This window comes from Rhodanobacter sp. GW835-FHT13D09 (genome assembly GCF_058793995.1).
Map to the genome: position 1 here is coordinate 56,497 of NZ_JBXAGL010000012.1, position 52,894 is coordinate 109,390.

General features: G+C 68.1%; 55 protein-coding genes and 1 tRNA gene (1 of these 56 cut by a window edge). 21 read left to right on the forward strand and 35 right to left on the reverse strand.

From position 1 onward, the window contains the following. Positions 1-1,863, reverse strand: the 5' portion of a protein-coding gene (locus AC1Q5A_RS14825) for an efflux RND transporter permease subunit (protein ID WP_492701936.1). 1,377 nt of this gene lie to the left of the window's left edge; the window shows 1,863 of its 3,240 coding nt (coding positions 1-1,863); its start codon is at positions 1,861-1,863; its stop codon lies beyond the left edge, outside the window. 101 nt (positions 1,864-1,964) lie between these two features. Further along, positions 1,965-3,206, reverse strand: a complete 1,242-nt coding sequence (locus AC1Q5A_RS14830; protein WP_492701938.1) for an efflux RND transporter periplasmic adaptor subunit — start codon at positions 3,204-3,206, stop codon at positions 1,965-1,967. Between the two features lie 483 nt (positions 3,207-3,689). Here AC1Q5A_RS14830 and AC1Q5A_RS14835 point away from each other — a divergent pair, with 483 nt between their 5' ends. Next, positions 3,690-4,211, forward strand: a complete 522-nt coding sequence (locus AC1Q5A_RS14835; RefSeq protein ID WP_492701940.1) for a c-type cytochrome — start codon at positions 3,690-3,692, stop codon at positions 4,209-4,211. Between the two features lie 196 nt (positions 4,212-4,407). Here the strand turns inward: AC1Q5A_RS14835 and AC1Q5A_RS14840 are convergent, their stop codons facing one another. Further along, positions 4,408-5,001, reverse strand: a complete 594-nt coding sequence (locus AC1Q5A_RS14840) for an acyl carrier protein phosphodiesterase (RefSeq protein WP_492701942.1) — start codon at positions 4,999-5,001, stop codon at positions 4,408-4,410. A gap of 48 nt (positions 5,002-5,049) precedes the next feature. Between AC1Q5A_RS14840 and AC1Q5A_RS14845 the strand changes: the two genes are divergently transcribed. The 4 genes from AC1Q5A_RS14845 to AC1Q5A_RS14860 are packed head-to-tail and all read left to right on the forward strand — an operon-like array spanning position 5,050 to position 8,691. Then, positions 5,050-5,739: an alpha/beta hydrolase gene (locus AC1Q5A_RS14845; protein WP_492701944.1), complete on the forward strand. Its 690-nt coding sequence runs from the start codon at positions 5,050-5,052 to the stop codon at positions 5,737-5,739. Positions 5,740-5,777: 38 nt separating this feature from the next. Continuing rightward, on the forward strand, positions 5,778-6,896 hold the full coding sequence (gene zapE, locus AC1Q5A_RS14850) for a cell division protein ZapE (RefSeq protein ID WP_492701946.1): 1,119 nt from the start codon (positions 5,778-5,780) through the stop codon (positions 6,894-6,896). A gap of 41 nt (positions 6,897-6,937) precedes the next feature. Beyond that, on the forward strand, positions 6,938-7,324 hold the full coding sequence (locus tag AC1Q5A_RS14855; protein ID WP_492701948.1) for a peptidase C13: 387 nt from the start codon (positions 6,938-6,940) through the stop codon (positions 7,322-7,324). A gap of 56 nt (positions 7,325-7,380) precedes the next feature. After that, positions 7,381-8,691, forward strand: a complete 1,311-nt coding sequence (locus AC1Q5A_RS14860) for an amidohydrolase (RefSeq protein WP_492701950.1) — start codon at positions 7,381-7,383, stop codon at positions 8,689-8,691. Positions 8,692-8,738: 47 nt separating this feature from the next. Here the strand turns inward: AC1Q5A_RS14860 and AC1Q5A_RS14865 are convergent, their stop codons facing one another. Beyond that, the gene (locus AC1Q5A_RS14865; RefSeq protein WP_492702034.1) at positions 8,739-9,284 is read right to left on the reverse strand and encodes a CcdC protein domain-containing protein; all 546 of its coding nucleotides are present in this window, start codon (positions 9,282-9,284) and stop codon (positions 8,739-8,741) included. Between the two features lie 143 nt (positions 9,285-9,427). Further along, positions 9,428-10,171 (reverse strand): 2,3-diphosphoglycerate-dependent phosphoglycerate mutase, encoded by a 744-nt coding sequence (gpmA, locus tag AC1Q5A_RS14870; protein WP_492701952.1) that lies wholly within the window; start codon positions 10,169-10,171, stop codon positions 9,428-9,430. A gap of 143 nt (positions 10,172-10,314) precedes the next feature. Between gpmA and AC1Q5A_RS14875 the strand changes: the two genes are divergently transcribed. Then, a complete protein-coding gene (locus tag AC1Q5A_RS14875) occupies positions 10,315-10,986 on the forward strand; it encodes a DUF4097 family beta strand repeat-containing protein (protein ID WP_492701954.1) in 672 nt (223 codons plus the stop codon). Between the two features lie 66 nt (positions 10,987-11,052). Here AC1Q5A_RS14875 and hemF read toward each other — a convergent pair whose 3' ends face one another. From hemF to AC1Q5A_RS14890, 3 genes are all read right to left on the reverse strand, one after another. After that, positions 11,053-11,958 (reverse strand): oxygen-dependent coproporphyrinogen oxidase, encoded by a 906-nt coding sequence (hemF, locus tag AC1Q5A_RS14880; RefSeq protein WP_492701956.1) that lies wholly within the window; start codon positions 11,956-11,958, stop codon positions 11,053-11,055. A 109-nt stretch (positions 11,959-12,067) separates the two neighbouring features. After that, positions 12,068-12,391: an ElyC/SanA/YdcF family protein gene (locus AC1Q5A_RS14885; protein WP_492702036.1), complete on the reverse strand. Its 324-nt coding sequence runs from the start codon at positions 12,389-12,391 to the stop codon at positions 12,068-12,070. After that, positions 12,277-12,771 carry a hypothetical protein gene (locus AC1Q5A_RS14890; protein ID WP_492702042.1) on the reverse strand — a complete coding sequence of 165 codons (495 nt, stop codon included), beginning with the start codon at positions 12,769-12,771 and terminating at the stop codon, positions 12,277-12,279. The genes AC1Q5A_RS14885 and AC1Q5A_RS14890 overlap by 115 nt, the downstream gene beginning before the upstream one ends. Positions 12,772-12,909: 138 nt before the next feature. Here AC1Q5A_RS14890 and AC1Q5A_RS14895 point away from each other — a divergent pair, with 138 nt between their 5' ends. Genes AC1Q5A_RS14895 through AC1Q5A_RS14905 form a run of 3 tightly spaced genes read left to right on the forward strand, consistent with a single transcriptional unit; the run spans position 12,910 to position 15,646 of the window. Next, positions 12,910-14,103, forward strand: a complete 1,194-nt coding sequence (locus AC1Q5A_RS14895; protein WP_492701958.1) for a beta-ketoacyl-ACP synthase — start codon at positions 12,910-12,912, stop codon at positions 14,101-14,103. Then, positions 14,100-14,894: a beta-ketoacyl synthase chain length factor gene (locus AC1Q5A_RS14900; protein ID WP_492701960.1), complete on the forward strand. Its 795-nt coding sequence runs from the start codon at positions 14,100-14,102 to the stop codon at positions 14,892-14,894. The genes AC1Q5A_RS14895 and AC1Q5A_RS14900 overlap by 4 nt, the downstream gene beginning before the upstream one ends. Further along, positions 14,891-15,646: a glycosyltransferase family 2 protein gene (locus tag AC1Q5A_RS14905; protein WP_492701962.1), complete on the forward strand. Its 756-nt coding sequence runs from the start codon at positions 14,891-14,893 to the stop codon at positions 15,644-15,646. Before AC1Q5A_RS14900 ends, AC1Q5A_RS14905 begins: the two co-directional genes overlap by 4 nt. 6 nt (positions 15,647-15,652) lie before the next feature. Here AC1Q5A_RS14905 and fabG read toward each other — a convergent pair whose 3' ends face one another. The 8 genes from fabG to AC1Q5A_RS14945 all read right to left on the reverse strand — a co-directional run bounded on the left by fabG (position 15,653) and on the right by AC1Q5A_RS14945 (position 22,076). Further along, complete coding sequence (gene fabG, locus AC1Q5A_RS14910; RefSeq protein WP_492701964.1) at positions 15,653-16,390, reverse strand: 3-oxoacyl-ACP reductase FabG; 738 nt, start codon at positions 16,388-16,390, stop codon at positions 15,653-15,655. A 19-nt stretch (positions 16,391-16,409) separates the two neighbouring features. Continuing rightward, entirely contained in the window at positions 16,410-16,844 is a 435-nt protein-coding gene (locus tag AC1Q5A_RS14915; RefSeq protein ID WP_492701966.1) for a hotdog family protein, read from the reverse strand. Further along, a complete protein-coding gene (locus AC1Q5A_RS14920; RefSeq protein WP_492702038.1) occupies positions 16,828-19,146 on the reverse strand; it encodes an MMPL family transporter in 2,319 nt (772 codons plus the stop codon). The genes AC1Q5A_RS14915 and AC1Q5A_RS14920 overlap by 17 nt, the downstream gene beginning before the upstream one ends. Before the next feature lie 2 nt (positions 19,147-19,148). Next, positions 19,149-19,808, reverse strand: a complete 660-nt coding sequence (locus tag AC1Q5A_RS14925; RefSeq protein WP_492701968.1) for a LolA-related protein — start codon at positions 19,806-19,808, stop codon at positions 19,149-19,151. Further along, a complete protein-coding gene (locus tag AC1Q5A_RS14930) occupies positions 19,729-20,691 on the reverse strand; it encodes a lysophospholipid acyltransferase family protein (protein WP_492701970.1) in 963 nt (320 codons plus the stop codon). Before AC1Q5A_RS14930 ends, AC1Q5A_RS14925 begins: the two co-directional genes overlap by 80 nt. Further along, positions 20,688-20,987, reverse strand: a complete 300-nt coding sequence (locus AC1Q5A_RS14935) for an ApeI family dehydratase (RefSeq protein ID WP_492701972.1) — start codon at positions 20,985-20,987, stop codon at positions 20,688-20,690. Before AC1Q5A_RS14935 ends, AC1Q5A_RS14930 begins: the two co-directional genes overlap by 4 nt. Continuing rightward, complete coding sequence (locus tag AC1Q5A_RS14940; protein WP_492701974.1) at positions 20,984-21,703, reverse strand: COG4648 family protein; 720 nt, start codon at positions 21,701-21,703, stop codon at positions 20,984-20,986. Before AC1Q5A_RS14940 ends, AC1Q5A_RS14935 begins: the two co-directional genes overlap by 4 nt. A gap of 103 nt (positions 21,704-21,806) precedes the next feature. Then, a complete protein-coding gene (locus tag AC1Q5A_RS14945; RefSeq protein ID WP_027491160.1) occupies positions 21,807-22,076 on the reverse strand; it encodes a phosphopantetheine-binding protein in 270 nt (89 codons plus the stop codon). A gap of 92 nt (positions 22,077-22,168) precedes the next feature. Between AC1Q5A_RS14945 and AC1Q5A_RS14950 the strand changes: the two genes are divergently transcribed. Next, positions 22,169-23,161: a chorismate transformation FkbO/Hyg5 family protein gene (locus AC1Q5A_RS14950; RefSeq protein ID WP_492701977.1), complete on the forward strand. Its 993-nt coding sequence runs from the start codon at positions 22,169-22,171 to the stop codon at positions 23,159-23,161. A 90-nt stretch (positions 23,162-23,251) separates the two neighbouring features. On the opposite strand, the gene glmU is transcribed toward AC1Q5A_RS14950, so the two are convergent. From glmU to AC1Q5A_RS15020, 14 genes are all read right to left on the reverse strand, one after another. Then, complete coding sequence (glmU, locus tag AC1Q5A_RS14955; protein ID WP_492701979.1) at positions 23,252-24,646, reverse strand: bifunctional UDP-N-acetylglucosamine diphosphorylase/glucosamine-1-phosphate N-acetyltransferase GlmU; 1,395 nt, start codon at positions 24,644-24,646, stop codon at positions 23,252-23,254. 72 nt (positions 24,647-24,718) lie between these two features. Next, positions 24,719-25,255 (reverse strand): hypothetical protein, encoded by a 537-nt coding sequence (locus AC1Q5A_RS14960; protein ID WP_492701981.1) that lies wholly within the window; start codon positions 25,253-25,255, stop codon positions 24,719-24,721. 228 nt (positions 25,256-25,483) lie between these two features. Continuing rightward, complete coding sequence (locus AC1Q5A_RS14965; protein WP_068096194.1) at positions 25,484-25,909, reverse strand: F0F1 ATP synthase subunit epsilon; 426 nt, start codon at positions 25,907-25,909, stop codon at positions 25,484-25,486. Between the two features lie 101 nt (positions 25,910-26,010). Then, positions 26,011-27,423, reverse strand: coding sequence for a F0F1 ATP synthase subunit beta (gene atpD, locus AC1Q5A_RS14970; protein WP_114344330.1), 1,413 nt, complete (start codon positions 27,421-27,423; stop codon positions 26,011-26,013). A gap of 190 nt (positions 27,424-27,613) precedes the next feature. Beyond that, a complete protein-coding gene (gene atpG / locus AC1Q5A_RS14975; RefSeq protein ID WP_492701983.1) occupies positions 27,614-28,531 on the reverse strand; it encodes a F0F1 ATP synthase subunit gamma in 918 nt (305 codons plus the stop codon). A 107-nt stretch (positions 28,532-28,638) separates the two neighbouring features. Continuing rightward, positions 28,639-30,189 (reverse strand): F0F1 ATP synthase subunit alpha, encoded by a 1,551-nt coding sequence (gene atpA, locus AC1Q5A_RS14980; protein ID WP_492701985.1) that lies wholly within the window; start codon positions 30,187-30,189, stop codon positions 28,639-28,641. 210 nt (positions 30,190-30,399) lie between these two features. Then, positions 30,400-30,933, reverse strand: coding sequence for a F0F1 ATP synthase subunit delta (locus AC1Q5A_RS14985; RefSeq protein ID WP_492701987.1), 534 nt, complete (start codon positions 30,931-30,933; stop codon positions 30,400-30,402). 3 nt (positions 30,934-30,936) lie between these two features. Continuing rightward, the gene (locus AC1Q5A_RS14990) at positions 30,937-31,407 is read right to left on the reverse strand and encodes a F0F1 ATP synthase subunit B (RefSeq protein WP_114344338.1); all 471 of its coding nucleotides are present in this window, start codon (positions 31,405-31,407) and stop codon (positions 30,937-30,939) included. 103 nt (positions 31,408-31,510) lie between these two features. Next, positions 31,511-31,804: a F0F1 ATP synthase subunit C gene (gene atpE / locus AC1Q5A_RS14995; RefSeq protein ID WP_114344340.1), complete on the reverse strand. Its 294-nt coding sequence runs from the start codon at positions 31,802-31,804 to the stop codon at positions 31,511-31,513. A 68-nt stretch (positions 31,805-31,872) separates the two neighbouring features. Further along, on the reverse strand, positions 31,873-32,691 hold the full coding sequence (gene atpB, locus AC1Q5A_RS15000; protein ID WP_492701990.1) for a F0F1 ATP synthase subunit A: 819 nt from the start codon (positions 32,689-32,691) through the stop codon (positions 31,873-31,875). Between the two features lie 3 nt (positions 32,692-32,694). Further along, positions 32,695-33,186 (reverse strand): ATP synthase I, encoded by a 492-nt coding sequence (locus tag AC1Q5A_RS15005; protein ID WP_492701992.1) that lies wholly within the window; start codon positions 33,184-33,186, stop codon positions 32,695-32,697. 130 nt (positions 33,187-33,316) lie between these two features. Continuing rightward, on the reverse strand, positions 33,317-33,706 hold the full coding sequence (locus AC1Q5A_RS15010) for a phasin family protein (RefSeq protein ID WP_492701994.1): 390 nt from the start codon (positions 33,704-33,706) through the stop codon (positions 33,317-33,319). 153 nt (positions 33,707-33,859) lie between these two features. Beyond that, a complete protein-coding gene (gene queD, locus AC1Q5A_RS15015) occupies positions 33,860-34,222 on the reverse strand; it encodes a 6-carboxytetrahydropterin synthase QueD (protein ID WP_492701996.1) in 363 nt (120 codons plus the stop codon). Between the two features lie 58 nt (positions 34,223-34,280). Beyond that, positions 34,281-34,357, reverse strand: a tRNA-Met gene (locus AC1Q5A_RS15020). 178 nt (positions 34,358-34,535) lie between these two features. On the opposite strand from AC1Q5A_RS15020, the gene AC1Q5A_RS15025 reads away from it, so the two are divergent. The 8 genes from AC1Q5A_RS15025 (at position 34,536) to AC1Q5A_RS15060 (ending at position 39,885) form a co-directional block, all read left to right on the forward strand. Then, positions 34,536-35,096: an RNA pyrophosphohydrolase gene (locus AC1Q5A_RS15025; RefSeq protein WP_492701998.1), complete on the forward strand. Its 561-nt coding sequence runs from the start codon at positions 34,536-34,538 to the stop codon at positions 35,094-35,096. A 56-nt stretch (positions 35,097-35,152) separates the two neighbouring features. Then, entirely contained in the window at positions 35,153-35,359 is a 207-nt protein-coding gene (locus AC1Q5A_RS15030) for a (2Fe-2S)-binding protein (protein WP_492702040.1), read from the forward strand. A 129-nt stretch (positions 35,360-35,488) separates the two neighbouring features. Then, a complete protein-coding gene (gene bfr, locus AC1Q5A_RS15035) occupies positions 35,489-35,959 on the forward strand; it encodes a bacterioferritin (protein WP_492702000.1) in 471 nt (156 codons plus the stop codon). A gap of 385 nt (positions 35,960-36,344) precedes the next feature. After that, positions 36,345-37,100 (forward strand): DUF6776 family protein, encoded by a 756-nt coding sequence (locus AC1Q5A_RS15040; protein ID WP_492702002.1) that lies wholly within the window; start codon positions 36,345-36,347, stop codon positions 37,098-37,100. Beyond that, positions 37,087-37,518, forward strand: coding sequence for a bactofilin family protein (locus AC1Q5A_RS15045; protein WP_492702004.1), 432 nt, complete (start codon positions 37,087-37,089; stop codon positions 37,516-37,518). The genes AC1Q5A_RS15040 and AC1Q5A_RS15045 overlap by 14 nt, the downstream gene beginning before the upstream one ends. Before the next feature lie 46 nt (positions 37,519-37,564). Then, positions 37,565-37,933 carry an iron-sulfur cluster insertion protein ErpA gene (gene erpA, locus AC1Q5A_RS15050; protein WP_492702006.1) on the forward strand — a complete coding sequence of 123 codons (369 nt, stop codon included), beginning with the start codon at positions 37,565-37,567 and terminating at the stop codon, positions 37,931-37,933. An 11-nt stretch (positions 37,934-37,944) separates the two neighbouring features. Further along, a complete protein-coding gene (gene nudC, locus AC1Q5A_RS15055; protein ID WP_492702008.1) occupies positions 37,945-38,919 on the forward strand; it encodes an NAD(+) diphosphatase in 975 nt (324 codons plus the stop codon). A gap of 96 nt (positions 38,920-39,015) precedes the next feature. Next, a complete protein-coding gene (locus tag AC1Q5A_RS15060) occupies positions 39,016-39,885 on the forward strand; it encodes a beta-lactamase induction protein (RefSeq protein ID WP_492702010.1) in 870 nt (289 codons plus the stop codon). Positions 39,886-39,891: 6 nt separating this feature from the next. Here the strand turns inward: AC1Q5A_RS15060 and AC1Q5A_RS15065 are convergent, their stop codons facing one another. Both AC1Q5A_RS15065 and AC1Q5A_RS15070 read right to left on the reverse strand, forming a co-directional pair. Further along, positions 39,892-41,766 carry an MFS transporter gene (locus tag AC1Q5A_RS15065; protein WP_492702012.1) on the reverse strand — a complete coding sequence of 625 codons (1,875 nt, stop codon included), beginning with the start codon at positions 41,764-41,766 and terminating at the stop codon, positions 39,892-39,894. Between the two features lie 229 nt (positions 41,767-41,995). Beyond that, entirely contained in the window at positions 41,996-45,046 is a 3,051-nt protein-coding gene (locus AC1Q5A_RS15070) for a TonB-dependent receptor (RefSeq protein ID WP_492702014.1), read from the reverse strand. Between the two features lie 275 nt (positions 45,047-45,321). Between AC1Q5A_RS15070 and AC1Q5A_RS15075 the strand changes: the two genes are divergently transcribed. Then, entirely contained in the window at positions 45,322-45,882 is a 561-nt protein-coding gene (locus AC1Q5A_RS15075) for a helix-turn-helix domain-containing protein (protein WP_492702016.1), read from the forward strand. A 338-nt stretch (positions 45,883-46,220) separates the two neighbouring features. Here the strand turns inward: AC1Q5A_RS15075 and glyS are convergent, their stop codons facing one another. Continuing rightward, positions 46,221-48,368, reverse strand: coding sequence for a glycine--tRNA ligase subunit beta (glyS, locus tag AC1Q5A_RS15080; protein WP_492702018.1), 2,148 nt, complete (start codon positions 48,366-48,368; stop codon positions 46,221-46,223). Continuing rightward, the gene (gene glyQ, locus AC1Q5A_RS15085; RefSeq protein WP_492702020.1) at positions 48,365-49,276 is read right to left on the reverse strand and encodes a glycine--tRNA ligase subunit alpha; all 912 of its coding nucleotides are present in this window, start codon (positions 49,274-49,276) and stop codon (positions 48,365-48,367) included. The genes glyS and glyQ overlap by 4 nt, the downstream gene beginning before the upstream one ends. 97 nt (positions 49,277-49,373) lie before the next feature. Between glyQ and tfpB the strand changes: the two genes are divergently transcribed. Both tfpB and AC1Q5A_RS15095 read left to right on the forward strand, forming a co-directional pair. Continuing rightward, a complete protein-coding gene (gene tfpB / locus AC1Q5A_RS15090) occupies positions 49,374-51,194 on the forward strand; it encodes a type IV pilus assembly ATPase TfpB (RefSeq protein ID WP_492702022.1) in 1,821 nt (606 codons plus the stop codon). 31 nt (positions 51,195-51,225) lie between these two features. Further along, the gene (locus tag AC1Q5A_RS15095; RefSeq protein WP_492702024.1) at positions 51,226-51,954 is read left to right on the forward strand and encodes a glutamine amidotransferase; all 729 of its coding nucleotides are present in this window, start codon (positions 51,226-51,228) and stop codon (positions 51,952-51,954) included. Between the two features lie 3 nt (positions 51,955-51,957). Here AC1Q5A_RS15095 and AC1Q5A_RS15100 read toward each other — a convergent pair whose 3' ends face one another. After that, positions 51,958-52,641, reverse strand: a complete 684-nt coding sequence (locus AC1Q5A_RS15100; protein WP_492702026.1) for a rhomboid family intramembrane serine protease — start codon at positions 52,639-52,641, stop codon at positions 51,958-51,960. Positions 52,642-52,894: the final 253 nt, after the last annotated feature.

Sequence of the window (52,894 nt, forward strand, 5' to 3'; positions counted from 1 at the left end):
GATGCTGAGCTGCCCCTGGTTGAGCGTGGGGTTGATCGTGCCGGCGCCGATGAAGGCGGCCACGCCGGCCACCGCGGGATCCTTGCGCAGCGCCTCGGCGACGGCACGGGTGCGGTCTTCCATCTGCGGGAACGCGATGTTGTCGTCGGCCTGCACCACGCCGGTGATCAGGCCGGTGTCCTGCTCGGGCAGCAGGCCCTTGGGGATCACGATGTACAGGAACACGGTGAGCACCACCGCGGCCCCGGCGACCAGCATGGTCAGGCGCTGGTGGCCCAGCACCCAGTCCAGCGAGCTTTCGTAGACGCCGACCGTGCGCGACCACACCGTGCGCTTGCCGGCGGCCAAGTGGCGCTCGTGCGCGTCGTCGCCCTCGGGCAGCTGGTCGGGCTTGAGCAGGTAGGCGCACATCATCGGCGTCAGCGTCAGCGACACCAGCATCGAGATGGTCACCGCGATGGTCAGCACCCAGGCGAACTCGTGGAACAGCCGGCCGGTGACGCCGGGCATCAAGAGCAGCGGCAGGAACACCGCCACCAGCGACACGGTCAGCGACAGCACGGTGAAGCCGATCTCCTTCGCGCCGACCTCGGCCGCCTCCTTGCCATCCCGGCCCTGCTCGATGTAGCGCACGATGTTCTCGATCATCACGATCGCATCGTCCACCACGAAGCCGGTGGCCACGGTGAGCGCCATCAGCGAGAGGTTGTCCAGCGACATGCCGGTGAACGACATCACGCCGAACGTGCCCAGCAGCGACAACGGCACCGCCACCGACGGAATCACCGTGGCCCACAGCCGGCGCAGGAACACGAAGATCACGCCCACCACCAGGAACACGGTGAGGATCAGGGTGAACTCGACGTCGTGCACCGAGGCGCGGATGGTCACCGTGCGGTCGGCGAACACGTCCAGGTGCACGTCGGCCGGCAGCGCGCTGCGCAGCTCGGGCAGCACGTTGCGGATCTGCTCCACCGTCTGCACGATGTTCGCGCCGGGCTGGCGGCGCACGTCCAGCAGCACCGCCGGCTTGCCGTCCGCCCACGCGGCGAGCTGGTCGTTCTCGACGCCGTCGACCACGTTGGCCACGTCGGACAGGCGCACCGGCGAGCCGTTCTTGTAGCTGATGATGGTGTTCTTGTACTCGGCCGCGTCCTTCAGCTGGTCGTTGGTGCCGATCGAGTAGCTCTGCGTCTTGCCGTTCAGCGTGCCCTTGGGCGCGTTGACGTTGGCCTGGGTCAGCGCGCTGCGCACGTCCTCCAGGGTCAGGCCGAGGTTGGACAGCTGCGCCGGGTTCACCTGCACGCGCACCGCGGGGCGCACGTTGCCGGCGATCGAGACCAGGCCCACGCCCTGCACCTGCGACAGCTTCTGCGCGATGATCGAGTCGGCCAGGTCGTTCACCTCGCGCAGCTGGCGGCTGTCGGAGGTGAGCTTGAGGGTGAGGATCGGCGCGTCGGCCGGATTCACCCGGTTGTACACCGGCGGGTACGGCAGGTTGCCCGGCAGCGTGCCCTTGGCCTGGTTGATCGCCGCCTGCACGTCCTGCGCGGCGATGTCGATGTCGCGGTCCATCGCGAACTGCAGGATGATCGTGGACAGCCCGGCGGAGGAATCCGAGCTCATCATGGTGAGCCCGGAGATCTGCCCCAGGTTGCGCTCCAGCGGGGTGGTGATCAGCGCGGCCATGGTGCTGGCGCTGGCGCCCGGGTACTGCGTGCTCACCACCAGGCTCGGCGCCTCGATCTCCGGCAGCGCCGAGACCGGCAGCTGGCGGTAGCCGAGGATGCCGAGCAGCAGCACCGCCACCATCAGCAGCGAGGTGGCGATCGGCCGGCGAATGAAGAGTGTCGAGAATCCCATGGCTATCCGTAACGTGTAGGTGCGGTTTCCGCCGCGATCATGGCCAGGGCACGGCCGGGTTCACGCGACGGCGGTGTCATGCAGGGCCGGCACGCGGCCGCTCAGCCGCGACGGCGACCGCCACCGTTCTTGCTGTTCTGCTTGGCCTTCTCCAGCTCGGCCGCGGTCGGCGCCGCCGGCACTTCACCCGGCTTCAGCGCGTTGACCTTGCTGCCCGGCTTCAACCGGAACTGGCCCTCGGTGACCACCCGGTCGCCGGCCATGAGCCCGCTGCCGATCATCACGTGGCTGTCGCCCACCTCGCCGGCCACCTGCACCGGCTGCATCTTGACCGTGCTGTCGGCCTGCACCTGGTACACGTAATCCCCGTCGGGCCCGCGCTGCACCGCCTGCGCCGGGATCACCAGGCCGCCGTCGACGGTGTTCACCAGCAGCTGCACATTGACGAACTGGCCCGGCCACAGCTCGTTCTTCGCGTTCGGGAACTCCGACTTCAGGCGGAACGTGCCGGTGCTGGTGTCGATCTGGTTGTCGACCACCTTGAGCACGCCGCCGCTGGCGATCGGGTGCGCGTCGGTGCGGTCCAGCGCGGTCACCTGCAGCGCGGCGCCTTCCTGCGCGGCGGCGCGGCGCACCAGGTCAAGGTTCTGCTCGGGCAGGGTGAACATCACGTTGATCGGATGCAGCTGGGTCAGCGTGACGATCGCGCTGGAGGTGGTGACCACGTTGCCGGGGTCGACCGCGCGGATGCCGGCCAGGCCGTCGATCGGCGACAGCACGCGGGTGTAGTTCAGCTGCACCTGGCCATCGCGCACGTTGGCCGCGTCGGCCGCCACCGCCGCCTCGTACTGCGCGGCGGTGTTGCGCAGGGTGTCCAGTTCCTGCTTGGAGATGTAGCCCTTGGCGGCCAGGTCCTGGCTGCGCAGCAGGTTGCTCCTGGCGGTGGCCAGCAGCGCCTGGTCCTGGCGCTGCTTCGCCACGGCCTGGTCGTAGGTGGCCTGGTAGGTGCGCGGGTCGATCTGCGCCAGCAGCTGGCCCTTCTTCACCGGCTGGCCTTCGGTGAACTCCAGACTGAGCAGCTGGCCGCCCACCTGCGGATTCACGGTGACCGTGTTGAGCGCCTGCACCGTGCCCAGCGCGGTCAGGTAGACCGGCACGTTCTGCTTGACCACCGGCACCACGGTGACCGGCACCGGCGGCGTCTCGTCCTTCCCATCCTTGCCCTTGCCGGCGGCCGTCGCTGCCGACCCCTGGCCGGCGGGCTTGTGCAGCAGGCGAAATCCCACACCGGCCACCACGATCACGGCAATGACGATCAACGCGATCTTCCAAAAACGCGACATGCGAAACTCCTGGGCTAAACGGTGCGTTCGGCCGGCACTCCACCACGCGGCATGCGTCGGTGATGTGACTGGCGTCTTTCAGTCGGCGCGGGTGGCGCCTGGCGGGGGGAGCATAGGCGCAGTTGAACGGCATTGAACAATGCCGGTTGACAGGGGGGCGCCATGACCGATGGCAGGGTGGCCGGCCGGCTTTGGCCCTTTCCCGGCCCGGCACCGGCCGCCGCGGCATGGCGACGGATCGCCACGGAGGCCTGAAACTTGCCGCGCGCTTCGTCTATAATCCGCGACTGGTTCGGCTGCCCGATCCGTGAACGGGCCAGCCGGCAGATGCGATCCACGCCGTGCACCCACTCGCGGCGACCCACGCCGGGGCGAAACCATCGCGCCGGCGCGACACAAGCAACAGGCCATTCAGGCAGGCCGGGGCAGCCATCGTGGCGTTCCGTCCGGCCCACTGACAGGAGTACGTGCGTGAGCGGTCCCATGAGCAAATCCGATCAGAGCGTCCTGCGCCAGTTCTCGATCATGATCGGGGGTCTGGCGGTATTGACGGTGGTACTGATCTTCACAGCGCTGGCGATCCACGATCACGAGCCGAAGGAATCCAACCCGAACCAGCCGGCCATGGTCGCCGCGCGGATCGCGCCGGCCGGCGCGGTGTACGCCGGCGACACCGGCCGCGCCGCGATGCAGGCCGCCGCCGATGCCGCCGCCAAGGCCGCCGCCTCGCAGGTCGCCTACGGCGGCACCACCGACGGCAAGGCGATCTTCGATCACCTGTGCACCAGCTGCCACACCGCCGGCGTGGCCGGGGCCCCCAAGGTGGGCGACAAGGCCGCCTGGGCCCCGCGCCTCGCCCAGGGCATCGACACCCTGGTCAAGCATGCGATCGAGGGCTACCATGGCCCGGACGGCAACTTCATGCCGGCCAAGGGCGGCAACCCGGCGCTCACCACCGAGCAGGTGACCAACGCCGTGCACTGGATCGCCGATCAGGCCAAGTAATTGGCCTGATCCAACAAGCTTTCTTCAAACGCCGCCTTCGGGCGGCGTTTTCGTTTGCCCCTCCCCCTGCAAAGCAGGGGGAGGTTGGGAGGGGGTAGCACGTTACGGGGAAGATCAAAAACACCCCTCGCCTGAAGGAATCCCTTCAGTCGCCCAACCCTCCCCCTGCCCGCGCAGGGGGAGCGAGTACACCCACTCACTGCGCATGCATGCCGATCCACTCCCGCGCGAACTCCCGCAACTGCGGAAAGAACGCCTCGAAGCGCTCCTGCAGGGCGGCGTCCCGCTCCAGCAGCACGGGCAGCGCCGAACCCAGCGGATTGCCGCGGCTCAGGCGCTGCCCGATGCCGCCCAGCGCCTCGCCCAGCATCGCGGGGTCGGCGTAGCCGGCAGGCAGGCCATGGCGCTCCATGTAGCCACGGAACCGCCGCAGGCCGTCCGGCAGCAACGCATCCTGCCGCCACAGCTGGGCACGCAGGGCGGCGGCATACGCCGGCAGCGGCTGCGCGCTCCACTGCGGGAAATCCCGCGCCAGGCAGTGGTCGAACCACATGTCGAGCAGGATCCCGGCATAGCGGCGATACGGCGGGGGCAGCAGCGCCCGGGCCGCCAGCACCTCGGGGTGGGCGTCGGTGTAGACGTCGATCGCGCGATGCAGGCGGATCCCCTCGACCACGCGCGGCGGCCATGCCAGCGCCTCCGCCCGCCCGTGCACGAAATCGCCCAGCATGCCGCCCAGCCGCAGGGCCTCGTCGTCGCCCGCCAGCAGCACGTGGGCCAGGTGGTTCATCCGCGCCGTCCGCGGCAACCGAGCCGCCCGGCGGTTATCATCGCCTGCATGACGCCCACCGAGCTCCCCGCCGCACCTGCCGGCTTTCCGGATATCGCCGCCAGTTTCATGCTCGACGGTCCCGCCGGCAAGCTGGAGACGATCAGCGACATCGCCGAACCGGCCTGCGCGCGCCGCGGCGTGGCGGTGATCTGCCATCCGCTCACGACCGAGGGCGGCAGCATGCACAACAAGGTGGTGACGATGGCCGAGCGCGCGCTGCGCGAATCCGGCCTGGACACCGTGCGCTTCAACTTCCGCGGCGCCGGCAATTCGCGCGGCGAGTACGACCATGGCCACGGCGAAAGCGACGACCTGGCCGCCGTGGTGGCCTGGGTGCGCCGCATGCGCCCGCACGACGCGCTGTGGCTGGCCGGCTTCTCGTTCGGCAGCTACGTGACCATCGCCAACGCGGTGCGCCTGCGCGCCGACGCACTGGTCAGCATCGCACCGCCGGTGGGGCGCTGGCCGTTCGACGCGGTCGCGCTGCCGACCTGCCCGTGGCTGATCGTGCAGGGCGAAGCCGACGAGATCGTCGAGCCGCAGGCGGTGTTCGACTGGGCCGGGACGCTGGAGCATCGGCCCGAACTGGTGCGCATGCCCGAGACCAGCCACTTCTTCCATCGCCGGCTGATGGACCTGCGCGGCGCGATCAGGCACGCGATACGCGGCTGGCTGCCACCCTTGCGGCGCGGCTGACGCCGGCCACCGCCCCTTTCCGAAGACCCGTCCGCTCCATGAGTGAAACCCCCTCGCCAGCGCCCACCGCGCGCTACCTCGAAGGCGTCGCCGCGCATCGCTGGGAATCCGACCCGACCCAGCTGGCGCTGCTGCCGGAATTCGACCGCATGCACGCGGCGCTGTGCACCGGGCCGGCGAACGGCAGCGGCCTGCTCGGCCGCCTGAAATCCCTGCTCGGCAACGACCCGCCCGAGGCGGTGCCGGGCCTGTACCTGTGGGGCACGGTGGGCCGCGGCAAGACCTTCCTGATGGACCTGTTCGCCGCCAGCCTGCCGCACGGCGTGGTGCTGCGCCGGCACTTCCACCGCTTCATGGGCGAGGTGCACGAGCACCTGCGCGTACTGGGCGAGCGGCAGAGTCCGCTGGCGGAAGTGGCCGCCGGCCTCGCCGCGCGCTGCCGCGTGCTGTGCCTGGACGAGTTCCTGGTCAACGACATCGGCGACGCGATGATCCTGTCGGGCCTGCTCGACGCGCTGTTCGCGCGCGGCGTCACCCTGGTCACCACCTCCAACACCGCACCGACCAACCTGTACAAGGGCGGCCTGCAGCGCGCACGTTTCCTGCCCGCGATCGCGCTGATCGAGCGGCACTGCCACGTGGTCGAGATGGCCTCCGCGCACGACTGGCGCCTGCGCGCGCTGACCCAGGCCTCGGTCTACCTCACCCCGCCCGGTGCCGAGGCGCACCGCGCGCTGGAACGCATCTTCGCCGGCCAGGCCCGCGGCCACGTGCAGGAGCACGGCAGCCTGCACGTCAACGGCCGCGCGATCCCGTTCGTCAAGCGCGCTGACGACATCGTCTGGTTCGAGTTCGCCGCACTGTGCGAAGGCCCGCGCGCGGTGGCCGACTACATCGCGCTGGCCAAGGCCGGCCCGACGGTGATCGTCGCCAACGTGCCGCAGTTCACCGTCTACAGCGAGGACGCCGCCAAGCGTTTCGTGCAATTGGTGGACGAGTTCTACGACCGCCACGTCAAGCTGGTGCTGTCCGCCGCCGCGCCGATCACCGATCTGTACGACGGCGAACGCCTGCGCGCCGAGTTCGGCCGTACCGAGTCGCGCCTGATCGAGATGCAGAGCGAGGAATACCTGGCGCTGGACCATCGGCCCGAATGAACTGCTACCGTGCCGGCTGAGGATCGCTGCCGGAGCCACCCATGTTTCTTCCGCTTGCCGTCGCCCTGTTGCAGGCCGCCACCGGCCTGCCGCCCGGCCAGGATTTCAGTACGCGCGTGACGCAGGGCCGGCTGGCCGAGGCCGCCGCCACCGGGCCGGCCTACCAGAAGCAGCTGTGGGACCGGATCACCGCGCCCACCGCCGCGGCGCTGAAAGGCTGCATCGCCCGCCATGCGCCGGCCGACAAGTCGCCGTTCACCCTGGTCGCCGACGTCCAGGCCGACGGCAAGCCGACCCGGATCGAGGTGCTGCCGCCGACACCGGTCGCCACCTGCATGGCCGGCCGGTTTGCCAGCGGGATGCTGCCGCCGCCGCCCGCCACGCCGACTCCCTACCCGATCGAGATCGACTTCAGCATCGTGCCCTGAGCCGGCGTCGCGGCTGCCGCGCGCCCACCTCGACCATCCCCGCCACGGAGACATCCATGCACCGCACCGTCCTCGCCCTCGCCATCGCGCTGGCCGCCACCGCCATCGCACCGTTGCACGCCACCGACGCTTCCGGCGCACAGGCCATGGCGCAGCAGGAGCTGCCGCAGGTCATCGCGTGGCGGCGTGACATCCACCAGCACCCCGAGCTGAGCAACCGCGAGGTGCGCACCTCGGCGCTGGTGGCGCAGGAGCTGAGGAAGCTGGGGCTGGAAGTGCACACCGGCATCGCGCACACCGGCGTGGTCGGCCTGCTGAAGGGGGACCTGCCCGGGCCCCGACTGGCGATCCGTGCCGACATGGACGCCCTGCCGGTGACCGAGGAGGTGAACCTGCCGTTCGCCTCGAAGGCGAAGGGCGAGTACCGCGGCAAGACCGTCGGGGTGATGCACGCCTGCGGCCACGACGCGCATACCGCGATGCTGCTGGGCATGGCGCAGGCTCTGGCCGGAATGAAGAAGCAGCTGCACGGCTCGGTGCTGTTCGTGTTCCAGCCGGCCGAGGAAGGCGCGCCGGCGGGCGAGGAAGGCGGCGCCCCGCTGATGCTGAAGGAAGGCCTGTTCAAGCGGTTCAAGCCGGACGCGATGTTCGGCATGCACGTGGTCAGCGCGCTCAACGTGGGCACGGTGGCGGTGCGGCCGGGGCCGACGATGGCCGGCTCGGACTGGTTCCGCATGGTGGTGCACGGGCGCCAGACCCACGGCGCGATGCCGTGGAACGGGGTCGACCCGATCGTCACCGCCGCCGAGATCATCAGCACCGCGCAGACCATCGTCAGCCGCAAGCTGGACATCGGCACGCTGCCGGCGGTGCTCAGCTTCGGCATCGTCGAGGGTGGCTCACGCTACAACATCGTGCCGGACAAGGTGGAGCTGCAGGGCACCCTGCGCACGTTCGACGCCGGCATGCGCCAGCAGGCGATCGACAACCTGAAAAGCATCGCCGAGCACCTCGCCGCGGCGAACGGCGCCACCGTGGAAGAGCAGATCCCGGTCGGCGACAGCAACCCGGTGCTGGTCAACGACCCCGCGCTGGCCGCGCGCGTGCGCGACAGCCTGCGCAAGGCGATCGGCGCCGGGCACGTGATCGAGGCGAAGCCATGGATGGCCTCGGAGGACTTCGCCTACTTCGCGCAGGAAGTGCCGAGCGTGTATTTCTTCGTCGGCGCCACGCCAGTCGGCCAGGACGCCTCGAAGGCGCCGGCCAACCACTCGCCGAAATTCTTCCTCGACGAGGATGCGCTGAAGATCGGCATGGCCTCGATGCTGCAGGCCAGCCTGGATTACCTCGACGCACCGGCCTCCTGAGCGGCGCGCCCCGCGCAGGGACCGCCTGCCGCTCCCGCCGTCACGGGCTACACCCCGGCGCGGCGATCGGGGTGCGCCTGCTGGAAGCGGCGGTGGTGGATCAGCAGGCCGCTGAAGTAGACGATGTAGTAGCCGACCAGCAGGCCGATCACCAGCAGGGTCAGCGGCGTGAGCGCGTAACCCATCGGCGGCATCGTGCCGGGCGGGATCGCGGCCTGCTGCATCTGCGGCCACGCCACCAGCAGCCGCCAGGCCAGCCGGCCGAGCAGCAGCGCGGTGAGCAGCGCACCGATCCACGGGTTGGGCACATAGCAGTCGCCTTTCACCGGATCGATCTCGAAGCGGGTCAGCCGGATGCCGAGCAGGCCCAGCGCCCCGCCGGACAGCACGCCGGCGGCGAGGCCTTCGGCCAGGGCGACGCGGTGGAATCCGCCGAGCGCGAGCAGGCCACCGAGGAGCACGAACACCACGACGCGCACAGCCATCCGCCGGCGCCGGATCGGCTGGCAGCCGAACTGCCGGCTCACCCGCCGCCACACCATCCAGGCCAGCAGCGGCAGCATGATCAGGTAGTTGGTCAGGTGGGCCGGCATCGGCATCGCCGCGGTGATGGACTGCGCCAGCTTAGCCGGACCCTGTGCGGCCGGCGACTGACGTTTGTCACCCATCGCCACACCGGATGCCCCGCGACAGGCACGGCCTGCTGCAGCGGCCCTACCTCAGGGGAACCGGCGTGCTACTTCGCCTTGCCCTGGTTCGCCACGGCGGCCATCTTCGCCGCGATCGCCGCGGCGTCGCCTAGGTAGTAGTGGTTGAGCGGCTGCATCCGGTCGTCGAACTGGTACACCAGCGGCACGCCGTTGGGGATGTTCAACTCGACGATCGCCTCGTCGGAAATGCCGTCCAGGTACTTCACCAGCGCGCGCAGCGAATTGCCGTGCGCGGCCACCAGCACGCGCTGACCGGACCTGATCGCCGGCGCCAGCACTTCGTGCCAGTACGGCAGCACGCGGGCCACGGTGTCCTTCAGGCATTCGGTGTCGGGGATCTGCTCCGGATCGAGCGCCGCGTAGCGCGGGTCGTGCACCGACTCGTTCGCGGCACGCTCCAGCGGCGGCGGCGGGATGTCGTAGCTGCGGCGCCAGATCTTCACCTGGTCCTCGCCGTACTTCGCCGCGGTCTCGGCCTTGTTGAGGCCGGTGAGGCCGCCGTAGTGGCGCTCGTTGAGGCGCCAGTCGGTGAGTACCGGGATCCACATCAGGTCCATCGCGTCCTGCACGCCCCACAGCGTGCGCACCGCGCGCTTGAGCACCGAGGTGTGCGCCACGTCGAAGTGGTAGCCACCCTCGCGCAGCAGGCGACCGGCTTCGCGCGCCTCGGCCATGCCCTGCTCGGTGAGATCGACGTCGGCCCAGCCGCTGAAACGGTTGTCGAGGTTCCACTGCGATTGGCCGTGGCGGATCAGGACGAGCTTGTGCATGGGGGCGCCCAATAGTGAGATGTAAACGGGGAATGGTGCAGGCCGGCTCGGGCAGCGTCAAATGCGGCCCCTGCCACAGGTCATGCCAACCAGACGCGGCCGCGACGCATCCTAGCTAGGCAACCCCACTCAAGGAGACCGCCATGCGTCGATTCCCGACAATTCTCATCCTCGCCGCGCTGGCCGTGGGCCTGGGCCTGCCGCCGCTGGCCAGCGCACGCGACAACGATATCGACAAGGTCAACGGTTCGGTGCAGGTCGAAGCGGGCCAACAGGTCGGCGACGTCAGCACGGTCAACGGCGCGGTGCGTATCGCCGGCGGCGCCAGCGTGCACGAGGCCAGCACCGTCAACGGCAAGGTCGAGCTGGGCGACAAGGCCCAGGCCACCAAGCTGGGCACGGTCAACGGCGCGATCAGCCTGGGCAGCGCCAGCCGGGTCAGCGGCGAGGTGAGCGCGGTGAACGGCAGCATCCATCTGGCCCGCGGCGCCGACGTCGGCGGCCGGGTCGGCAACGTCAATGGCGCGATCGTGCTCGACGGCGCCCACGTCGCCGGCGGCCTTGGCACGGTCAGCGGAGACGTCACGGTGGGCGCGGACTCGCGCGTCGAGGGCGGCATCCTGGTCGACAAGCCGAACAATGGCTGGTTCCGCTGGGGCAGCGAGCGCAAGCCGATGATCGTGATCGGCCCGCACGCGGTGGTGCAGGGCACCCTGGAATTCCGCCGCGAGGTGGTGCTGAAGGTCAGCGACAGCGCGCAGATCGGCCCGGTGAAGGGGGCCACGGTGGAGAAGTTCAGCGGAGCCACGCCGTAATCCTTCCCCGCTTGTGGGCGATGCTCTTCCCAATCCCCGTAGAAAGCATCGCCTGCGAACGGCCTCCTACGACAGCCAGTCGCGCGGCTTGAGGTACTCGGCCAGCATCGCCTCGGCGGAGCCGGCCTCGGGCTGGTACGCGTACTCGAAGCGCACGCGCGGCGGCAGGCTCATCAGGATTGACTCGGTGCGCCCGCCCGACTGCAGGCCGAACAGCGTGCCGCGGTCGTAGACCAGGTTGAACTCCACGTAGCGGCCGCGCCGGTACAGCTGGAACTCGCGCTCGCGCTCGCCGTACGGCGTGGCCTTGCGCCGTTCGACGATCGGCAGGTAGGCGTCGAGGAAGCCCTGGCCCACGTCGCGGGTAAAGGCGAAGCAGCGCTCGAAGCCGCCCTCGCTGAGGTCGTCGTAGAACAACCCGCCCACGCCGCGGGTCTCGCTCCGGTGCTTCAGGTAGAAGTACTCGTCGCACCACTGCTTGTAGCGCGGGTAGACGTCCGCGCCATACGGCGCGCACAGGTCGCGCGCCACCGTATGCCAGTGGCGCACGTCTTCGTCCACCGGGTAGAAGGGAGTGAGGTCGAAGCCGCCACCGAACCACCACGCCGGCGATACGCCTTCCTTGCTGGCCTCGAAGTAGCGCACGTTGGCGTGGGTGGTGGGCACGTGCGGGTTCTTCGGGTGCAGCACCAGCGACACGCCGGTGGCGATGAAGCTGCCGCCGGCCAGCTCGGGCCGGTGCGCGGTGGCGCTGGGCGGCAACGGGTGGCCGTGTACGCGCGAGAAGTTCACCCCGGCCTGCTCGAACACCGCGCCGTCCCGCAGCACGCGGGTGCGCCCGCCGCCGCCGGCCTCGCGCGTCCATGCGTCTTCCTCGAAGCGCGCGCCGCCGTCGGCCTGCTCGATCGCGGCACAGATGCGGTCCTGCAATTCGCGCAGGAAGGTTTCGGCCTGGCTGGCTTGCTTGCTCATCGTCTTGCCCGTCGCTGTCGATACGGCAAGCTTAACAAGGCACCGGTCGTCGCCCCTGCGGCGCGGCGCCGCGCCGGCCTGCGCCAGATCAGCGGCCCGGCCGATCGGGTCAGCTGATTCGCTCCGCCATCCGGCGATGCCCGACCAGCCGCGCCCAGCGCAGCCCGAGGTCGGTCCACATCAGGTAGCTGGCCTCGAGCAGCAGCAGGCCGAGGTAGCGCCGCTGCCACGGCAGCGCAGGTTCGGCGGCGACCGGAGTGCCCTCGAAACCGAGCCGGCGTGCCAGCAGCAGGCAGCGCGCCAGGTGATAGCGGCTGGTCACCAGCGCCACCGGCGGGAGACCGGCATCGCCAGCCTCGACCAGCAGCAGGCGGCGAGCGTGGCGCAGGTTTTCCAGCGAACCGACCGAATCCTGTTCCAGTTCCACCCGCACCCCGGCGGACAGGCCGTGTGCCGCAACCAGGCGTGGCCGGCGACGGCCTCGCTGCACCGTCCACCGCTGCAGCCACCGAGCAGGAGCAGGTGGCCGGTCTGCTGCTGCTCGGCCAGCGCCAGCGCCCGGCGCAGGCGCTGCCGGTAGTCGTGCTCCGGCGCGTCGCGCTCGAGCCGGCGGCCGAACACCAGCGCCACCATCCGCCGCGGTGGCGCCAGCGGGCTGCACGCGGCCACCCGACAGACGTGGATCAGGTAACCCAGCCAGACAAGGCCCGCGCTCAGCACCAGCGCCAGCGCGGTGACCAGCGCCGCATGCTGCACGTCGCGGTCGCGCAGGTAGCGCCAGGGGCTGCGTGGCAGGGGCGGAGGTGGCGACACGGGGAAAGCGCGCAACGGGGATACGCCAGCATAGCCGCAACGCCCTGCCGGCGGCCGTTCTTTGGTGGCTGAACGCCCGCTGCGCGCAGACTAGGCATCCGCGGGGGTGCCCGCTACGCTTTCCCGATGCCCTTCCCGATGACACCTCTCGCGGTCACCGCGTACACCGCCACGTCCGCCATGGGCCGCGGCCTGGCGGCCCAGCGCGACGCGCTCGAAGGTGCCCGCGGCGGCCTGCGTCCGAACGACTTCGGCAGCGTACCGCTGGCGTGCTGGATCGGCCGCGTCGACGGCGTGGAGGACACCGCCCTGCCCGCCGCGCTCGCCGCCTGGGACTGCCGCAACAACCGCCTGGCCTGGCTGGGCCTGAACCAGGACGGCTTCCTCGACCGCGTGCGGGCCGCGCGCGCACGCTACCGTGCCACCCGCGTGGCGCTGCTGCTGGGCACCTCCACCGCCAGCATCGGCGCCACCGAGGAAGCCTACCGCCGGCTCGATCCCGGCGGCGGCATGCCCGACGACCTGCGGCGCCCGGCGATCCACGCGCCGCATTCGCTGGCCGCGTTCGCCGCCGCCGCGCTGGCGCTGGAAGGGCCGTGCCTGACCGTCTCCACGGCCTGCTCGTCCAGCGCCAAGGTGTTCGCCAGCGCCGAGCGGATGCTCCACCTCGGCCTGGTCGACGCGGCGGTGGTCGGCGGCGTGGACACCCTGTGCGACAGCGTGCTGTTCGGCTTCAACGCGCTGGAGCTGGTGTCGCCCGAGCCGTGCCGCCCGTTCGACGCCGCGCGCAACGGCATCTCGATCGGCGAAGCCGCCGGCTTCGCCCTGCTCGAGCGCATCGAGGCGGCGCCGGACGCGCCGCGACTGCTCGGCTACGGCGAGGCCAGCGACGCGCACCACATGTCCACGCCGCACCCCGATGGCCTCGGCGCCGAGCTGGCACTGCGCGACGCGCTGGCACGCGCCGGCCTCGACGCGGCGCAGGTGGACTACATCAACCTGCACGGCACCGCCAGCCTGAAGAACGACGAGGTGGAGGCGGCGCTGGTCAGCCGCGCCTTCCCTGCCACCACGCGGGCGAGCTCGACCAAGGGCTTCACCGGCCACACGCTGGGCGCCGCCGGCATCCTCGAGGCGACCATCGCGCTGCAGGCGATCGCGCACGGCCTGGTGCCCGGCAACCTCGGCGGCGACACGCCCGACCCGATCTGCGGCGCGCACTTCGCCTGGCGCAACGAGCAGCGGCGCGTGGACGTGGTGCTCAGCAACTCGTTCGGCTTCGGCGGCAACAACGCCTGCCTCGCGTTCGCCCGCGCGGGATTCGCCGCATGAGCACGCTGCGCGTCCATGTCGAAGGCGTCGGCCTGTGGTCGCCGTCACTGGCCGACTTCGCCGCGCTGCGCGCACTGCTGGCCGGCGCCCCGCCACCGGCACCACCACCGCGTCCGGCCGCCGCCGCGCTGCCGCCGAACGAGCGCCGCCGCGCGCCGGAGAGCGTGCTGCTGGCGGTCGAAGTGGCCGGCCAGGCGGTGGCGATGAGCGGCCGCGACGCCACCGCGCTGGCCTGCGTGTTCGCCTCCGCGCACGGCGACCAGGCGATCACCGACTACATGTGCGCCACGCTGGCGCGCGCGCCGATGGAACTGTCGCCGACCCGCTTCCACAACTCGGTGCACAACGCCGCGGTTGGCTACTGGACCATCGCCACCGGCTGCCACGCGCCGTCCACCGCGGTCTGCGCCCAGCGTGAAAGCTTCGGCGCCGGCCTGCTCGAAGCGGCCAGCCAGGTGCTGGCCGAGCAGCGCGCGGTGCTGCTGGTGTGCAACGACGTCGCCGGCAGCGGCCCGCTCGGCGAACTCACCGCCTGCCGCCAGCCGTTCGGCTGCGCGCTGGTGCTGGCGCCGCAGGCCAGCGCCGCCACGCTGGCCCGGCTCGACCTCGACCTGCAGCCGGGCACCACCACCGACTCACCGCTGCCCGAGCCGCTGGCCGGCTGGCGCAACGGTAACCCCTCGGCCGCCAGCCTGGCGCTGCTGGCCCTGCTCGCCGGCACCGGCGGCCGCTGCCGGCTGGCCGCCGCCGCTACACTGGAACTGGTCGTCGACACGGAACGCGTCGCTTGAACATCCCCGCCGCGCGCTGGTGTGTGTTGATTCCCTGCCTCAACGAGGAGGCCGCGATCCGGTCCGTGCTCGAGTCCGTGCTCGCGCTGGGCGCGCCGGTGATCGTGATCGACGACGGCTCGGACGACCGCACGCCCGAGATCGTCGCCGCCCTGCCGGTAATCCTGCTGCGCCATCACGAACGCCGCGGCAAGGGCGAGGCGCTGCGCCACGGCTTTCACGAAGCGCTGCGCCAGGGCTACGACGCAGTGCTGACGATGGACGGCGACGGACAGCACCTGGCCAGCGACATCCCGCGCATCGTGGCCGCCGCACAACGCTACCCGCAACACATCGTGATCGGCGCACGCCTGCTCGACCGCGAGCAGCAGCCGAAGGGCCGCCGCCGCGCCAACGCGGTGGCCGACTGGGGCATCTCGTGGGCCTGCGCGCAGCCGGTGGCCGACACCCAGAGCGGGCAGCGCTGGTACCCGCGCGCGGCACTGGCGCTGGTCGACCTGCCGGCGGAGAACTTCGTATTCGAGGCGGCGATCCTGATCGCCGCCTCGCGCGAAAAACAGCTCGGCGTGGTCTCGGTGCCGATCGCCTCGCGCTACCACGGCGCATTCCGCCCCAGCCACCTCAAGCCGGTGCGCGACGTCACCCGCATCACCACCTACACGATCGGCCGGGTGTTCCACTATGGCGATATCGTCGCCAGCTACCGCCGCTCACGCGTCGCGCCGCTCGTGGTCGACGGCCCCGTGGTCTGAGCCGGCTCAGCCCATGCCGCCGTTGACGCCGATCACCTGGCCGTTGATGTAGCCGGCCTCGTCCGAGCACAGGAACGCCACCAGCGCGGCGACTTCCTCCGGCCTGCCGGCGCGCTGCGCGGGCACCAGTTCGCGGATGCGTTCGGGCGGGAATGCCGCCTCGGCCATGCGCCCCTCGATCACCCCGGGCGCCACCACGTTGACGGTGATGCCGCGCGAGGCCATCTCGCGCGCCAGCGACTTGCCGGCGCCCACCAGCGCCGCTTTCGCCGCCGCGTAGTTGGCCTGGCCGCGGTTGCCCAGCTGCGCCGCCGCCGAACCGATCGAGACGATGCGGCCGAAGCGCGCGCGCGCCATCGGCAGCAGCAGCGGCTGGGTGACGTGGAAGAAGCCGTGCAACGAGACGTCGATCACCCGATGCCACTGCGCATCGCTCATGCCGGCCATCGGCGCGTCGTCGTGGATGCCAGCGTTGTTGACCAGCGCATGGATCGGCCCTTCGGCTAGCAGCGCGTCCAGCGCGGCGCGGGTCACCTCGGCGTCGGTGACGTCGAACGCGACCGCCTGCGCGCGGCCGCCGCCGGCGATGATCGATGCGGCGGTTTCCTCGGCCCGGGTCAGGCTGTGGTGGCCGTGCACGATCACCTGCCAGCCGGCGGCGGCCAGCGCGTGGCAGATCACGCCACCGAGCTCGCCGCTGCCGCCGGTGACCAGGGCGCGACGTGCGGAAGGGGATTCGGACATGGCGTGGCTCGCAGGCGGATCAGCGGGAAGGATGGATCACCGCGGCGCGTCCGCTGGCGAGCAGCCGGCCGCGATGCTCGACGCGGAACGCATACTGCGCGCCACCGTCGTCGGCGTAAAGGCATTCGGCATGGACGTCCAGCGCGCCGTCGAGCCGATCGACATATTCCTCATGCAGCTGCACCTCGCGCAGGCTGACCAGCCGGCCCGGGCGTACTTCGACCAGGCCGCGCGCACGCGCCAGCAGCGCGCCGTGCACCGCCATCGCCTGCGCGCCGTATTCGGCCAGGTGCACCGCGTGCAGGCCGTGCGCGCTGCGCAGCGGGTTGTCCGCGCGCGCATGGCTGGCGCTGGTCGCATGGATCACGCGCTCGTCCCAGGCCAGCACCGCGTCGAGCAGGCACATCGTGCCCGCGTGTGGAATCAGCTGCGCCCAGTCAGTCTTGTCGAGCATGCGGCGCCATCAGGATCGACAGGCAGAAGTGGAAAGCCACGCCGAGGCTCACGGTAAGCCCGATCGCGCGCAGCACCGGAATCGTGGCCCACGCCAGCATGCCGAACACCAGCAGCGCGGACAGCACGCAGACGATCGTGGCGTGTAGCGTGCGTCGCTGCTCGGCCGCGTCGCCGGTGTCGCGCTCGAAGAACAGCGCGTAGTGCAGGCCCAGCCCACCGGCGAGGATCAGCGCGACCAGATGGAACAGCGAGATCTCGACGCCGGCCACGCGCTCCACCGCCAGCACCAGGAAGGTGGCCAGCGTCATCGGCGCCAGCACGTGCCAGGCGCGGCGCAGGCTGCGCAGCGCGAGCGCGATGGTCAGCACCAGCAGCACCGCGGCGGCCGCGAGCGCCTGCAGGATGCGCGAGCGGTAATCGACCACCAGCGATTCGGAGGCGGCCTTCAGGTCGAGCAGGCGCACCGCGCCATGCGTGCCTGCGCCCAGCGCCTGCAGCGCGGCCACGTCGTGCACGCCGCTGACCGTGCCCAGGCCAAGCCAGTGGCCGTCACGCTCGACCAGCATCGCGGCGAGGCGCTGGCCCAGCGGCGTCTGCGCATAGCGTTCGGGCGTCAGCGGTGGCAGCGTGCGCGCCGTCTGCACATCGTCGACGAACGGCCGGAACAGGTCGGCGCGGAACGGCAGGCCCTGCAACGCCTCGTCCAGCGCATGCTGCAGCGTGGTGCGGTCGGGCAACTTCGCCTGCCGTCCGCGCTGCACGGCCACGCTGGGCAGGTAGCGCGACGGCAGCTCCAGCGCATCGGTGGCATGCCGCGCCAGCAGCGCATCGACCCGCGGCTGCAGCGTTTCCGACAGCGCCAGCACGCCCTGCGCGCTCGGCGCCTCCAGCACCAGCAGGTAGCGCACGTCGGGCGCGCCCAGCGCTTCGCGCAGGCGCGCATCGTGCTGCAGCAGGTCCGGCGGCAGCGGGGTCAGCGCGGCGAGGTTGTCCTGCCAGAACGAGCCGCGGGCCAGCGCCAGCATCGCCACGATCGCCGCGGCGACCACGACGGGAATCCAGCGCGGCCGCGGCAGCCGGTCGACCCACGTGCGCGCCCGCAGCAGCCAGCGCATCGCTGCCACGTCGCGCACACGCCGCGGCAGCAGGTGCGGCAGCAGGTAGCGCGTGCTGAAGCCGGCCACCAGCAGGCCGACGATGGTGAACAGCGCCAGCTGCTTCAGCCCGTTCACGCCGGAGGCGTAGAACGCCAGGTAGGCGATGCAGGCCGAGGCGATCGCGGTGAGCAGCAGCGGCCACAGCGTGCGCACGCTGGCCAGCGCATCCTCGCCGGCGCGGCGGTGGCTGAGCACGCGGATCGGGTACTCCTGCGCCACGCCGAGCAGGGTGAAGCCGAACGCCAGAGTGATGCCGTGCACCGCGGGGAAGGCCACGGTGAGCGCGGCGATACCGGCCAGCGCGGCGCTGGCGATCGGCAGCGCCGACAGCAGCAGCGAGCCGACACTGCGGTACGCCAGCAGCAGCAGCGCGATGAAGCCCACGGTGGAGATGCGCCCGATCCAGTCGGCCTGGTGCCGCGTCTGCGCCGCGGCCACTACGCTGAAGTAGCCCGGCCCGCTCAGTTCGAGCGTTGCACCGGCACTGCCCGGCAGCGCGGCGAACGCCCGGCGGATGCCGTCGATCGCCTGCTGCTGTGCGCCGGGGTCGAAGCCAGCGGCGACGGTCTGCACCAGCAGCAGCGCCTCGCCCTGCGGCGAGAACCACATGCCATCGCGCAGCTCCGGCGACTTCGCCGGCGCCCAGCGCTCGGCCAGCTTCAGCACCTCCAGCGTGGGATCGCGCGGCAGCAGGCCTTTCAGCAGGCTGGCGGCGGGCGAAGACAGGTCGTCCAGCCGCTGCTGCAGCTGGTCGGCGAGATAGGCCTGGTCGAGCGGCTGCGTGTCCAGCGTGGGCGACAGCAGGTAGCGGTATGGCAGCAGGCCCGCATCCAGCGCGCCGAGGTCGAAGCTGCCGTTGAGCACCTGGCTGTAGCGCTTGTCGTTTTTCAGCGCGGCGGCGAGGCCCTGGCTCAGGCCCGCCAGCCGTGCATCGGGCTGGCCACTGATCGACAGCAGCAGCAATCGCGAACCCGGCCCTTCGCCGACCTGCTCCATCAGCAGGCGCTGGTCCGGCGTGGTCGGCGCGGGCATGAAGCTGCGCAGGTCGGTACTGACCTGCAGGCGCTGGCTGACCATCCAGCCGAGCCCGGCCAGCGCCAGCAACCACGCGATCAACAGCGTCGCGCGAGCGCCGGCACGCATGCTCACGGCGCGCCCCGGCACAACGCCTCGAGCGCCTCGCGGGTGGGTGCGGCCGGCATCCGCGCGGCCAGCGGGCCGAGCAGGTCGACGGCGAGGTCGCCGTCGGCTTCCTGCAGGTGCATGCAGCGCGATGCCTTCGCGTAGCCGTCGATGCGGATGCCGGCCACGGTCTTCGCCACGCGGGCGTCGCGCGGCACCAGGGTCAGCGTCCACGCACCGCCGGCGTCGCCACCCTGGCGGATCTCGAATGCCTGCTGCAGGCGCGAGGCGTCGCCACTGAGCAGGGCCACGAAGCTGTCCAGCAGCACCTGCAGCTGCGGCGCGCGTTTCAGCGAAAAGTGCCGCGGGCTGCGGCCGTCGCGCTGCTGGGTCACCTCGCCGTCGGCGATGGTGGCGGTTTCCTGCTGCGGATGCTCGACGCGCCGCTGCAGCCGGTCGCCGCCCAGCCACGACAATTCGCCGGAGACCACCAGCGGCCTGTCGAGCACCTGCAGGAAGCGCGCCTCGGCGAACGCGGTATGCGCCGGTGCCGGCTGGCCCAGTGCGGCGATCAGCGTCGAGGCCGAGGCAGCCGGTGAGGGCTCAGACGCCGACGCGCTCGCCCACGGCAGCAGGCTCAGCAGCAGGCTCACCAGCAGCGGGCGCGTCTTGCCAGAAATCATAGAAGTTGAACCAGTTGTAGGGAGCGACGTGGATGTAGTGTTCCAGCCGTTGCGCATAGCGGGCAATCAGGGCATCCAGTGCCGGGCCGCGATCATGCCGCGGGATCTCCACCCGCTCGCTGAACGGCTCGAAGATCAGCTTGTAGCGGTTGCTGCCCAGGTACAGGCCGAAACACAGCACCACCGGCACCTGCAGCGTATGCGCCAGCAGCCAGGGGCTGATCGGGAACGGCGCGGGGAAACCGAGCAGGCCGGTACGCCGCAGCACCTCGTGGCCGCGGCCGCGGTCAGCCAGCATCGCCACCAGCGCGCCCTCGTGGCAGGCCTCGGCCATCGCCAGTGCGATCGTGGTGCCGTCCTGCGCCGCGTCGATCACGCAGGCGCCCACCTCCGGCGCCAGCGCTTCGAGCAGCTCGGTCATTGCCGGGGTTTTCTGCTTGTCCAGCACCACCCGCAGCGACATCTGCGGCCGGCGCGCACCGATCGCGCGCAACGCCTCGAAGCTGCCCTGGTGCGAGCCGAACAGCAGCACGCCGCGGCCCTGGGCGATCCGTTCGTCGAGCAGTTCCAGGCCTTCGGTCTCGATCCGGAACGGCCGCTCGCCGTGCGCCAGCAGGAAGATCCGGTCCAGGGTGGTGGCGGCGAAGCAGTGGAGGTGCCTGAGCACCTGCCACGCCGTGGCCGGCCGCCCGAACACGCGCTGCAGGTACTGGCGCGAGGCCCGTCGTTCCGGCCCGCGGCGCAGGAAAAAGTACAGCGTGATCGGATACAGGCAGAACCGGCCCAGGCGGCGCCCACCGTGCAGCGCGATCGTGCGGATCAGCCACAGCGCGAAACGGCCGCCGCCTTCGGGCCGGCTCTGCCAGTGGGCGTGCGTACTCACGGCGCACCCGCGACCAGGCCGCGCGCCAGCAGGATGCCGTCACGCCGGATCTCGAAACGGATGCGCGATCCGTCCATCGCCGTCAGATGCAGCTGCGCCGTCTCGTCCGGCAGCAGCGGCGCCGCGAATTTCGCGTCCAGCACGCGGCCCAGCCGCTGGCCGCGCCAGGTGCGCAGGGCCAGCGCCACCTGCTCCAGCAGCACCACCCCCGGCACCAGCGGCGCACCGGGGAAGTGGCCGGGCAACGCCGGATGCTCCGCACCGACGCACAGCGCCTGCTCGAAGCCGGCGTTCATGGCGCCACCGCGCGCTTGCCGCGCAGCAATCGGGGCCAGTGCAGCGCCAGCTGCAGCAGCATGTCGTGCAGGCCGGGATGCGGCAGATGGCGCAGTCGCCAGCGGCGATAGAGGTATTCCAGCAGAAACGCCGCGCCCAGCAGCAGGTAGCCACCCAGGTGCAGCCACGTCGCGGCCCAACGCTCGGGCACCGGCAGCGGCGAGGCGACGCCGGCGCGCGCCAGCAGCCCGCTCTGGTCGGCGCATAGCAGCAGCACGGCCAGCAGCAGCGCCTGGGCGCCGAGCAGCGCCGTCCAGAACCAGGTGACCTGGCGCGCGTAGGCGGCCACTCCAGGCTGCTGCAGGCGTTCGGCGCCTTCGATGGCGACGATGAAGCGCTGCACCAACGGCTCGGCCGTGCCCAGCGTGCGGCCGAACCAGTACGCCAGCAACGCATTGATGAGCACCGGCACCGTCTCCAGCAACAGCTCGGCAAAGCCGTACCGCCAGGTCAGCAACAGGCCGGCCAGCAGGCCCGACCACAGCAGCCACGACGCGGCGCGGCGTGCCAGCAACTGCGGCAGCAGCAGCACGGTCAGCAGCAGGACCAGCGCCAGCAACGCGAAGACCTGCCGCTGCGTCACCGCGCCGGCGAGCGCCAGCAGCGGATAGGCCGGCAGCAACAGCAGGCCGTAGCGCCGCGTGGCGTGATCGGACGAAAGTGAAGAGGACGTCATGCCGGGTTCCGCATCGGCTCCGCTGGAATGTCGAGCCTGCCACGGACGATGGAACGCCACCTGAAGGAAGCGTCGCGGGCGCGGCCGGGCCGGACCGCCGGAGTCAACCGGCGCGGTGCTGCTCGACGTGCGCGGACAGTGTGCGCAGGCTGGTGAAGATCTGCCGGTTGTCCGGGTTGTCCGAGCGCAGCTGGAAGCCGTAGCGTTTGGACACGGCCAGGGCGATTTCCAGCGCGTCGATCGAATCCAGCCCCAGCTCGCCGCCGAACAGCGGCGCATCCGGGTCGATCTGTTCGGGGGTGACGGAGTCGAGATTCAGGCATGCCACGACCAGGGTGGCCAATTCGTGCTGCGCCGCTGTCTGTTCCGCCATGCTCGGTTCCGTACGCTGAATGCATTGCCTCCCCCCGGTGGCAGTGGGCGCGGAGTGTAACATAGCGCCCCTATCGTTCCCGGTTGCACGCCATGATTCAGGGATGTGAAAACCCGCAGATCGACCTGCGGCCGCGCCGCGCACCGCAGGTGTCCTACCGTGTCGCCGACATCGCTGCCCCCCTGGCCGAGCCCGGCACGCTGGCGCTGTTCGGCTTCGCCGCGGCAGCGGCGCCCAGCGGCGACCCGCGCTACCTGCAGGTGGCGCTGGAGAGCTTCGGTCCGCCCGCGCCGCTGGAGCTGTGGCGGGTCGACGCGGCCGTGCACTGCGGCCGCGACGGTGCGCTGCGCTGGTCCGCCGGCGGCGGCTGGCTGTTCGCGGCGATCGAGCTGGACGAGCACGAGCACGGCGGTCCCGCCGCCACCGCGCAGCTGGCCTACGAGCGGCTGCACCATTTCGTCGCTGCACGCGACGAACGGCACGTGCTGCGCGTATGGAACTACCTGGGCGCGATCAACCAGGGCGAGGGCGACGCGGAGCGCTACAAGCACTTCTGCGACGGCCGTGCCGCCGGCATGGGTGACTTCTTCGCCGAAGGCTTCCCCGCCGCCACGGCGATCGGCCACCACGGCGATGGGCACCGTCTGCAGGTCTACCTGCTGGCCTGCGACCAGCCCGGCCAGCGCGTGGAAAACCCGCGCCAGGTCAGCGCCTGGCGCTACCCGCGCCAGTACGGCCGTACCCCGCCCAGTTTCGCCCGCGCGATGGCGCTGCCGGCGCAGGACGTGCTGGCGATCTCCGGCACCGCCGCCGTGGTCGGCCACGCCTCGGCGCACGAGGACAACCTCGACGCCCAGTTGGAGGAAACCCTGCTCAACCTCGAGGCGCTGCTGGCCAACGCCGGCATGGCCGCCGGCTTCGACACCCGCGCACCGCTGAAGGCCTACGTACGCCACGGCGCGGACGCCGCACGCGTACGCTGCTTCCTGCAGCAGCGCCTGCCCGGCGTGCCGGTGCTGCTGCTGCACGGCGACATCTGTCGCCGCGAGCTGCTGGTGGAGATCGACGGCTGGCGTTACGCGTAGGGCGAGAAATGAGTGAAGAGGAGTGAGAGAAAAGCCGAAGCGCGTTCCGCGGTTGCCTTCTCTCACTCCTCACTCCTCACTCCTCTTCACTCACTCCTGCTTCACCGGCCGCTTCCATCCCTCGAACGTCTGCTGCTTGCCGCGCGCCACGGTGAGTTCGCCGGCCGGGGCGTCGCGGGTGATCACCGAGCCGGCGCCGATGGTAGCCTGGGCGCCGATCGTCACCGGGGCCACCAGCGCGCTGTTGGAGCCGATGAAGGCGCCGTCCTCGATGCGCGTGACGAACTTGTTCACGCCGTCGTAGTTGCAGGTGATGGTGCCGGCGCCGATGTTGACGCCGCGCCCCACCACGGTGTCGCCGAGGTAGCTGAGATGGTTCGCCTTGCTGCCTTCGCCGAGGCGGGCCTTCTTGGTTTCCACGAAATTGCCGATGTGCACGCCGGCGTCGAGCTCGGTGCCGGGGCGCAGCCGCGCGAACGGACCGATCGTGCAGGGGCCATGGGTGACCACACCGTCCAGGTCGCAGTGCGGCTGCACCACCGTGCCGGCGGCCAGTTGCACGTCCTTCAGCCGGGTGAACGCACCGATGCGCACGTCGTCGCCGAGCGCCACGCAACCCTCGAGGATCACGTCGATGTCCAGCTCGACGTCGCGCCCCGCCTCGACCGTACCACGCACGTCGATGCGCAGGGGATCCGCCAGCCGCACGCCGGCCGCCATCAGCGCCTGCGCGGCGCGCCGGCGGTAGGCCGCTTCCAGTTCGCTCAGCTGCAGCGCGTTGTTGGCACCGGCGGCTTCGAGCGGATCGGCGCATTCGACGCTGAGCGCGGACCGGTGTTCGGCGGCAGCCATGCCGAAGATGTCGGTGAGGTAGTACTCGCCCTGTGCGTTGTTGCGCTCGAGCCGACCGATCCAGCCGCGCAGAGACTGGGCGTCGGCCACCAGGATGCCGGTGTTGACCAGGTTCACCGCACGCTGGCCGTCGTCGGCGTCCTTCTCCTCGACCACCGCGCGCACGCGACCGTCGCCGTCGCACAGCACGCGGCCGTAGCCGTGCGGATCGGCCAGCCGGGTGGTGAGCAGGCCGAAGCCGCCCGCCACTGCCGCCAGCTGCTGCAGGGTCTCGACCCGGGTCAGCGGCACGTCGCCGTACAGCACCAGTACGCTCACGCCATCGGGCACGCCGGCCAGCGCCTGCTCCACCGCGTGGCCGGTGCCCAGCCGCTCGGCCTGCAGCACCCAGCGCAGAACCTGCCCCGGACCTGATCCGGGGTCGGCCTGACCGGCGAACGCCGCCTGCACCTGCTCGCCGCCGTGGCCGTAGACGACGTGGATGGCCGCCGGCCGCAGCGCGCGCGCGGCGTCGATCACGTGCGCCAGCAGCGGCCGGCCGGCGAGCGGCATCAGCACCTTGGCCCGGTTCGACTTCATCCGCGTGCCGGCACCGGCGGCGAGGATGATGACGTGTAGGGAAGCGTGGTTCATGGATGAGCCCTGGCACGAGGTAATCAAAAAAGCATATCAGCCTGTGCTGTCCGCCGGCTGACGGGAGAGGGCTCAGGGCTGCGCCGCCGCGGACGACACCGTGGGCTTGCCGGCATGGCACTCGAAGCGGAACACGTAGGCCAGGCTGAACGGTTTCGTCCCGCTGTCCACCACATGGCTGCTGCCGTCGGCATCGGCGGCCCAGCGGGTGATCGTCAGGGGATCGAACTGCCACTGCAGCGCGGCCGTGCGCACCGCATCGATGAAAGCGCGGCGGCCCGCATCGGCTCGGGCCTCGCCCGCCACGCGCACCTCGCCGACCCGGCCCTGTCCGTCGACGATCAGCAGCGCCGGTACCTCCTGCGGTGGCGGGCAACCCGCCAGCAGCTCCGGCGGATACACCGGCGCCACGCGCTTGAATGGCGAGGCGCCACTGGACACCTCGCCCAGCGCCAGCGGGTAGCGCACCATGCCGGGCGGCACGGCCACCCGCCATGACGCATCGCCGGTAGCCGGCGGCGGTGGCCGGTGGTGCGTTGTGGCGCAGGCCGCCAGCAGCAGCCACAGCACGCAGCCACCATGGCGGAAAGCGGACAGCGATCCCGTCATCGGCCTCTTCACGTGTGCCACCGGAAGCTGCATCGTGCCGATACGAAAACGCCGGCACAAGGCCGGCGTTCTCTTCCGCGATATTCATCGAAGCAACCGCTTCTATTGAAAGTGCGGCCATGGATGGCCGCCTTTTGATCTCGCTCTGCACTCATGGATGAGTGCACGAACCTCATTTCCATGGATGGCCGCCCGTGTGATCTTCGCGCTCACGGACGAGCGCAAAAGCTAATGCTTGAGGCTCTTGCGCAGCCGCTCCAGCGCCTGCAGCTGGGTGATCGCCTCGGCCAGCTTGGCCTGGGCCTCGGCAATTTCCATCGCGTCGGTGCGGTTGGCCAGCGCGTCCTCGGCTTCCTTCTTGGCGCGCTGCGCGGAGGCCTCGTCCAGGTCGGCGGCGCGGGCGGCGGTATCGGCCAGCACGGTGACCACCTGCGGCTGCACTTCCAGCATGCCGCCGGAAATCCAGAACTGCTGGCGCTCGCCACCGGCCAGCAGCACGTCGACGTGGCCCGGCTTGAGGCGGGTGATCAGCGGCGCGTGGCGCGGCGTGATGCCGAGTTCGCCGATCTCGCCGGTGGCGACGACCATCGTCGCGTCGCCGGAGAAGATCTCGGCTTCGGCACTGACGATGTCGACGCGAATGGTGTGGGTCATGGTGTTCTCTCGCTACGCTCGCGGGGAATGGGGGTACAAGGAAAAGCTGGCTCAAATCGCGGCGATGACGCCAGCTTGTCCATGCCCTTGGCGAAAGCCGCTTACGCGGCCTTCTTGGCGCCCATCTCCTCGGCCTTCTTGATCGCCTCGTCGATGCCGCCGACCATGTAGAACGCCTGCTCCGGCAGGTGGTCGACGTCGCCGTCCACGATCATCTTGAAGCCGCGGATGGTTTCCTTCAGCGACACGTACTTGCCCGGCGAGCCGGTGAACACCTCGGCCACGTGGAACGGCTGCGAGAAGAAGCGCTCGCACTTGCGCGCGCGGGCCACCGCCTGCTTGTCCTCTTCGCTGAGCTCGTCCATGCCCAGGATCGCGATGATGTCCTTCAGTTCCTTGTAGCGCTGCAGCGTGCCCTGCACCTTGCGCGCGACCTCGTAGTGCTCCTGGCCGATCACGTTCGGATCGAGCTGGCGGCTGGTCGAGTCGAGCGGGTCCACCGCCGGGTAGATGCCCAGGCTGGCGATGTTGCGCGAGAGCACCACGGTCGCGTCCAGATGGGCGAAGGTGGTCGCCGGCGACGGGTCGGTCAGGTCGTCCGCGGGCACGTAGACGGCCTGGATCGAGGTGATCGAGCCGGTCTTGGTCGAGGTGATGCGCTCCTGCAGCACGCCCATTTCCTCGGCCAGGGTCGGCTGGTAGCCCACCGCCGACGGCATGCGGCCGAGCAGCGCGGACACTTCGGTACCGGCCAGCGTGTAGCGGTAGATGTTGTCGACGAACAGCAGCACGTCCTTGCCTTTGCCGGTCTCGTCCTTCTCGTCGCGGAAGTACTCGGCCATGGTCAGGCCGGTCAGCGCCACGCGCAGGCGGTTGCCCGGCGGCTCGTTCATCTGGCCGTAGACCATCGCCACCTTGTCCAGGACGTTGGAGTCCTTCATCTCGTGGTAGAAGTCGTTACCCTCGCGGGTACGCTCGCCCACGCCGGCGAACACGGACAGGCCCGCGTGCGCCTTGGCGATGTTGTTGATCAGCTCCATCATGTTGACGGTCTTGCCGACGCCGGCGCCGCCGAACAGGCCGACCTTGCCGCCCTTGGCAAACGGGCAGACCAGGTCGATCACCTTGATGCCGGTTTCCAGCAGGTCGTTGGCCGCGGCCTGGTCGGCGTAGCTCGGCGCCTCGCGATGGATCACCCAGCGGTCCTGCTCGCCGATCGGGCCGGCTTCGTCGATCGGATTGCCAAGCACGTCCATGATGCGGCCGAGGGTCTGCTTGCCGACCGGCACCTTGATGCCTTCGCCGGTGTTGCGGGCCACGAGGCCGCGCTTCAGGCCTTCGGTGGAACCGAGCGCGATGGTGCGCACGATGCCGTCGCCCAGCACCTGCTGCACTTCCAGCGTGATCTCGGTGCCGTCGATCTTCAGCGCGTCATACACCTGCGGCACCTGGTCACGCGGGAACTCCACGTCGATGACCGCGCCGATGATCTGAACAACTTTGCCCTGGCTCATGCTGATAGCTCCGGATGAATCTCTAAGTGTCTTGTCATAGCGCCGACGAAGCGTCGCTTCATTTGAGAGTGCAACCACGGATGGTTGCTTTTTGATGTTGCCTTGCGATCACGGATGATCGCTTTTGTTCAACGTTGCGGCCACGGATGGCCGCTTTTTGATCTTGTTCTGCGATCAGGGACGATCGCACTTATACCGCCGCCGCGCCTCCGACGATTTCCGAAATTTCCTGGGTGATCGCGGCCTGGCGGGCCTTGTTGTAGACCAGGGTCAGTTCGCCGATCACCTTGTTCGCGTTGTCCGACGCGCTCTTCATCGCGACCATGCGCGCGGCGTGCTCGCTGGCGAGGTTCTCCAGCGCCGCCTGGTACACCACCGACTCGATGTAGCGGGTCAGCACGTGCTCCAGCACGGTCTGCGCGTCCGGCTCGTAGATGTAGTCCCAGTCGTGGCTCGCTTCCAGCTTGACCCCGGCATAGGCCGACTCGCCCGCGTCCTGGTGCGCTTCCATCTCCGCGGCCACCAGCGGCAGCGGCAGCAGCGCGTCGATGGTCGGCTTCTGCGTCATGGTGTTGACGAAGTCGTTGTAGGCGAGGAACACGCGATCCAGGCCGTTGGCCTGGTAGGCGTCCATCATCACCTTGATCACGCCGACCAGCTGCTCGAGCTTGGGCTTCTCGCCGAGATGGCTGACGCTGCCGACCAGGTTGACGCCCTTGAGCCGACGGAAGAACGCCACGGCCTTCTGGCCGATCGCCACCACGTCGACCTGCACGCCCTGCTTCTGCCAGTCGGCGATCGCCGGCAGCAGGCGGCGGAACAGGTTGGAGTTGAGGCCGCCGCACAGGCCGCGATCGGTCGACACCACGATGTAGCCGACCCGCGCCACGTTGTCGCGCTGGACCAGGAACGGATGGCTGAAATCGGTGCTGGCCTGCGCCACGTGCGCGATCACCTTGCGCATGGAGCGCGCATACGGGCGCGAGGCCTTCATCAGGTCCTGCGCCTTGCGGATCTTCGAGGCCGAGACCATCTCGAGCGCGCGCGTCACCTTGCGCATGTTCTGCGTGCTCTTGATCTTGGTTTTGATTTCGCGTCCGCTTGCCATGCTCTATTCGCTCGCTTTGCTCGCTCGGGGGATTCGGGACGGGGTTCGGGATTCGTCCAGGCCGCGGCCTGCGGCTCCGAATCCCGGCTCCCGGTTCCCGGATCGGCTTACCAGCTGCCGGTCTTCTTGTACTCGTCCAGCGAAGCCTTGAAGACGGCCTCGATGTCCTTGTCCCAGTTGCCGGTGGCCACGATGGTCTTCATCAGGTCGGCGTGGTTCTGGTGCATGAACGCGTGCAGGCCCTTCTCGAACGCCAGCACCTGGTTCACCGGCAGGTCGTCCAGGTAGCCCTGCTCGGCGGCGTACACCGACAGCGCCAGCTCCGCGATCGACAGCGGGGCGTACTGCTTCTGCTTCATCAGCTCGGTGACGCGCTGACCGCGGTCCAGCTGCGCGCGGGTGGCCGGATCCAGGTCCGAGGCGAACTGCGCGAACGCCGCCAGCTCGCGGAACTGCGCCAGCGCCAGCTTCACGCCGCCGGACAGCTTCTTGACGATCTTGGTCTGCGCGGCGCCGCCGACGCGGGACACCGAGATGCCGGCGTTCACGGCCGGGCGGATGCCGGCGTTGAACAGGTCGGTCTCCAGGAAGATCTGGCCGTCGGTGATCGAGATCACATTGGTCGGCACGAACGCGGAGACGTCGCCGCCCTGGGTCTCGATGATCGGCAGCGCGGTGAGCGAGCCGGTCTTGCCCTTCACGGCGCCGTTGGTGAACTTCTCGACGTACTCCTCGGACACGCGCGAGGCGCGCTCGAGCAGGCGGGAATGGAGATAGAACACGTCGCCCGGGTACGCTTCGCGGCCCGGCGGGCGCTTCAGCAGCAGCGAGATCTGGCGGTAGGCCACGGCCTGCTTGGACAGGTCGTCATAGACGATCAGCGCGTCTTCGCCGCGGTCGCGGAAGTACTCGCCCATCGCGCAGCCGGAGTACGGTGCGACATACTGCAGCGCGGCCGATTCGGACGCCGAGGCGACCACGATGATGGTGTTGGCCAGCGCGCCGTTCTCGTCGAGCTTGCGGACCACGTTGGCGATCGACGAACGCTTCTGGCCGATCGCGACGTAGATGCACTTAATGCCGGAATTCTTCTGCGCGATGATCGCGTCGATCGCCAGCGCGGTCTTGCCGGTCTGGCGGTCGCCGATGATCAGCTCGCGCTGGCCGCGGCCGACCGGGATCATCGCGTCGACCGACTTGTAGCCGGTCTGCAGCGGCTGGTCGACCGACTTGCGCCAGATCACGCCCGGTGCGACCTTCTCGATCGGCGCGTTGAGCTTGGCGTTGAGCGGGCCCTTGCCGTCGATCGGGTTGCCCAACGCGTCGACCACGCGGCCAAGCAGCTCCGGGCCGACCGGCACTTCGAGGATGCGGCCGGTGGTCTTGGCGGTGTCGCCTTCGCGCAGGTGCTGGTATTCGCCCAGCACCACCGCGCCGACCGAGTCGCGCTCGAGGTTGAGCGCCAACGCGTAGGCGCTGCCCGGCAGCTCGATCATTTCGCCCTGCATCACATCGGCCAGGCCGTGGATGCGCACGATGCCGTCGGACACGCTGATGATCGTGCCCTCGTTGCGCGCTTCCGCGCCGAGCTTGAACTGCTCGATGCGGCTCTTGATCAGTTCGCTGATCTCGGACGGATTCAGTGTGCTGCTGGACATGGTTGCCTATCCCGAAATTGAATTCTCTTTTGAAGAGTCCGGCCATGGATGGCCGGTTTTGCTCTTCGCGAAACGACTTCGCGCTTGCCTAAATTTGTCCGACCAGGGATGGCCGGTTTTTGCTCTTCGCGAAACGGATTTCGCGTTTACTCAATCTGTCCGGCCACGGACGGCCGGTCTTGCCCTTCGCGAAATGGACTTCGCGTTAAATCAATTTGCCAAAGCACTGGAAAGCTGCGCGAGACGACCGCGGGCGGAGCCGTCGATCACTTCGCTGCCGGTATCGATCACCACGCCAGCCAGCAGCGAGGCATCGACCTGGGTTTCCAGTTCGATCTCGCGCCTGAAGCGGCGCTTCAGCGAGACCTTGAGCTGTTCGGCCTGCGCCGCGTCCAGCGCCATCGCGCTGGTCACCTTGACCAGCAGCTGGGATTCGGACTCGCGCTTGAACGCCTCGAACAGTTCGGCCGTTTCCGGCAGCAACGCCAGCCGGCGCTGCTCGGCCATCTCGGCGAGGAAGTGCCCGAACGGGCTGTCGGCGGCCACGCCGGCGGGCAGATGCAGCGCTACCAGCTGCGCCGGCAGCACCCGCGGGTCGTTGCCGAAGCCGGCCACGCGCGGATCCTTCGCCACCGCGGCGGCGAACGCCAGCGCCTGCGACCATGCGGTCAGCGAACCGGCCGCATGCGCCACCTCAAACGCAGCGCGGGCGTACGGGCGGGCGAGGGTGATTGCCTGGGCCATGGATCAAAGACCTGCCGCGAGCTGGTCGAGCAGGGCCTTATGCGTCGAGGCATCGACCTCGCGCTGCACGATCTTGCTGGCGCCCTGCACCGCCAGCGCGCCGACCTGCTCGCGCAGCTGGTCGCGGGCGCGCTGTGCGAGCGAGGCGATGTCGTCCTGCGCCGAGGCCTTCAGCCGGTTGATCTCGGCGATCGCCTCGGCACGGGCCTTCTCGATGATCTGGTTGGCCTGCTGCTGGGCCTTGTCGATGATCTCCGAGGCCTGCTGGCGCGCCTGCTTGATCTCGCCGGCCACCTTCACGTCTGCGCTCTTCAGCTCGGCGTGGGCGCGCTCGGCAGCATTCAGGCCCTCGGCGATCTTGACCTGCCGGTCCTCGATGGCCTTGTTGATGTGCGGCCAGATGAAGTGGACGCTGAACCAGATCAGGATGGCGAACGAAATCATTTCGCCAATCAAGGTCGCGTTGAAATCCATCGCTGCGTTACCTGTAGATACGGAGTGGAACGGACCCGGGCATCACGCGGCGCCCGGATCGGATACGCGATGGCGCCGCAACGGCGCCACCGGAGGATGTCGCTTACTGGCCCGCGCCGGCAGCCGACAGGATCTTGCCCAGCAGCGGGTTGGCCACCGCGAAGTACATCGCCAGCGCCACGCCGATCAGGAACGCAGCGTCGATCAGGCCGGCCAGCAGGAACATGCGGCCCTGCAGCAGCGGCACCAGCTCCGGCTGACGCGCAGCGGCTTCAAGGAACTTCGAGCCCATGACGCCGATACCGATACAGGCGCCGAGTGCACCCAGGCCGATGATCAGGCCGAGCGCGATGGCGGTGAAGCCCTGGATTTGTGCAAACTGGACGAGATGTTCCACGGTGGTCTCCTGAGAAATTCGAACTGGAATAGGCAAAACGGTTGAAGCGAAGGGTTCGACGAACGCGATCAGTGGTGATCGTGTGCCATCGAGATGTACACGATCGTCAGCACCATGAAGATGAACGCCTGGATCGAGATGATCAGGATGTGGAAGATGCCCCACACCGTGTAACCGATGATGCCGGCGCCGTACAGCGCCCAGCCCGCCAGGCCGGCGCCGGCGCTGAACAGGCCGGCGATCAGCATGAACACCAGCTCGCCGGCGTACATGTTGCCGAACAGTCGCATCGCCAGGCTCACCGGCTTGGACGCCAGCTCGACCAGGTTCAGCGCGAAATTCGGGATCCACAGCAGCGGATGCTTGCCGAACGGCGCGGTGAACAGCTCGTGCGTGTAGCCGCCGGCGCCCTTGGCCTTGAAGCTGTAGAAGATGATCAGCGCGAACACCGTCAACGACATCGCGAAGGTCATGTTGATGTCGGCGGTGGGCACGGCGCGGAAGTGGCCGACGCCGAACTTTTCGGTGATCCACGGCAGCAGGTCGACCGGCAGCAGGTCCATCGCGTTCATCAGGAACACCCAGACGAACACGGTCAGCGCCAGCGGGCCCAGCACGCGGCGGTCGCCATGGAACACATCCTTGACCTGGCCGTCGACGAACTCCAGCACGATCTCGACAAAGGCCTGGCCCTTGCCCGGCACGCCGGCGGTGGCCTTGCGCGCCTTCAGCCAGAACCACAGGCAGAACAGCAGGCCCAGCACCAGCGACACGGTGACCGAGTCGACGTGCACCGCCCAGAAGCCGCCCTCGCTGGTATGCGGGGTCAGGTGCTTGAGATGGTGCTGGATGTATTCGGTAAGACCGCCAGTCGGCTCGCTTGCCATGGATCAACCCTTGAATCTGAACGCCAGCAGATAAACCGCGTAAGCCGCCGCCAACCCCGTGATGGCGGCCAGCGGTGGCAACTTGAATTGGAACAGGATCACGACCAGCCCCCCGACGATCACGATCCACTTCAGGAGCATGCCCGTCAGCAGGCGACCCAGCGCCTGGCCTGCCCCGCCAACGTCGCCGAAAAACCGCACCGACATCAGCGCAGTACCCAGCGCCACCGTTGTCGCGCCTGCCGCTGCCGCCACCGCTTCGCGATGACCCAGCGCCAGGAAAACCAGGCCAGCCAGCAACGCCACAGCGAGCTGCAGCAGGATGATGCGCAAGGCGAGGCGTCGACCAGAGGCAAGACTGTTGAGCACGTAGCGTCTCCGCGCGGCCTGCATCAGGCGGCACCGATACAGCTGCGGGCCACGATCCAATCCGTAAAAGTATATCAGCGCGGCAATTGCAGCGACAACCCATGCAGCCTGCGACATCGCGTCCATCCGCCGGATTTCGTGACCCGGTCGCGCCATCCGACCCGGCACCGGCGTTCTTGCGATGACACACACAAACAGGGCCGAACACGAGGTTCGGCCCTGTTTCATCGCATGGGAACGGGACGGTACCGCTGGATTACTTGGCGACAGCCTTCTTGGCAGCAGCGGCCGGCACGGCCACAGCATCGTTGGCGGCCTGGCGCTGCTCCTGCACGAGCGCATTCAGCGACTCGGCGGTCTTCTGGGTGATCGCGAGGACTTCCTGCGACACCGCCACCGCACGCTCGGCGTTGTCGCGGCTCAGGTTGGCGCCCTTTTCCCACAGGCTGCGCAGACCGTTGATATCGCGGGTCTCCAGCACCTCGGCAACGAACTCGGAGGAAACCTTGGCCTGCTCCTCGAGCGCCTTGAGCTGCAGCTCGGCGACCGTCTCCAGGCCCTTCAGAGCCAGCGACTGGGCCTTGAACGCACTGTCGGTGAACTGCTTGGTGAAAGCGAAAAGCTGGTTGTTGAGCTGCTGCGTCATGGCGTCGTCCTCGTTGAGGATGGGGGTAGTGACAGGCACTCTAGCAGCGAATTTTGTGCATTGCAATATATTTTTTGTAGCTTACTAGCGCCGCGAGAAAATTCTCATTTAAAAACGCCATTTTATAACGATTCCATGAAACATTGCGACGCGTCAAAAACTGTCACGGCTACAACTGGCGCCCGACGTGCAGGTTTCGTGCACCACCACCTTGTCCAGCCCAGCCAGGCGCGGCTGCAGGCGCCGCCAGATCCAGCGCGCCAGCATCTCGCTGGTCGGGTTCTCCAGCCCTTCGATCTCGTTGAGGTAATGATGGTCGAGCTGGTCGAACAGCGGCGCGAAGGCCGCCTTCACGTCGGCGAAGTCCATCACCCAGCCCAACTGCGGGTCCGGCTCGCCGGTTACATGGATCTCTACCCGGAACGAATGCCCGTGCAGCCGCGCGCACTTGTGCCCGACCGGCACATTCGGCAGCCGATGCGCCGCCTCGACCTGGAATATCTTGAAGATGTGCATGGCGTACGCCTGCATGATGGCGATGGATGAACCGGCGGAAAGATACACGCCCGGGTCATGGTGGCTATGGGTGGACTCGAACCACCGACCCCAGCATTATGAGTGCTGTGCTCTAACCGGCTGAGCTACATAGCCACGGGGGAACCCGCCTTGCCGGATCGGAACGATGCGGGCGGGGCGCGGCAGTGTAGTCGTGTCGCCCGCCGGGTTCAAGTCTGTCGCTTGCCGCTGCTTCGCGCGCTGTGGTTGAATCGGCCGAGGAGCTTAGATGTGGCCGTGCTGGCGAACCGCGCCACGCGCCCCAGGAGGCGACATGATCGATGTTGATGGCTACCGTCCGAACGTGGGCATCGTGCTGCTGAACGCGGACGGCCAGCTGTTCTGGGCGCGCCGGGTCAGTCGCGATGGCTGGCAGTTCCCGCAGGGTGGCATGCACACCGACGAGACTCCGCTGGAGGCGATGTACCGCGAGCTGCAGGAGGAGACCGGGCTGGCCGCGCATCACGTGGAGGTGCTCGGCGCCACCCACGGCTGGCTGCGCTACCGCCTGCCCAGCCGCTATGTACGCCACCACCAGCGCCCCATCTGCATCGGCCAGAAACAGGTCTGGTTCCTGCTCCGGCTGGTCGGCGACGAGTGCGAGCTGAAGCTCGATGCCTGCGAGAAGCCGGAGTTCGACTTGTGGCGCTGGGTCGATTTCTGGTACCCCGCGGCACATGTGGTCAACTTCAAGCGCCAGGTCTACGAACGGGCCTTGCGGCATTTCGCCCCGCTGGTGGAAGACCAGTTCGGCATCCAGCTCGGCAAGCTGCCCCCGCGCGACGACGCGGATTCCCCGCCCACCGGGCCGCGCGACGGTCGCGCCGCCGCCTGAACGGATGGCCGCGGTCAATCGACCGATTGTTGACAATCATTCGCATTCGCGTTCTTATACGCGCCATGTACATCTGCATGTGCAACGCCGTCACCGATCACGCCATTCGCCGCGAAGCGGCCAATGGCGTGCATACCTTTGCCGAACTGCAGGCCCGCACCGGCTGCTCGGATTGTTGCGGCTGCTGCGAGCAGGAAGCGCGCGCCACGTTCGACAAGGCCTTGTCGCAGGTCACCTGCCCGCTGCCACTCGCCGCAGCCTGAGTTCCCCTCGTCCGTTCGCGTCGTGCGGAGACTTCATCCCGCACCAGGCAAACCGTTGCCATTCTCATTTCCGCCACTGGGGCGCGGAGTTTGTATAGTCGACGTTGTCCTAGATTCGGAGTGGAAGCCATGAAGGGTGATGCGAAGGTCATCGAATTCCTCAACAAGGTGCTCTACAACGAGCTGACCGCGATCAACCAGTACTTCCTGCATTGCCGCATGTTCAAGGATTGGGGCTACAGCGAGCTGGCGGAGCACGAGTACAAGGAGTCGATCGAGGAGATGAAGCACGCCGATCATCTGATCGAGCGTATCCTGTTCCTCGACGGCCTGCCGAACCTGCAGCACCTGGGCAAGCTGCGCGTCGGCGAGAACGCGCTGGAATCGCTGCAGGGTGACCTGGACCTGGAGCTGGCCGCGGTGAAGGACCTGCGCGAGGCGATTGCGTACAGCGAAGGCATCGCCGACTACGTCAGCCGTGACCTGTTCAAGGGCATCCTGCACGACGAGGAAGAGCACATCGACTGGCTGGAAACCCAGTTCAGCCTGGTCGGGGACATCGGCGCGGAGCGCTACCTGCAGAGCAAGATGCAGAGCTGAGAGGTTGTGACTATTCAACCTCGAAGCCCGGCCATGGCGAGGGCATGGCGAGGGCATGGATGCCCGAGTTGAGGCTACGCAGGAGCGGTTGCCCGATGGCCGGACGCGGATCGGGCACGCAAGTGCCCGATTCGCGTGAGCAAGCCCGGACAAATCCGCCGGGAGCGGATTTGAACAGCCGCAGGCTGGCCCGCAGGGTGCATGCCAGGATGGCATGCATACATGTGCCGGACTCGCGATGGAAGAAAACCACAGGACGTGGTTTTCTTCACAAGCCCTGAACCGCTCCTGCCGTCACCCCGGCGGCGCCCTGAAGCGTGCACCCGTTCCTTGACGCTTTCGTCACGCCAGGGCTATACCTCTGGCTTTCCCCGGAATGCGTCGCATGGCCTTACGACCACCACCGCGCTTCGTCGTGCGCCGGCATGACGACACCGGCCATCGTCGGCGCTGGCTGTGGCTGGGCCTGGCCTGGCTGGGCAGCCTGCTGGTGGTCGGCCTGGCCGTTGGCGCGTTGGCGCGGCGGGCAAATACCCCAGCCGCCGTGGACAACCGCCAGCAGCGCGCCCTGCTCGGTCAGATCGACGATCTGAAGCAGCAGCTCGCCAACCTGCAGCGTGCCGCCCAGGTCAACGAGGTCGCCACCCGTTCGCTGCGCGGCACCCTGGCGCAACGCGAGGAGGAACTGAGCGGCCTGCGCGCCGACCTGGGCTTCTATGCGCGGCTGGTCGGCGGTGACGCCCAGCGCCAGGGGCTGAAACTGCAGGAGGTGAAGCTGCAGCCGATCACCGGCTCGCGCGGCTGGAACCTCAGCCTCAGCCTGAGCCAGAACGCCAAACGGGGCGAGGAAGTCTCCGGTGACGTGCTGGTCAGCGCGGAAGGCCTGCGCGGCGACAAGGTGGCGCGGCTGGACTGGCCCGCACTCGGCGACACCGCACAGAAGGACGGGCTGCCGTTCCGCTTCACCTATTTCCAGCAACTGCACGGCACCATCGTGCTGCCGGCGGACTTCCGTCCGACACGGTTGCGTATCAGTATCCGGCCGGCCGGCGGCGCGGCCGTCGACCGCGCCGTCGCCTGGACCGCCGCACTGAGCGGAAACATCACCACCACCGCAGGGGACCATGATGCTCAACCGTAGACGCAACGATCGCAACGATCGCAACACCAGCAGCCACGAGACCAGCCTGATCGCCCGCGGTACGGTGATCCGCGGCGACCTGCGCTTCAGCGGCGCGCTGCACCTGGATGGCCGCATCGAAGGCACCGTGCTGGGCGAGGGCGACGATGCCATGTTCACCCTGAGCGAACACGGCCAGGTGCACGGCGAGATCCACGTGCCGCAGGCGGTGATCAACGGCCACGTGACCGGCGACGTCTTCGTCAGCGTGCGGCTGGAGCTGGCGCCGCAGGCGCACATCGACGGCGATCTGCGCTACCACACGCTCGAAATGGCCGCCGGCGCGCAGGTCAACGGGCGCATCTCGCGCCAGGCCGGGGATGCCCCGCGCGAATTGCCGGCGCCGGATGCCGAACTCGACGAGGCCATGCCGGCCTGAAGCGGTATGCTTGGCTTCAGTCCGCCCCGCCCCCATCCAGATGACCATGGAAACTCTCGTCGCGATCCCCGATTACCGCAGCAGCGGCGCCCCGCTGCTGTTCACCGCCGCCGCCGCGCACAAGGTGCATGAGCTGATTGCCGAGGAAGGCAACCCGGCATTGAAGCTGCGCGTATACATTTCCGGCGGCGGTTGCTCGGGCTTTCAGTATGGCTTCACCTTCGACGAGGCCCAGGCCGAGGACGACCTGGCGATCGAGCGCGACGGCGTGACCTTGCTGTGCGATCCGCTGTCGCTGCAGTACCTCGGCGGCGCGCAGATCGACTACGCCGAGAACCTCAGCGGCGCACAGTTCGTGATCAGCAACCCGAACGCGAAGACCACCTGCGGCTGCGGCTCCTCGTTCTCCGCCTGAAGACACCGCCGATGGACCGGGCCACGCTGCCGTCCACGAACACCTTCGCCGGGCTGAGCCTGGTGCTCGATCGCGTCGCCGAGTCGCGCGACGAATCGGCATGGATCGTCGAACAGGCCCGTTCGCCGGAAGCGCGCTACCTGCTGCTGGACGGCGCCGGCGAGGCGTTCCTGCGCCGCGATGGCGACGCCCTGCGCTGGCTCGACGCCGGCGAACGCGAGCGCTGGCTCGGCGAGCAACATGCCAGCCTGCTCGGCATCGCCTACAAGCGCCCCCACTTCCTGCTGGTGGCGGACGATGCCGCGCCCCTCGATGAACTGGAAAGCGCGCTGGACGCGCGGCGCGTGGGCCTGCGCCACGCCGGCCTGCTGCTGGCGGCGGACGAAGCCGGCCTGTTCGCCTATGCCAAGGGCCTGTCGCATTGGCAACGCGAGACGCGCTTCTGCGCGCATTGCGGCGCGCCGCTGCTGCTGGTCGCCGCCGGCCATCGCGCGCAATGCACCAACTCGGACTGTGCACGCCTGCATTTCCCGCGCACCGACGCCGCCGTGATCATGCTGGTCGAGCACGACGGCGCCTGCCTGCTCGGCCGTCAGGCCGGCTGGCCGCCCGGCCGCTACTCCACCCTGGCCGGCTTCGTCGAGCCGGGCGAGGCGCTGGAGGACGCGGTGCGCCGCGAGGTGGCCGAGGAGGCTGGCGTGATCGTCGACGAGGTGCGCTACCACTCCTCGCAGCCGTGGCCGATGCCCGCCTCGCTGATGGTCGGCTTCATCGCCACCGCGGTGTCGCGACGGATCGTGATGCGCGACCACGAGCTGGAAGACGCGCGCTGGTTCACCCCGCAACAGATCGTCGACGGCATCGCCGGCGGCAGTTTCATGCCGCCTACGCGGCTGTCGGTGTCCTACCAGTTGCTGGCGCACTGGCTGCGGCAACGTGCCGGATTGGAGCTGGATTCACTGATCGCCGACGCCACGCCACGCTGATTCCCCCCGCGAACTCCGGCGACTGGCGTCGCCGGGTGATACCGGCAGCGATCCGTCGCTTACAATGGCAACCACTGCCCGCGAGCCCGTCCTGCCATGGCCATCCGTCTCCTCGTCGCCCTCGTCGCCCTCGGCCTGCTGCACGTCATGCCGCACCTGGCACGTTGGCGCGGCGACGGCCCGTTCCGTCGCTGGGTGGCGCAAGGGGGCGACACCAGTGGCGGCAGCCGCGTGGTGCTCGCCCTGTTGCCGCCGCTGGTCCTGTGCGTGCTGCTGGAATGGTTGCTCGGGCACTCGCCACTGGGCGTATTGCTGCCCTTGCTGTTCGCGCTGGCGGTGCTGCTGTACTGCTTCGGGCCGCGCGAATTCGAGACCGACCTGGAAGCGATCCTGGACGCGCCGGACGGCGCCCGCCGCGAGGCCGCGGCGCAGGCACTGGCCGACGATGACCATCCGATTCCCTGGACCGCACCGGCGCTGGGCGAGGCGATCGCCTATGCCGCGTTGCGCCGGCGCTTCGCCGTATTGCTGTGGTTCTTCCTGCTCGGGCCGGCCGGCGCGCTGCTGTACCGGCTGGCGCAGACGCTGGGTCGCGACGACGCCCTGCGACTCGACGCGGGCACCCGCCGCGCCGCCGGCTACGTGGCCAACGCGCTGGACTGGCTGCCGGCGCAGTTGCTGACCTTCACCCTGGCCGTGGTCGGCCACTGGGAGGCGGTGATCGGCGCCTGGCGCCGCTGGCACAGCCAGGCCGCGCCGACCAGCTGGTACGGTGCCGGCCCGGGTTTCCTGGGTGCCGCGGCACAGGCCGACGTGCTGATCGACATCGAGGCCGGCGACGGCTACGCCGAAGAACACAGCGATCCACTGGCCGAGCTGCGACGCCTGCGCAGTGCGCTGCTGCGTGCCTTGCTGACGTGGCTGAGCGTGGTGGCGCTGGTCGTGATCGGCGGCTGGATCGGCTGAGCCCGCTTACGCCAGATCACCGCGCAGCTCGCGCACCCGCGCTTCCAGCGTCGCCGCGGTGACCTGCGCGGGCACCCGCGGCGCATCCACCACCAGCTCCACCCGCGCGCGGAACCGGCGCGGCAGGCGCGCGCGACGCAGCATCGAGTCGCGGCGGCTCCATACGCTGCCCCACAGGCCACGCAGCGCCATCGGCACCACCGGCACCGGCCGCCGCGCCAGGATCTTTCCCACGCCAGGCCGGAACGGCGCGATTTCACCGTCGCCGGTCAAGCCGCCTTCCGGGAAGACGCACACCACCTCGCCCGCGGCCAGTGCGGCGTCGATGGCATCGTAGGCTTGTTCCAGCACCGCGGGATCTTCCTTGTAACCGGCGATCGGGATCGCCCTGGCGGTGCGGAACACGAAGCTCAACAGCGGGATGTTGAAGATCCTGTAGTACATCACGAAGCGCACCGGCCGGCGCAGGTTCGCCATCAGCAGCAGCGGGTCCATGAAGCTGACGTGGTTGCATACCAGCAGCACCGGCCCTTCCTCGGGAATTTGTTCGGCGCCATCGGCGCGCACCCGGTACAGCGTGTTCACCAGCACCCAGGTGATGAAGCGCATCACGAACTCGGGCACCAGGGTGAAGATATACCAGCCCACCAGCACGTTGAGCAGCGCCGCGGCCACGAAGATCTGCGAGGCATCCAGGCCCAGCGCGCCCAACCCCAGGCCGAAGCCTGCCGCCAGCACGATCAGCAACGCGTTCAGGATGTTGGTGCCGGCGATGATCCGCGACAACTTCTCGCGCGGTGCGCGCGCCTGTACGAAGGCGAACAGCGGCACCACGTAGAAGCCGGCGAACATGCCAATGAGAGTGAGGTCGAACGCGATGCGCCAACTGCCCGCGCCACGCAGGAAAGCGAGCCAGTCCAGCCCGCGCACCGTCGCCATGCCGTGCCGCGCGAAGTACAGATCGACGCCGAATGCGGTCAGCCCGAACGCGCCCAGCGGCACCAGGCCGATTTCCACCCGCCGTCCCGACATCCGCTCGCACAACAGCGCACCGGCGCCGGTGCCGATCGAGAACAAAGTCAGCACCAGGGTGTTCACCGAACCGTCGCCGCCCAGCGTCTCGCGCGTGTAGATCGGCAGCTGCGCGATCAGCACCGTGCCGAAGAACCAGAACCACGAGATACCCAGCACCGCGTTGAACACCGCGCGGTCGGCGCGGGTGATCGCCAGCACCCGCGCGGTCTCGCTGAACGGGTTCCAGTTGAATTTCAGCGCCGGCGCGGTCGCCGGCGCCGGTGGGATCCGGCGACAGGCCAGATAGCCGGCCACCGCCACCACGATGGTGGCGCCGGACGCCAGCAGCGGCCCCACCCCGGCCACCAGCATCAGCGAGTTGCCGGCGATCATGCCCACCAGCATCGCCATCTGCGTGCCCATCTCGACCAGCCCGTTGCCGCCGACCAGCTCGGCCGGCTTCAGCGCCTGCGGCAGGATCGCGTACTTGATCGGCCCGAACATGGTCGAGTGCATCCCCATCATGAACAGCACCAGCAGCAGCAGCGTGGTGTGGTGCGTGTAGAAGCCGTACGCGGCCAGCGCCATCGCACCGATCTCGAACAGTTTCACGTAGCGGATGATCCGGCTTTTCTCGTACTTCTCGGCCAGTTGCCCGGCGGTGGCGGAGAACAGGAAGAACGGGATGATGAACAGCGCCGGCGCCAGGTTGGTGTAGAGCGCCACCGTGCGGTCGCCCAGCCCCATCTGGAACGCCACCAGCATCACCAGCGCATTGCGGAACGCATTGTCGTTGAACGCCCCCAGCGCCTGGGTCCAGAAGAACGGCGCAAACCGCCGCTTGCCCAGCAATGCGAATTGGCTCATGCGCTGTCCTGAAGGAGGAAGTGTCTGCGTCAGCCCATCAGCTTTGTCCACAGGATTATCGCTGCGGGCGAACATCAGACACAACGAAAGCCGCCTGCCTAAAGCGGGCCTCATGCTTATCCATAGTGCCTGATACCGGAATCAATTAATCGTGCACACAAAAGAGCCGCCGGGGTAACCCCGGCGGCTCTCTTTGCAGCTATCACATCACACGTACCGCTTCAGGCCATCAGAAATCGTACGAGATCCCAAAACGGACATAACGCGGGGTCTGCGCACTGTATGGGCGCCGGAAGCTGGAGCTCGCCTCGATCGCGTAGGTCTGCGTGGTCTTCTGGCTATCAAAAACATTGTTGACCATCACGTTGAACGCCAGCTTCCTGTCAGCCCACAACGGACGGTACTCGGTGCTCAAGCTGAGCTGGTACGTCCAGGCCTCACGCGAGGCGCCCGGAGACGACGGCTGGCCCTTGCAGAAGTGGTAGTACGGACCATAGCCCAGACCCGGATTGGTCTGGGCTACGCCGTAATAACCCAGGCAGGTACGTGGCGCACCGGACATGATCGCCAGGTTACCGGACACCATCCATTCCGGCGCGACCTGATACGAGCCGAACGCCTTGATCTGATGACGACGGTCATTGGCCAGCGAACCGTTGGCGTAATCCATGACAGCAGCGTAATCCCAGTCAACCGTGGCCGAGACGTCGCGCTGGCCAATGTCCGTACGAACCTGACCCTCGCTGTTGCCGTAGCTGCGTGACCACAGGTAGTCGACGCGACCGAACCACTTGCCGTCGAATGGATGTTCCAGGAACAGGTTCAGGCCGTAGTACTTGCGCTTCAACGTGGTGTTGAAATGGAAGTCCTTCGCCCAATCCATCGTGACGTCGTAGTAGCCGCCCCCAATCCTGGGGATCATGAAGGTGTTGGAGCGGCCCGGGTTGATCAGGTAGCTGCCTTGGATCGAGTCGGGATCATAGGTGGCCGGATCGATGCCCATGGCATCCATCTTGTCCATGATCGCGAACGAATCACCAACGTCATCGATGGCGTTGCGCAGATTGCGATAGGTCGCCTTGGCACCGTATACCCACGAATCGCCCAGCTTCTTGTCGAAGCCGAGGATGTACTCATCCTGGTACTCGGACTTGAGGGTACTCGAAGTCGCGGTTTTCGGATCACGCGGGATGCCGTACTCCAGGTTGGCCGAGATCGGACCGCCGGTGCTGCTCTTGATCGGGGTCAAGCCAGTCGGGACGCCATTCGAATCGATTCCCGTATACGTGAAGTATTCGCGGGTATACAGCGAGGCACCAGCCGAGCGCAGCGCCACACTGGCAGGCATTGCCAGGTAGTAGCGACCAGCGTTGCCGTACACCTTGAAGCTGGAGTCACCGTTCACGTCCCAGCTGAAGCCCACTCGCGGAGCCCACTGCGGACTGGTCAGGCGCAGATACGGAACGCCGTCGCCATTGAAGTTGGTGAACTGGTCGTTGCGCAGACCAAGCTTGACCAACCAGCGATCATTGACCTGCCAGCTGTCTTCGATGTACTGGGCATGCTGCGTCGTTCTGACTGACGAATTGTTGCTGTAGACATACCGGGCCACGTAATAGCCAGTCTGGCCACCGGTATAACCCGCCGGAGCCTCAACCCACGGCTGGGTCTGCCAACCCGGACCATTGGCGACGGGGCCACCGGTGATGTAGGTCGTCGGGGTTTTGCCCGTGCTGTCGTTGTATTCCCACGCGTAACCCGGACCCGCAGTCACCGTACCGTCGTCGTTGTCGTGAACCGTCTGATTGTCGATACCCGCGGTGATCGTGTGATCACCCAGACGGTAGCTCAGGTCGAAGCGCAGGTTGGTGTTCTTGGTGGTGTGCGCCGGATTCGCGATCCGCAACAGCGTCTGGTTGTTGGTGATGACCTTGCCACCCGTCAACGCCGGGTTCTGCTTGTCAGGGGTCAGCAGGTACGGGTTGGTCGGATCGTAACCGGGAGTATTGCTGTACAACGTACCTTTCATCTCACCGTACAGGGCGGTCAGAGTCAGATCATCCGTGATGTAGCTGGTGAACTTGGCCGAGTAGAGATCGCTGCCGTTCTTGGTCGACGTATCGTTGCTGTTGAAGCCGCCTTCGGTATTGGTGGCGTAGCTGTACTTGTTCAGTGTGCCCTGATAGGACGACTTGTTCGACGCACCGGTCACCTCAAGAATGTTGCTGTCGGTGATGTTCCAGTCCAGCTTGCCGTACCATTTCGGGTTGTCATAGCGGTAATGGGTTACGTACGGTGCCACGTTCGGACCGGTCGACTCGCCCTGCTGACGCTGCGCCTCAACGGCCGCGAACAGGAACAACTTGTCCTGGATCAGCGGACCGCCGACATAGGCGTCTACTGTGGTCGTCCACGACTTGTTGTTCTTGCGATATTGGCGGATCTTGCCCTGCGATCCGTCCTTATTGACGTAGTAGAAGTTCTTCGGGTCGCCTTTCAGGTCGGTCGGGGTCCATTGAATCTGGCCACCGAAGTGCCACTCGTTGGTACCGCGCTTGCCGACCTGGCTGATCACGCCACCATCGGAACGACCGTAGGCTGCGCCATAACCGCCACTGAGGATTTCCTGCTGGTCGATCGCACCGTACGGAAGAGTCAGACCACCGAAGCCGCTGAGCGGATCGGTGGTGTTGAAGCCGTTGATGTAATACGCGTTCTCGGTCACCGAGGAGCCGCCGAACGACACCACCGGGCCACCGGTCGGACCCGTGAACAAGGCGCTGCCCTCGACGACGCCCGGAGCCAGCAGGGCAATCGCCTCGGCACTACGCGCGAGCGGCAGCCTGGCCAGCTGCTCGGCCGTGATGACCGTACGCGAATCGACGCCGCTCACGTCGATGGTCGGCAGGGCATTGGCCTGCACCGTCACCGCCGACAGGTTTTGCGCGTTCTGCGCAACAAAAGAGACCTCGGTGCCGGAACCGACGCGCAGGGTAACGTTCGAGCGCGAATCGACAGCTTGGCCGTCGCGCTGCAGGGTCACGGTGTAATTACCCAGCGGCAGGGAATCCACCGTGTAGCGGCCGGCCGAATCGGCCGCTACTTGACGGGTGATACCCGACGAACTCTTGACCAGCACGGAATCACCCGCCTGCGCCTGGCCGAAGATGCTGCCGGTGGTCGCCTGACCGAAGACCAGGCCACTGAAGCCCAAGCCGAGCGCCAGGGCGAGCGCGGTGCGCTGCAGCTGCCCCGCCTTGAAGTTTTTACGCGAATTCATCGTGGTGACTCCCATGGTTCGGCCCGAGCCATCCGGGCACAAGAAACTTTTGTGTGTCCGTGAGATCCAAGGGCGGCATCCTAAAAACGATGCAAGCCCGTGCCGATCCACATGATTTAGGCTAGACTTCCTACGCAAACGTATTCGTAAGTTATTGCGACGTTAGTTCAAGAAAACACGGGGGTCAACACTTCCGTAACTCGTATTTCAGGCCGTCTTCGCTTGAATTGTGGCAAAGACTTACGCGAAGTCCCTACACACTGGCGGTATTCTCGATGGAAACGCAAAAATTTACGTCTGCGCAAGCCACAGAAACTTTCGCCGAGCGCATCAAATTACTGATCCAGCGCGTAGGAAGCGCCACGGAAATCGCGCGGATGTGCGGCTTCTCCGAAGGCGTGGTGCGCAGCTGGCGCGATGGCAATACCGATCCCTCGCGGGCGCGATGCGTCACGCTGGCGCGCACGCTGGGCATTTCGCTGGTCTGGCTGGTGGCCGGCGAGGGCTCATTGCAGATGGACCCGACCATGCCCAACCTGGACGACCAGCACAGCTCGGAAAAAGTCGCGTCGCACCGCTCGCACGGTCGTCAACAGGCGCATGCCCCGGCCTCCCAGGCCACGGTCGACGCGCAACGGTTGAATACCGCCGTACGCATGCTGCAATCGGAACTGAGCCTGGCTGACAGCCAGCTCTCCCTGTCCGAAAACGCCGACCTGCTGAGCCAGCTCTACGAGATCCTCGGCCCCGGCGGCTCGCACGTGGATCCGCTCGCCATGGTGGCGTTCAACCACCAGCTCGCCGAGCGGATCCGCAAGGAACGCAACAGGGCCTGATTCGTTCTTCCCGCGCACGACGACGCGGCCGCCTCGACGGCAGCCGCGTTATTTTCTGTACGCGTACTCAGAGTTTGTGAAGAAAACCGCTTCCTGCGGTTTTCTTCCGTCGCGAGTCCGGCACATGTATGCATGCCATCCTGGCATGCACCCTGCGGGCCAGCCTGCGGCTGTTCAAATCCGCTCCAAGCGGATTTGTCCGGACTCGCTCACGCTGATCAGGCACTGGCGTGCCCGATCAGCGTCCGGCCATCGGGCAACCGCTCCTGCGTTGCCTACACTCGGGCATCCATGCCCTCGCCATGGCCGGTCTTCGAGGTTGAAAAATTTACAACCTCTCAGAGCAGGGCGATGTCGGCGACGGTGCCGAAGCGGGCCTTCAGCTGACCGAGCAGGGCCAGCCGGTTCATGCGCACGGCCGGATCGTCGGCGTTGACCAGCACGCTGTCGAAAAACGCGTCCACCGGCGCCTGCAGCTGCGACAGGCGGGCCAGCACCGCCGTGTAATCACCGACCGCCAGCGCCGCCGCAGTCTCGTGCCGGGCCGCGGCCAGCGCGTCGGCCAGGCCGCGCTCCGCCTCGGCCTCGAACAGCGCCGGATCGACAGCTCCGCCGATCGGCTGGGCACCCGGTTCCGCGGCCTGCTTGCGCAGGATGTTGGCGACCCGCTTGTTGGCGGCCGCCAGACTGGCGGCCTCCGGGCGGCGACCGAACTCGACCACCGCGCGCAGGCGTCCGTCGAAATCGGCCAGACTGGTCGGCTGTACAGCCAATACCGCCTCGAACTGCGCGTTGTCGAAACCCTGTTCGGCGTAGTAACCGCGCAGGCGGTCGAACACGAAGTCGTGCAGCTCGTCGAGCAGGATGGCGCGTCGCTTGGCGGCATCCAGCACCGGCGACTTGCCGTCCTTGCCCGGCCTCAGGCCGGCAGCCAGCGCGCTGTCCGGCAGCAACTCAAGCGCCTCGATCAGGCTGCCGCGCAGATCCAGTTCCAGATCGCCCTCGATCAGGGTGCGCGCCAGCCCCAGCGCAGCGCGGCGCAACGCGAACGGATCCTTGTTGCCGCTCGGCTTCATGCCGATGGCAAAGATGCCGGCCAGCGTGTCCAGCCGTTCGGCCACCGCCAGTACCTGGCCCAGCTTGTCGGCGGCGATCGCATCACCACCGAAACGCGGCTGGTAATAACTGTCCAGCGCCGCGGCCACCGCCGCCGGCTCGCCGTCATGACCGGCGTAATAGCGCCCCATCACGCCTTGCAGCTCGGGGAATTCGCCGACCATGCGGGTCAGCAGGTCGCACTTGCTCAGCGCCGCGGCGCGGGTAGCCGCACCGCCATCGACACCGACCCGGCCGGCGGTGATCCGCGCCAGTTCGGCCACACGCACGCTCTTGTCCCACAGGCTGCCCAACGCCTGCTGGTAGGTGACGGTCCGGAGCTGCTCCTGGTAGCTGGCCAGCGGCGTCTTCAGATCTTCGTCCCAGAAGAACTTGGCGTCGGCGAAGCGCGGGCGGATCACCCGTTCATAGCCCTTGCGGATCTCGGCCGGGTCCTTGCTCTCGACGTTCGCGATGCCGATGAAGTGCTCGGTCAGCTTGCCGTCGGCGTCGAACACCGGCACGAATTTCTGGTTGGCCACCATGGTGGCGACCAGCGCTTCCGGCGGCACGGCGAGGAATTCACGCTCGAACGTGCAGGCGATCGCCACCGGCCATTCGGTCAGGTTGGCCAGTTCGTCCAGCAGCGCATCATCCAGCCGCGGCACGCCGCCGGTGGTCGCCGCGAGCGCGGCCACCTGGTCACGGATGCGCTGGCGCCGTTCGCGCGGATCGGCCAGCACGTTGCACGCACGCATCGCATCCAGCCAACCGTCGGCATCGGCCACGTGCACCGGCTGCGGGTGCATGAAGCGATGGCCGCGCGATTTGCGTCCGCTGGCCAGACCCAGCACGGTGCCGTCGACGATATCGGCACCATGCAGCATCACCAGCCAGTGCACCGGGCGCACGAAGCTGTAGTCGTGGTCGGCCCAGCGCATCGGGCGCGGAATCGGCAGGCCCTTCAACGCCTCGTCGACGATCTCCGGCAGCAGCGCCGCCACCGGCTGGCCCGGCTTGACCGTGCGCCAGACGTACCAGCCGCCCTTGTCGGTCTCCAGTTTCTGCAGTTGCTCGACGCCGACACCGCAGGATTGCGCAAAACCGAGCAGTGCCTTCGAGGGTCGGCCCTCGGCGTCGACAGCGGCGTTCAACGCCGGACCCCGGCGCTCGATCGCCTGCTCTGGCTGGGCCATGGCCACGGCGGGCACGAGTACGGCCAGGCGACGCGGCGAGGCGTAGGCCTGGGCCAGGTCGAGCCCGGCGTCGATCCCTCGCTTGGCCAGACCATCGCAGATGCCGCGCAGGAAGGCGGCGGACAGTTCGTCCAGCGCCTTCGGCGGCAGCTCCTCGGTACCCAGTTCGATCAACAGCGACTTGGCGGCGCTCATGCGGCCTGCTCCCGGGAAACGTTCTTCAGGCCCGGAAAACCGAGCCTCTCGCGCTGCGCGACGTAGGTCTCGGCCACGCCGCGCGACAGCGTGCGCACGCGCAGGATGTAACGCTGGCGCTCGGTGACACTGATCGCACGGCGCGCATCGAGCAGGTTGAAGGTGTGGCTGGCCTTCATCACCTGTTCGTAGGCCGGCAGCGGCAGGTTGGCCGCGATCAGCTGGTTGGCGGTGGCCTCGCACACGTCGAACCAGCGCAGCAGTTCAGGCACGTTCGCATGCTCGAAGTTGTAGGTGCTCTGCTCGACCTCGTTCTGGTGGAACACGTCGCCGTAGGTCACGACTCCGCGCGGGCCGTCGGTCCAGACCAGATCAAAAACGTTGTCCACATTTTGCAGGTACATCGCCAGCCGCTCCAGGCCGTAGGTGATCTCGCCGGTCACCGGGCGGCACTCCAGGCCGCCGGCCTGCTGGAAGTAGGTGAACTGGGTCACCTCCATGCCGTTCAGCCACACCTCCCAGCCAAGGCCCCAGGCGCCGAGCGTGGGCGACTCCCAGTTGTCCTCGACGAAGCGCAGATCGTGCACCAGCGGATCGAGGCCCAGCTCCTTCAGCGAGCCGATGTAGAGATCGAGGATGTCCTCGGGGTTCGGCTTCATCACCACCTGGTACTGGTAGTAATGCTGCAGGCGGTTCGGGTTGTTGCCATAGCGGCCGTCGGTCGGCCGGCGCGAGGGCTGCACGTAGGCGGCGGCCCAAGGCTCGGGACCGAGCGCGCGCAGGAAGGTGGCGGGATGGAAGGTGCCGGCGCCCACCTCGGTATCGAGTGGCTGCAGCAGCACACAACCCTGCGCCGCCCAGTAGCGGTCGAGGGTCTGGATCACATCCTGGAAGGTGCGTGCGGACATGGCTTTCCGTGACCTGGAGTAAAGCGCGTTAGTATAGCCGCAGCACGCTTTGCCACCGGGCCGTGCCCGCTGGATGCTACGCAGGAAATACACCCGGATGGCTGCTTCACCGCACATCGCATCTCTGCTCGGCCGGCGCGGCCGGCTGGAACTGGAGGAACTGCTGGCGACGCTGGTGGTTGACGGTTACCTGCTGGCCGAGGACGCCAGGCAGGTGCGGATGGGCGCGCGCGCCGGCCGCAGCACCGTGGAGCTGCACCCGCTGGTAGTCATCGCCAACGCCAGGCTGACGAATCAGCGCGATCCGGGGCGGCCGCTGGGCCTGGAGAACCTGGCCGAATGGCTGGCCGGTCGCGCCGGGATGCCGTACCTGAAGATCGATCCGATGAAGATCAATGTCGCGGCGGCGACCCAGGTGGTGAGCCATGCCTACGCCAAGCGACACCGGATCCTGCCGATCGCGGTCGCGCCGGGCGAGGTGACATTCGCCACGTGTGAGCCGTTCGACGCCGGCTGGGCCTCCGACCTGGGGCAGATGCTGCGACGGGACGTCAAGCGCGTGGTGGCGAGCCCGATCGACATCAATCGCTACCTGCAGGAGTTCTACGGCGTCCAGCGTTCCATCCAGCTGGCGCAGGACGCCAAGAGCGGCAGCGACGGTTCCTCGGCCATCCTCAACTTCGAGCAACTGGTCGAGCTGGGCAAGAGCGGCGAGGTCGGCGCCGACGACCGCCACGTGGTGCACATCGTCGACTGGCTGCTGCAGTACGCCTTCGAACAGCGTGCTTCGGACATCCATCTGGAGCCACGTCGCGACACCGGGCACATGCGCTTCCGCATCGACGGCATCATGCAGAAGGTGTTCGAGCTGCCTTCCCCGGTGATGACCGCCGTCACCGCACGCATCAAGATCCTGGCGCGGATGGACGTGGCCGAGAAGCGCCGCCCGCAGGATGGCCGCATCAAGACGCGCTCGTCCTCCGGCCGCGAGGTGGAACTGCGCATCTCGAGCATGCCCACCGCGTTCGGCGAGAAGGTGGTGATGCGCATCTTCGATCCGGACCTGGTGGTGAAGGACTTCGCCCAGCTCGGCTTCTCCGCCGACGAGGGCGCCCACTGGCGCAGCATGGTCGAACGCCCGCACGGCATCGTCCTGGTCACCGGCCCCACCGGTTCGGGCAAGACCACCACGCTGTATTCAACGCTGAAGCACCTGGCCACGCCGGAGCTCAACGTGTGCACGGTGGAAGACCCGATCGAGATGGTCTCGCCGGAATTCAACCAGATGCAGGTGCACGCGGCGATCGAGCTGGATTTCGCCGCCGGCGTACGCACGCTGCTGCGGCAGGACCCCGACATCATCATGATCGGCGAGATCCGCGACCTGGAGACCGCGCAGATGGCGGTGCAGGCCTCGCTCACCGGACACCTGGTGCTGTCCACCCTGCACACCAACGACGCGCCCAGCGCGGTCACCCGCCTGCTCGACCTCGGCGTGCCGCACTACCTGATTCAGTCCACCCTCACCGGGGTGGTGGCGCAGCGGCTGGTGCGCACGTTGTGCCCGCACTGCAAGCAGGCGACCACGCAGGACCCACAGGCCTGGAACGTGCTGACCCACGGCTGGGAGCTGCCGCTGCCGGCGCAGGTGTACCAGCCGGTCGGCTGCCTGGAATGCCGCAATACCGGCTTCCTTGGGCGCACCGGCATCTACGAGATGCTGAAGATGTCGCCGCGGCTGCGCGGCATGATCTCGGCTCAGCTCGACCTCGGCCGGTTCGGCCATGCCGCGCTGTCCGAAGGCATGCGGCCGCTCCGGATCTCGGCCGCCGATCAGGTGGCCGCCGGGCTGACCACGGTGCAGGAGGTTCTCACCGTGTTGCCGCCCATCGACGGATTCGACGATACTCAGCCGTAAAGACGTCCAAATGTCGCCACCGACCTTTCGCATGAAACCCGTCCTGATCATCCGCACCGGTCGCGCGCCGGATGCCATCCGCGCCCGGCATGGCGACTTCCCGCACTGGTTCCGCCTCGGCGCCGGCCTGCACACGCGGCAGCTGCGGATCGTCGACGTCGCGGTCGGCGAAACGTTGCCGCCGCCGCAAGAAGTGGCCGGCGCCATGATCACCGGTTCGGCCGCCATGGTCACCGCGCGCGAGCCTTGGAGTGAACGTACTGCCGCCTGGATCCGTGACGCGATGGACGTGGAGTTGCCGCTGTTCGGCGTCTGCTATGGCCACCAGCTGATGGCGCATGCGCTGGGCGGGCGCGTCGACTACCTGCCGGGCGGGCGCGAGATCGGTACCCAGGCGATCGAACTTTCCGCCGGCGCGTTCCACGACCCGCTGACCGCCTCGTTGCCCGCCAGTTTCCGCGCCCACACCACGCACGAACAAAGCGTGCTCGAGCCTCCGGTCGGCGCCGCCGTGCTGGCTCGTTCGGCGCGGGATCCCCACCAACTGCTGCGTTATGGCCCGCGTGCGTTCAGCACCCAGTTCCACCCCGAATTCAACGCCGACGTGATGCGTGCCTACATCACGCGCAAACACGCCGACATGCGCCGCGAGGGCTCGGACCCCCGGCAGGTCTACAGCGCCGTAGCCGCCACGCCGGATGCACGTCGCTTGCTGCGTCAGTTCTCCCGTCGTCACGACTGGGACAAGGTTGCCAGTTGAACTTCAATTGCGCAGGCGGCGGGCAACCGCGTCACGCGAGAACAGGGCAAACACCACGCCGAACAGGAATCCGCCGATGTGGGCCCACCACACGTAGGCGCCATAGCTCGGTCCCGCATAGCTGAACAGCAGTTGCAGAAGCACCCAGATGCCGATCAGCAGGAACGCCGGCACCCGCACGAATTCCAGGTACAGCCCCAGCGGCAGGACCAGGCCAAGACGCGCACGCGGAAACAGCGCCACGTACGCTCCCACCACCGCCGACACCGCACCGCTGCAGCCGATGATCGGCAGGCGTACGCCCGCAAGTGACAACGCCCCGATCAGGTTCGCCACGATCCCGCCCACCACGAACAACAGCAGGAAGCGCAGCGAGCCCAGCGCACGTTCGCCCGGCAAACCGAAGATGGCCAGGAACAACAGGTTGCTGAGCAGATGCAGCCAGGTGACGTGGATAAACAACGCGGTGAACAGCCGCAACAGGGCCGGATCGGTCAGCTGGGGCAGCAAGGCTTCGTGCGGGTCGAAAATATTCGCCGGCACCGTGCCCCACTGCAGGAGCAGCGAAATCCGCTCCGGCGCAGGCATCAGCGCCAAGCCCATGAAGCACAGCACACAGAGCATCACGATCAGCAGGGTGGCCCAGTGCCAGCGGGGACGACGGCGCGTTTCGACATGGACAAACAAGAACCGTTCCCCTGGACACCGGCCGATCGTGGCGTCCTTCCATCATAGGCGAAGGAGAGCTGCCACAACGTTGAAGCATTCGACGCTTCGATGAGCACGACACGGGCGCTGCGTCACCGACCTGCGGTCGCCACCGCACCAAAGAAAAACCCCCACCGTTGCCGGTGAGGGTGTTTCAGGAAAAAGCCCCTGGCGGTGACCTGTTGCGGGTCGCGACCTGCGGTCGCCACCGCATCAAAGAAAAACCCCCACC

Coding starts and splice junctions, on each gene's coding strand:
- tfpB (WP_492702022.1), top strand. CDS start 49,374: ATGGCTGCTTCACCGCACATCGCATCTCTGCTCGGCCGGCGCGGCCGG.
- AC1Q5A_RS14945 (WP_027491160.1), bottom strand. CDS start 22,076: ATGGCGGAACAGACAGCGGCGCAGCACGAATTGGCCACCCTGGTCGTG.
- AC1Q5A_RS14840 (WP_492701942.1), bottom strand. CDS start 5,001: ATGAACCACCTGGCCCACGTGCTGCTGGCGGGCGACGACGAGGCCCTG.
- glmU (WP_492701979.1), bottom strand. CDS start 24,646: ATGAACCACGCTTCCCTACACGTCATCATCCTCGCCGCCGGTGCCGGC.
- atpD (WP_114344330.1), bottom strand. CDS start 27,423: ATGAGCCAGGGCAAAGTTGTTCAGATCATCGGCGCGGTCATCGACGTG.
- zapE (WP_492701946.1), top strand. CDS start 5,778: ATGAGTGAAACCCCCTCGCCAGCGCCCACCGCGCGCTACCTCGAAGGC.
- AC1Q5A_RS14855 (WP_492701948.1), top strand. CDS start 6,938: ATGTTTCTTCCGCTTGCCGTCGCCCTGTTGCAGGCCGCCACCGGCCTG.
- AC1Q5A_RS14915 (WP_492701966.1), bottom strand. CDS start 16,844: ATGCTCGACAAGACTGACTGGGCGCAGCTGATTCCACACGCGGGCACG.
- AC1Q5A_RS14965 (WP_068096194.1), bottom strand. CDS start 25,909: ATGACCCACACCATTCGCGTCGACATCGTCAGTGCCGAAGCCGAGATC.
- AC1Q5A_RS14875 (WP_492701954.1), top strand. CDS start 10,315: ATGCGTCGATTCCCGACAATTCTCATCCTCGCCGCGCTGGCCGTGGGC.
- AC1Q5A_RS14835 (WP_492701940.1), top strand. CDS start 3,690: ATGAGCAAATCCGATCAGAGCGTCCTGCGCCAGTTCTCGATCATGATC.
- AC1Q5A_RS15005 (WP_492701992.1), bottom strand. CDS start 33,186: ATGGACGCGATGTCGCAGGCTGCATGGGTTGTCGCTGCAATTGCCGCG.
- AC1Q5A_RS14845 (WP_492701944.1), top strand. CDS start 5,050: ATGACGCCCACCGAGCTCCCCGCCGCACCTGCCGGCTTTCCGGATATC.
- AC1Q5A_RS14830 (WP_492701938.1), bottom strand. CDS start 3,206: ATGTCGCGTTTTTGGAAGATCGCGTTGATCGTCATTGCCGTGATCGTG.
- AC1Q5A_RS14860 (WP_492701950.1), top strand. CDS start 7,381: ATGCACCGCACCGTCCTCGCCCTCGCCATCGCGCTGGCCGCCACCGCC.
- AC1Q5A_RS15040 (WP_492702002.1), top strand. CDS start 36,345: ATGGCCTTACGACCACCACCGCGCTTCGTCGTGCGCCGGCATGACGAC.
- gpmA (WP_492701952.1), bottom strand. CDS start 10,171: ATGCACAAGCTCGTCCTGATCCGCCACGGCCAATCGCAGTGGAACCTC.
- AC1Q5A_RS14985 (WP_492701987.1), bottom strand. CDS start 30,933: ATGGCCCAGGCAATCACCCTCGCCCGCCCGTACGCCCGCGCTGCGTTT.
- atpB (WP_492701990.1), bottom strand. CDS start 32,691: ATGGCAAGCGAGCCGACTGGCGGTCTTACCGAATACATCCAGCACCAT.
- queD (WP_492701996.1), bottom strand. CDS start 34,222: ATGCACATCTTCAAGATATTCCAGGTCGAGGCGGCGCATCGGCTGCCG.
- AC1Q5A_RS15070 (WP_492702014.1), bottom strand. CDS start 45,046: ATGAATTCGCGTAAAAACTTCAAGGCGGGGCAGCTGCAGCGCACCGCG.
- AC1Q5A_RS15095 (WP_492702024.1), top strand. CDS start 51,226: ATGAAACCCGTCCTGATCATCCGCACCGGTCGCGCGCCGGATGCCATC.
- bfr (WP_492702000.1), top strand. CDS start 35,489: ATGAAGGGTGATGCGAAGGTCATCGAATTCCTCAACAAGGTGCTCTAC.
- AC1Q5A_RS14920 (WP_492702038.1), bottom strand. CDS start 19,146: ATGCGTGCCGGCGCTCGCGCGACGCTGTTGATCGCGTGGTTGCTGGCG.
- AC1Q5A_RS14895 (WP_492701958.1), top strand. CDS start 12,910: ATGACACCTCTCGCGGTCACCGCGTACACCGCCACGTCCGCCATGGGC.
- nudC (WP_492702008.1), top strand. CDS start 37,945: ATGGACCGGGCCACGCTGCCGTCCACGAACACCTTCGCCGGGCTGAGC.
- glyS (WP_492702018.1), bottom strand. CDS start 48,368: ATGAGCGCCGCCAAGTCGCTGTTGATCGAACTGGGTACCGAGGAGCTG.
- AC1Q5A_RS14935 (WP_492701972.1), bottom strand. CDS start 20,987: ATGAACGCCGGCTTCGAGCAGGCGCTGTGCGTCGGTGCGGAGCATCCG.
- atpA (WP_492701985.1), bottom strand. CDS start 30,189: ATGTCCAGCAGCACACTGAATCCGTCCGAGATCAGCGAACTGATCAAG.
- AC1Q5A_RS15010 (WP_492701994.1), bottom strand. CDS start 33,706: ATGACGCAGCAGCTCAACAACCAGCTTTTCGCTTTCACCAAGCAGTTC.
- AC1Q5A_RS14925 (WP_492701968.1), bottom strand. CDS start 19,808: ATGATTTCTGGCAAGACGCGCCCGCTGCTGGTGAGCCTGCTGCTGAGC.
- glyQ (WP_492702020.1), bottom strand. CDS start 49,276: ATGTCCGCACGCACCTTCCAGGATGTGATCCAGACCCTCGACCGCTAC.
- AC1Q5A_RS14960 (WP_492701981.1), bottom strand. CDS start 25,255: ATGACGGGATCGCTGTCCGCTTTCCGCCATGGTGGCTGCGTGCTGTGG.
- AC1Q5A_RS15025 (WP_492701998.1), top strand. CDS start 34,536: ATGATCGATGTTGATGGCTACCGTCCGAACGTGGGCATCGTGCTGCTG.
- AC1Q5A_RS15060 (WP_492702010.1), top strand. CDS start 39,016: ATGGCCATCCGTCTCCTCGTCGCCCTCGTCGCCCTCGGCCTGCTGCAC.
- hemF (WP_492701956.1), bottom strand. CDS start 11,958: ATGAGCAAGCAAGCCAGCCAGGCCGAAACCTTCCTGCGCGAATTGCAG.
- AC1Q5A_RS14990 (WP_114344338.1), bottom strand. CDS start 31,407: ATGGATTTCAACGCGACCTTGATTGGCGAAATGATTTCGTTCGCCATC.
- atpG (WP_492701983.1), bottom strand. CDS start 28,531: ATGGCAAGCGGACGCGAAATCAAAACCAAGATCAAGAGCACGCAGAAC.
- AC1Q5A_RS14940 (WP_492701974.1), bottom strand. CDS start 21,703: ATGACGTCCTCTTCACTTTCGTCCGATCACGCCACGCGGCGCTACGGC.
- AC1Q5A_RS15075 (WP_492702016.1), top strand. CDS start 45,322: ATGGAAACGCAAAAATTTACGTCTGCGCAAGCCACAGAAACTTTCGCC.
- AC1Q5A_RS15045 (WP_492702004.1), top strand. CDS start 37,087: ATGCTCAACCGTAGACGCAACGATCGCAACGATCGCAACACCAGCAGC.
- AC1Q5A_RS14900 (WP_492701960.1), top strand. CDS start 14,100: ATGAGCACGCTGCGCGTCCATGTCGAAGGCGTCGGCCTGTGGTCGCCG.
- AC1Q5A_RS14865 (WP_492702034.1), bottom strand. CDS start 9,284: ATGCCGGCCCACCTGACCAACTACCTGATCATGCTGCCGCTGCTGGCC.
- erpA (WP_492702006.1), top strand. CDS start 37,565: ATGGAAACTCTCGTCGCGATCCCCGATTACCGCAGCAGCGGCGCCCCG.
- AC1Q5A_RS14950 (WP_492701977.1), top strand. CDS start 22,169: ATGATTCAGGGATGTGAAAACCCGCAGATCGACCTGCGGCCGCGCCGC.
- AC1Q5A_RS15065 (WP_492702012.1), bottom strand. CDS start 41,766: ATGAGCCAATTCGCATTGCTGGGCAAGCGGCGGTTTGCGCCGTTCTTC.
- fabG (WP_492701964.1), bottom strand. CDS start 16,390: ATGTCCGAATCCCCTTCCGCACGTCGCGCCCTGGTCACCGGCGGCAGC.